This window comes from Luteimonas sp. FCS-9 (assembly GCF_001014645.1).
Taxonomy (GTDB): Bacteria; Pseudomonadota; Gammaproteobacteria; order Xanthomonadales; family Xanthomonadaceae; genus Luteimonas.
In genome coordinates this window covers 168,246-223,862 of the sequence record NZ_LASZ01000006.1, presented here as the reverse complement: position 1 = coordinate 223,862, position 55,617 = coordinate 168,246, and the positions used below count along the sequence as shown (strand labels likewise).

At 71.0% G+C, this 55,617-nt stretch carries 49 protein-coding genes, 2 tRNA genes and 2 pseudogenes (2 of these 53 running past the window's edge); 20 read left to right on the top strand and 33 right to left on the bottom strand.

Going from position 1 to position 55,617, the window contains the following annotated elements:
• The 5 genes from ggt to rsmD all read right to left on the bottom strand — a co-directional run.
• A protein-coding gene (gene ggt / locus WQ56_RS07885; protein WP_047136524.1) for a gamma-glutamyltransferase crosses the window boundary here: on the bottom strand, positions 1–727 show its 5' portion. It extends 1,094 nt beyond the left edge of the window; the window shows 727 of its 1,821 coding nt (coding positions 1–727); it begins with the start codon at positions 725–727; the stop codon falls past the left edge of the window.
• Positions 724–978 carry a YfhL family 4Fe-4S dicluster ferredoxin gene (locus WQ56_RS07880; RefSeq protein ID WP_047136523.1) on the bottom strand — a complete coding sequence of 85 codons (255 nt, stop codon included), beginning with the start codon at positions 976–978 and terminating at the stop codon, positions 724–726. Before WQ56_RS07880 ends, ggt begins: the two co-directional genes overlap by 4 nt.
• Positions 979–1,159: 181 nt before the next feature.
• Positions 1,160–1,717 carry a hypothetical protein gene (locus tag WQ56_RS07875; protein WP_047136522.1) on the bottom strand — a complete coding sequence of 186 codons (558 nt, stop codon included), beginning with the start codon at positions 1,715–1,717 and terminating at the stop codon, positions 1,160–1,162.
• A 40-nt stretch (positions 1,718–1,757) separates the two neighbouring features.
• Positions 1,758–2,252, bottom strand: a complete 495-nt coding sequence (gene coaD / locus WQ56_RS07870) for a pantetheine-phosphate adenylyltransferase (protein WP_047136521.1) — start codon at positions 2,250–2,252, stop codon at positions 1,758–1,760.
• Positions 2,253–2,324: 72 nt separating this feature from the next.
• Positions 2,325–2,885 carry a 16S rRNA (guanine(966)-N(2))-methyltransferase RsmD gene (rsmD, locus tag WQ56_RS07865; protein WP_082132263.1) on the bottom strand — a complete coding sequence of 187 codons (561 nt, stop codon included), beginning with the start codon at positions 2,883–2,885 and terminating at the stop codon, positions 2,325–2,327.
• An 81-nt stretch (positions 2,886–2,966) separates the two neighbouring features.
• On the opposite strand from rsmD, the gene ftsY reads away from it, so the two are divergent.
• From ftsY to WQ56_RS07845, 4 genes are read left to right on the top strand one after another with little or no spacing between them, the layout of a single operon-like run.
• Complete coding sequence (ftsY, locus tag WQ56_RS07860) at positions 2,967–4,340, top strand: signal recognition particle-docking protein FtsY (protein ID WP_047136519.1); 1,374 nt, start codon at positions 2,967–2,969, stop codon at positions 4,338–4,340.
• Positions 4,337–5,629 (top strand): AsmA family protein, encoded by a 1,293-nt coding sequence (locus tag WQ56_RS07855; protein WP_047136518.1) that lies wholly within the window; start codon positions 4,337–4,339, stop codon positions 5,627–5,629. The genes ftsY and WQ56_RS07855 overlap by 4 nt, the downstream gene beginning before the upstream one ends.
• Positions 5,626–6,699, top strand: coding sequence for an A/G-specific adenine glycosylase (gene mutY / locus WQ56_RS07850; protein WP_047136517.1), 1,074 nt, complete (start codon positions 5,626–5,628; stop codon positions 6,697–6,699). The genes WQ56_RS07855 and mutY overlap by 4 nt, the downstream gene beginning before the upstream one ends.
• A gap of 1 nt (position 6,700) precedes the next feature.
• A complete protein-coding gene (locus tag WQ56_RS07845) occupies positions 6,701–6,976 on the top strand; it encodes an oxidative damage protection protein (protein WP_047136516.1) in 276 nt (91 codons plus the stop codon).
• Here the strand turns inward: WQ56_RS07845 and WQ56_RS07840 are convergent.
• Together WQ56_RS07840 and WQ56_RS07835 are read right to left on the bottom strand one after the other, a co-directional pair.
• Positions 6,952–7,440: a DUF6491 family protein gene (locus WQ56_RS07840; protein ID WP_047136515.1), complete on the bottom strand. Its 489-nt coding sequence runs from the start codon at positions 7,438–7,440 to the stop codon at positions 6,952–6,954. The two genes, WQ56_RS07845 and WQ56_RS07840, sit on opposite strands and share 25 nt — an antisense overlap.
• Positions 7,441–7,528: 88 nt before the next feature.
• A complete protein-coding gene (locus tag WQ56_RS07835; protein WP_047136514.1) occupies positions 7,529–8,812 on the bottom strand; it encodes a cation:proton antiporter in 1,284 nt (427 codons plus the stop codon).
• 92 nt (positions 8,813–8,904) lie between these two features.
• On the opposite strand from WQ56_RS07835, the gene WQ56_RS07830 reads away from it, so the two are divergent.
• A complete protein-coding gene (locus WQ56_RS07830; protein ID WP_047136513.1) occupies positions 8,905–9,867 on the top strand; it encodes a D-2-hydroxyacid dehydrogenase family protein in 963 nt (320 codons plus the stop codon).
• Between the two features lie 90 nt (positions 9,868–9,957).
• Here the strand turns inward: WQ56_RS07830 and WQ56_RS07825 are convergent, their stop codons facing one another.
• Positions 9,958–10,269, bottom strand: a complete 312-nt coding sequence (locus WQ56_RS07825) for a type II toxin-antitoxin system RelE/ParE family toxin (protein ID WP_047136512.1) — start codon at positions 10,267–10,269, stop codon at positions 9,958–9,960.
• Positions 10,266–10,535, bottom strand: coding sequence for a type II toxin-antitoxin system ParD family antitoxin (locus WQ56_RS07820; RefSeq protein WP_047136511.1), 270 nt, complete (start codon positions 10,533–10,535; stop codon positions 10,266–10,268). The genes WQ56_RS07825 and WQ56_RS07820 overlap by 4 nt, the downstream gene beginning before the upstream one ends.
• 699 nt (positions 10,536–11,234) lie before the next feature.
• Between WQ56_RS07820 and WQ56_RS18040 the strand changes: the two genes are divergently transcribed.
• Together WQ56_RS18040 and WQ56_RS18600 are read left to right on the top strand one after the other, a co-directional pair.
• Complete coding sequence (locus WQ56_RS18040; RefSeq protein ID WP_197076451.1) at positions 11,235–11,615, top strand: type II toxin-antitoxin system antitoxin SocA domain-containing protein; 381 nt, start codon at positions 11,235–11,237, stop codon at positions 11,613–11,615.
• Between the two features lie 26 nt (positions 11,616–11,641).
• Entirely contained in the window at positions 11,642–12,058 is a 417-nt protein-coding gene (locus WQ56_RS18600; RefSeq protein WP_156170423.1) for a hypothetical protein, read from the top strand.
• Between the two features lie 468 nt (positions 12,059–12,526).
• Here the strand turns inward: WQ56_RS18600 and WQ56_RS07810 are convergent.
• Positions 12,527–12,602, bottom strand: a tRNA-Phe gene (locus tag WQ56_RS07810).
• Positions 12,603–12,755: 153 nt separating this feature from the next.
• Between WQ56_RS07810 and WQ56_RS07805 the strand changes: the two genes are divergently transcribed.
• The 4 genes from WQ56_RS07805 to dxs all read left to right on the top strand — a co-directional run bounded on the left by WQ56_RS07805 (position 12,756) and on the right by dxs (position 18,030).
• Positions 12,756–13,229 (top strand): LEA type 2 family protein, encoded by a 474-nt coding sequence (locus tag WQ56_RS07805; protein WP_047136509.1) that lies wholly within the window; start codon positions 12,756–12,758, stop codon positions 13,227–13,229.
• Between the two features lie 55 nt (positions 13,230–13,284).
• Positions 13,285–15,075 carry an acyl-CoA dehydrogenase C-terminal domain-containing protein gene (locus tag WQ56_RS07800; RefSeq protein WP_047136508.1) on the top strand — a complete coding sequence of 597 codons (1,791 nt, stop codon included), beginning with the start codon at positions 13,285–13,287 and terminating at the stop codon, positions 15,073–15,075.
• A 121-nt stretch (positions 15,076–15,196) separates the two neighbouring features.
• Complete coding sequence (locus WQ56_RS07795; RefSeq protein WP_047136507.1) at positions 15,197–15,865, top strand: HNH endonuclease; 669 nt, start codon at positions 15,197–15,199, stop codon at positions 15,863–15,865.
• A 254-nt stretch (positions 15,866–16,119) separates the two neighbouring features.
• Complete coding sequence (gene dxs / locus WQ56_RS07790) at positions 16,120–18,030, top strand: 1-deoxy-D-xylulose-5-phosphate synthase (RefSeq protein WP_047136506.1); 1,911 nt, start codon at positions 16,120–16,122, stop codon at positions 18,028–18,030.
• 48 nt (positions 18,031–18,078) lie between these two features.
• On the opposite strand, the gene WQ56_RS07785 is transcribed toward dxs, so the two are convergent.
• A complete protein-coding gene (locus tag WQ56_RS07785) occupies positions 18,079–18,777 on the bottom strand; it encodes a helix-turn-helix domain-containing protein (protein WP_047136505.1) in 699 nt (232 codons plus the stop codon).
• Positions 18,778–18,861: 84 nt separating this feature from the next.
• Between WQ56_RS07785 and WQ56_RS19280 the strand changes: the two are divergent.
• A pseudogene (locus tag WQ56_RS19280) lies at positions 18,862–19,212 on the top strand (DUF1428 domain-containing protein); the annotation flags it as partial.
• Between the two features lie 27 nt (positions 19,213–19,239).
• Positions 19,240–19,572, top strand: a pseudogene (locus tag WQ56_RS19045) (DUF1428 domain-containing protein); the annotation flags it as partial.
• Positions 19,573–19,624: 52 nt separating this feature from the next.
• Here the strand turns inward: WQ56_RS19045 and WQ56_RS07775 are convergent.
• The 10 genes from WQ56_RS07775 to thrS form a co-directional block, all read right to left on the bottom strand.
• Complete coding sequence (locus tag WQ56_RS07775; RefSeq protein ID WP_047136503.1) at positions 19,625–20,653, bottom strand: TraB/GumN family protein; 1,029 nt, start codon at positions 20,651–20,653, stop codon at positions 19,625–19,627.
• Between the two features lie 165 nt (positions 20,654–20,818).
• Positions 20,819–20,895: transfer RNA gene (locus WQ56_RS07770), tRNA-Pro, on the bottom strand.
• Positions 20,896–20,942: 47 nt separating this feature from the next.
• A complete protein-coding gene (locus WQ56_RS07765) occupies positions 20,943–21,299 on the bottom strand; it encodes a MerR family transcriptional regulator (RefSeq protein ID WP_047136502.1) in 357 nt (118 codons plus the stop codon).
• Complete coding sequence (locus WQ56_RS07760; RefSeq protein WP_047136501.1) at positions 21,292–21,609, bottom strand: integration host factor subunit alpha; 318 nt, start codon at positions 21,607–21,609, stop codon at positions 21,292–21,294. Before WQ56_RS07760 ends, WQ56_RS07765 begins: the two co-directional genes overlap by 8 nt.
• 21 nt (positions 21,610–21,630) lie before the next feature.
• The gene (gene pheT, locus WQ56_RS07755; protein WP_047136500.1) at positions 21,631–24,018 is read right to left on the bottom strand and encodes a phenylalanine--tRNA ligase subunit beta; all 2,388 of its coding nucleotides are present in this window, start codon (positions 24,016–24,018) and stop codon (positions 21,631–21,633) included.
• 118 nt (positions 24,019–24,136) lie between these two features.
• The gene (pheS, locus tag WQ56_RS07750; RefSeq protein WP_047136499.1) at positions 24,137–25,147 is read right to left on the bottom strand and encodes a phenylalanine--tRNA ligase subunit alpha; all 1,011 of its coding nucleotides are present in this window, start codon (positions 25,145–25,147) and stop codon (positions 24,137–24,139) included.
• 166 nt (positions 25,148–25,313) lie between these two features.
• Complete coding sequence (rplT, locus tag WQ56_RS07745; RefSeq protein WP_047136498.1) at positions 25,314–25,673, bottom strand: 50S ribosomal protein L20; 360 nt, start codon at positions 25,671–25,673, stop codon at positions 25,314–25,316.
• Between the two features lie 13 nt (positions 25,674–25,686).
• The gene (gene rpmI, locus WQ56_RS07740; RefSeq protein WP_047136497.1) at positions 25,687–25,884 is read right to left on the bottom strand and encodes a 50S ribosomal protein L35; all 198 of its coding nucleotides are present in this window, start codon (positions 25,882–25,884) and stop codon (positions 25,687–25,689) included.
• Between the two features lie 394 nt (positions 25,885–26,278).
• Positions 26,279–26,824, bottom strand: a complete 546-nt coding sequence (gene infC, locus WQ56_RS07735; protein WP_082132261.1) for a translation initiation factor IF-3 — start codon at positions 26,822–26,824, stop codon at positions 26,279–26,281.
• Between the two features lie 66 nt (positions 26,825–26,890).
• Positions 26,891–28,804, bottom strand: coding sequence for a threonine--tRNA ligase (gene thrS, locus WQ56_RS07730; RefSeq protein ID WP_047136495.1), 1,914 nt, complete (start codon positions 28,802–28,804; stop codon positions 26,891–26,893).
• Positions 28,805–29,128: 324 nt separating this feature from the next.
• Between thrS and WQ56_RS07725 the strand changes: the two genes are divergently transcribed.
• A complete protein-coding gene (locus WQ56_RS07725; RefSeq protein ID WP_047136494.1) occupies positions 29,129–30,178 on the top strand; it encodes a LacI family DNA-binding transcriptional regulator in 1,050 nt (349 codons plus the stop codon).
• On the opposite strand, the gene WQ56_RS07720 is transcribed toward WQ56_RS07725, so the two are convergent.
• Positions 30,157–30,549, bottom strand: a complete 393-nt coding sequence (locus tag WQ56_RS07720) for a group III truncated hemoglobin (protein ID WP_047136493.1) — start codon at positions 30,547–30,549, stop codon at positions 30,157–30,159. The genes WQ56_RS07725 and WQ56_RS07720 overlap by 22 nt on opposite strands.
• A 165-nt stretch (positions 30,550–30,714) precedes the next feature.
• On the opposite strand from WQ56_RS07720, the gene azu reads away from it, so the two are divergent.
• The gene (azu, locus tag WQ56_RS07715; RefSeq protein WP_047136492.1) at positions 30,715–31,170 is read left to right on the top strand and encodes an azurin; all 456 of its coding nucleotides are present in this window, start codon (positions 30,715–30,717) and stop codon (positions 31,168–31,170) included.
• Between the two features lie 444 nt (positions 31,171–31,614).
• Complete coding sequence (nirK, locus tag WQ56_RS07710; RefSeq protein ID WP_047136491.1) at positions 31,615–32,784, top strand: copper-containing nitrite reductase; 1,170 nt, start codon at positions 31,615–31,617, stop codon at positions 32,782–32,784.
• Positions 32,785–33,363: 579 nt separating this feature from the next.
• On the opposite strand, the gene WQ56_RS07705 is transcribed toward nirK, so the two are convergent.
• The 3 genes from WQ56_RS07705 to WQ56_RS07695 form a co-directional block, all read right to left on the bottom strand.
• On the bottom strand, positions 33,364–33,759 hold the full coding sequence (locus tag WQ56_RS07705) for a SirB2 family protein (protein WP_047136490.1): 396 nt from the start codon (positions 33,757–33,759) through the stop codon (positions 33,364–33,366).
• A gap of 91 nt (positions 33,760–33,850) precedes the next feature.
• Complete coding sequence (locus tag WQ56_RS07700; protein ID WP_082132265.1) at positions 33,851–35,074, bottom strand: NnrS family protein; 1,224 nt, start codon at positions 35,072–35,074, stop codon at positions 33,851–33,853.
• A gap of 793 nt (positions 35,075–35,867) precedes the next feature.
• Positions 35,868–38,153 (bottom strand): nitric-oxide reductase large subunit, encoded by a 2,286-nt coding sequence (locus WQ56_RS07695; RefSeq protein WP_047136488.1) that lies wholly within the window; start codon positions 38,151–38,153, stop codon positions 35,868–35,870.
• 296 nt (positions 38,154–38,449) lie between these two features.
• On the opposite strand from WQ56_RS07695, the gene WQ56_RS19275 reads away from it, so the two are divergent.
• Together WQ56_RS19275 and WQ56_RS19270 are read left to right on the top strand one after the other, a co-directional pair.
• Entirely contained in the window at positions 38,450–38,893 is a 444-nt protein-coding gene (locus WQ56_RS19275) for a membrane protein (protein ID WP_047136562.1), read from the top strand.
• Positions 38,890–39,333 (top strand): group III truncated hemoglobin, encoded by a 444-nt coding sequence (locus WQ56_RS19270; RefSeq protein ID WP_047136487.1) that lies wholly within the window; start codon positions 38,890–38,892, stop codon positions 39,331–39,333. The genes WQ56_RS19275 and WQ56_RS19270 overlap by 4 nt, the downstream gene beginning before the upstream one ends.
• A 96-nt stretch (positions 39,334–39,429) precedes the next feature.
• Here WQ56_RS19270 and WQ56_RS07680 read toward each other — a convergent pair whose 3' ends face one another.
• From WQ56_RS07680 to WQ56_RS07665, 4 genes are all read right to left on the bottom strand, one after another.
• A complete protein-coding gene (locus tag WQ56_RS07680) occupies positions 39,430–40,173 on the bottom strand; it encodes a helix-turn-helix domain-containing protein (RefSeq protein WP_047136486.1) in 744 nt (247 codons plus the stop codon).
• A gap of 23 nt (positions 40,174–40,196) precedes the next feature.
• On the bottom strand, positions 40,197–41,609 hold the full coding sequence (gene hemN / locus WQ56_RS07675; RefSeq protein ID WP_047136485.1) for an oxygen-independent coproporphyrinogen III oxidase: 1,413 nt from the start codon (positions 41,607–41,609) through the stop codon (positions 40,197–40,199).
• A 173-nt stretch (positions 41,610–41,782) separates the two neighbouring features.
• Positions 41,783–43,507, bottom strand: coding sequence for an alpha-amylase family glycosyl hydrolase (locus WQ56_RS07670; RefSeq protein WP_082132260.1), 1,725 nt, complete (start codon positions 43,505–43,507; stop codon positions 41,783–41,785).
• Positions 43,508–43,563: 56 nt separating this feature from the next.
• Positions 43,564–45,042 carry an MFS transporter gene (locus WQ56_RS07665; RefSeq protein ID WP_047136484.1) on the bottom strand — a complete coding sequence of 493 codons (1,479 nt, stop codon included), beginning with the start codon at positions 45,040–45,042 and terminating at the stop codon, positions 43,564–43,566.
• Between the two features lie 195 nt (positions 45,043–45,237).
• On the opposite strand from WQ56_RS07665, the gene WQ56_RS07660 reads away from it, so the two are divergent.
• Positions 45,238–46,857 carry an alpha-glucosidase gene (locus tag WQ56_RS07660; RefSeq protein ID WP_047136483.1) on the top strand — a complete coding sequence of 540 codons (1,620 nt, stop codon included), beginning with the start codon at positions 45,238–45,240 and terminating at the stop codon, positions 46,855–46,857.
• Positions 46,858–46,861: 4 nt separating this feature from the next.
• Entirely contained in the window at positions 46,862–49,609 is a 2,748-nt protein-coding gene (locus WQ56_RS07655; protein ID WP_231583375.1) for an alpha-1,6-glucosidase domain-containing protein, read from the top strand.
• A 36-nt stretch (positions 49,610–49,645) separates the two neighbouring features.
• Here WQ56_RS07655 and WQ56_RS07650 read toward each other — a convergent pair whose 3' ends face one another.
• The 4 genes from WQ56_RS07650 to WQ56_RS07630 all read right to left on the bottom strand — a co-directional run.
• Entirely contained in the window at positions 49,646–50,416 is a 771-nt protein-coding gene (locus WQ56_RS07650; protein WP_047136481.1) for a 2,3-dihydro-2,3-dihydroxybenzoate dehydrogenase, read from the bottom strand.
• A 93-nt stretch (positions 50,417–50,509) separates the two neighbouring features.
• A complete protein-coding gene (locus WQ56_RS19265; RefSeq protein WP_231583374.1) occupies positions 50,510–54,784 on the bottom strand; it encodes a non-ribosomal peptide synthetase in 4,275 nt (1,424 codons plus the stop codon).
• Positions 54,784–55,029 (bottom strand): phosphopantetheine-binding protein, encoded by a 246-nt coding sequence (locus WQ56_RS07635; protein WP_047136480.1) that lies wholly within the window; start codon positions 55,027–55,029, stop codon positions 54,784–54,786. The genes WQ56_RS19265 and WQ56_RS07635 overlap by 1 nt, the downstream gene beginning before the upstream one ends.
• Positions 55,026–55,617, bottom strand: partial view of an isochorismatase family protein gene (locus WQ56_RS07630; protein ID WP_047136479.1) — the 3' portion only. Its footprint extends 44 nt past the window's final position; only the last 592 of its 636 coding nucleotides appear in the window; its start codon lies off the right edge, out of view; the stop codon is at positions 55,026–55,028. The genes WQ56_RS07635 and WQ56_RS07630 overlap by 4 nt, the downstream gene beginning before the upstream one ends.

Here is a 55,617-nt window from a genome sequence, read left to right as displayed (position 1 = left end):
AGAAGCCATCGAAGCCGCGCTCGGCAAGCCGCCGCAGCGTCTGCGCCAGTTCCGGCTGGCGGAAGGTGTCGCCCTCTTTCGGCGCCTGGCCGTTGGCGAGAAACACCGCGCGCGTGCCGGGGTAGCGCTCCATGACCTGGCGCCGCGACTGGTAGCCGCGCGCGAACCGGGCGTAGACCGGGAAGCCGTCCTCGGCGATGCGGATCGCCGGCGCCAGCGACTGCGCCAGCGGCAGCTTGCCGTAGCGCTCGGCGACGTGCACGAACGCGGCCGGCAGGCCGGGGATGCCGGCCGACCACGGGCCGTTCTCGGCGCGGTCGCGGTCGAATTGGCCGTCGGCGCTGCGGTAGCGGTCGGGATGGGCGCTGGCGGGCGCGGTCTCGCGCGCGTCGATGAACACGTCGCGCCCCGAGGCCGCGTCGTGCAGCAGGAAGAAGCCGCCGCCGCCCAGGCCCGAGGAGATCGGCTCGACGACCGACAGCACGGCCGAGGTCGCGATCGCGGCGTCGAACGCGTTGCCGCCCTCGCGCATGACCTGCAGGCCGGCCTCGGTGGCCAGCGCATGGGCCGAGGCGACCGCGTTGCCCGGCGGGGTCGCGGCCGGCTGCGCGGCGACAGGCGCGGGCTGCGGGCGGACCTCGCGCGCGCACGACGGCGCGACGGCCAGCAAAAGGACCGAGAGCAGCAGCGCCGGCAGACCGGCGGCGGGGAAACGACGACGCGTCATGACGACTCCTGCTGCAGGCGCGCCAGCTTGGCGAGCAGCTGCGCCTGGGTTTCGGGAAGGTCGGGATCGGGATCGATGCACTCCACCGGGCACACGACCACGCACTGCGGCTCGTCGAAATGCCCGACGCACTCGGTGCAGCGCGCCGGATCGATCACATAGATCTCCTCGCCCTGCGAGATCGCCTGGTTCGGGCATGCCGGCTCGCAGACGTCGCAGTTGACGCAGAGCGCATTGATCTTCAGGGACATCGGGCCATTGTAGTGAGTGCGGCGTCGCGCGGCGTTCCATCGATGGAACCGCGTCGCCCGGCAGGCGCGGCGCCCTGGCCGAACGGTTCACCTGCCCCGAAACAGCGACGCCGCCGTGCCCGGGGGGGCGGCGGCGGCGCGCTGTGCATCGGGAATGCCGGCCAGAGCCGGCGCCCGGGGCTTACTTGGCGGTGTCGACGAACACGTACTCGACGCCGGCCGGCTCGACGGCGGCCTTGACGCGTGCGTTGTCGGCTTCCTCGCCGATGAACAGCACCCGCACGCCCTTCATCGTGCCGGGCTCGACTTCCGCGAACGAGGCGACGGTCAGGTCGGCGGTGCGGGCCGAGTTCACGCCGGCGTAGATCAGCAGGTTGCCGCGCACGATGCCGCGCGCGACGTCGAGCTTGGCCTTGTCGAGCAGGCGATCGTAGTTGCCGTCGACCGGGGTCGAGAGATCGTCGGCCTCGCCATCGGACGGGGCAGCCGGGTCGGCGGGCGGCGCATCGGCGACGTTCGCGGCCGGCGGCGGCACCAGGTAGACGTACGGCGAGTTGTTGATGCCTTCCATGTGACGGCTGGCGACCTCGTTGAGGTAGGCGTTCCACGCCGCCTTGTCCTCGGTGGTCGGCGCGGCGACCGGTGCGGCCTCGGCCTGCTGCGTTTCTTCCTTGTTGCCACAGGCGACGACCGGCAGGACCAGGCAGGCGATCAGCAGCGCACGGGTGATGGACTTCATGGCATTCCCTCTTCTTTCTCTTGCGTTTGGATGGGCAACGTCAGCGTTGCGAGTGTTTGCGCAGTGCGCGATCGACCGCGGCGGGCACGAAGCCCGACACGTCGCCGCCGAGGCGCGAGATCTCGCGCACCAGCGTGGAGGAGATGAAGCCGTACTGCTCGGCCGGCGTGAGGAACAGCGTCTCGACCTCGGGGATCAGGTGGCGGTTCATGCTGGCGAGCTGGAATTCGTATTCGAAATCCGACACCGCGCGCAGCCCGCGCAGCAGCACCCCGGCCTCGACCTTTGCGACGAAATGCGCCAGCAGCGAGTCGAAACCGATGACCTCGATGTTGTCGTGGTGGGCCAGCGCCTCGCGCGCCAGCGCCACGCGCTCGTCGAGCGACATCGCCGGGCGCTTGGCCGGGCTTTCGGCCACGCCGACGATCAGGCGTTCGAACAGCGGCGCGGCCCGGTCGACCAGATCGACGTGGCCGTTGGTGATCGGGTCGAAGGTGCCCGGATAGACCGCGATGCGTTTGCGACTCGCACTCATGGCTGACGTTCGCTGTCGGGAGGCAGGGGTGCGGCGTGGCGCGGGCGCAAAGTGTAGCAGCGCCGGCGCGGTTCAGCCGTCGCGACGCCAGAGCGCGCAATGGGCCTCGCGGGTCGCCAGTTCGCGGTGCTGGCGCCAGCCGGCGGGCGGCTGCGCCGGGCGCGCGACGGGCGATTCGACGTACAGCCAGGCCTGCGGCGCGAGCGCGATGTCGAGCGCGGCCAGCGCGGGCGTCCACAGGTCGGCGGCGAACGGCGGGTCGACGAAGGCGATGTCGAACCCGCCCGCCGGCAGCGCCGCGAGCACCTGCAGCGCGTCGCCGCGGCGGACTTCGACCGCCTGCCCGCCGGGCAGTCGCGCGGCCACCGCCGACAGCGCCGCGGCCAGCGCCGGCTCGCGCTCGATCAGCAGCGCCGAGCGCGCGCCGCGCGAGACCGCCTCCAGCCCGAGCGCGCCGGTGCCGGCGAACGCGTCGACCACGCGCGCGCCCGGCAGCGCCGGCTGCAGCCAGTTGAACAGCGTCTCGCGGACGCGGTCGCCGGTCGGCCGCAGCCCCGGCGCGTCGGGCACGTCCAGCCGCGTGCCGCGCCAGCGGCCGCCCACGATGCGGACCCTGCCGGAGGCCTGTTTCATCGGCGCCCCGCTGCACGGGGCGTTGAAAATGCGGGTGATACCATGCGCGCCATTCTCCCCCATCCCGACTCCGACGGCCGCATGGTCAGCTGGTTCAAGCGCGACAAACCCCAATCCGAGGGCGGCCGGCGCCGCCTCACCGACGAGGAGATCGCGGCCGCGTTCGCGCCGCCGGCCACGTCGCCGGCCGAAGCGCCGCCTCCCGCCGCGGACGTCGTGCCCGCACCGGTCGCGTCCCCGGTCGCGCCGCTTCCTGCCGCGCCGACGCCGGTTCCCGCGACGCCGCCCACGCCGATCGCGCCTGCGCCGGCCACGCCTGCGCCGGAGCCGCCGATCCGTGCGGCGGAGACGCCGGCACCTGCCCCTGCACCGCCCACCGCGCCCCCGGTCGTCGCCGACATCCACGCCGACGCCGCCGTCGCGCCTGCACCCGCACCGGTCGCATCGCCGCCGCCCCCGCCGCGTCCTGCGACCTACGACCCGGCCGCGGCGCTGGCCGACTACGTGTTCGCCAGCACGATGCCCGCCGCCGCGCCCGGCAGGTCGGGCTGGCGCGAGCGCCTGAGCGGCAGCACCTTCGCGCGCAGCTTCGGCGGCCTGTTCTCGCGCAACCCCAAGCTCGACGACGACCTGCTCGACGAGATCGAGACCGCGCTGCTGACCGCCGACGTCGGCGTGGCGGCGAGCACCGAACTGGTCGAATCGCTGCGCAAGCGCATGAAGGCGCGCGCGTTCACCGACGCCAACGCGCTGCTGCAGGCGCTGCGTGCCGACCTGGTCGCGATGCTCGAGCCCGTCGCCAGGCCGCTGGCGATCGACCCGTCCGCCAAGCCGTTCGTGATCCTCACCGTCGGCGTCAACGGCGTCGGCAAGACCACGACGATCGGCAAGCTCGCCAAGCGCTTCAAGGACGAGGGCCACGGGCTGATGCTCGCCGCCGGCGACACCTTCCGCGCCGCCGCGGTCGCCCAGCTCAAGGCCTGGGGCGAGCGCAACGGCGTCGGCGTGGTCGCGCAGGGCCAGGACGCCGACCCGGCCGCGGTCGCGTTCGACGCGCTGCAGGCCGCGAAGTCGCGCGGCACCGACGTGCTGATCGCCGACACCGCCGGCCGCCTGCACACCCAGCAGGGGCTGATGGCCGAGCTGGGCAAGATCCGCCGCGTGCTGGGCAAGATCGACGCGACCGCGCCGCACGAGGTGCTGATGGTCATCGACGGCACGACCGGCCAGAACGCGCTGTCGCAGTTGCGCCAGTTCAACGCTGCGGTGACGGTCACCGGCCTGGTCGTGACCAAGCTTGACGGCACCGCCAAGGGTGGTGTGCTGTTCGCACTGGCGCGCGAGTTCGGCATCCCGATCCGCTTCGCCGGCATCGGCGAGCGGCCCGAGGACCTGCGCGTGTTCGATGCCCAGGCCTTCGTCGACGCGATGCTGCCGGAGACGCTCGGGGCGTGAGCGCCACCGGGCAGGCGCCGGCCCCGCCGGTGCCGCCGGTGCCGCCGCGCCGGCGACGGCGCTGGCCGACGTGGCTGCTGGCGGCGCTGGTGCTGCTGGCCGCCGGCATCGCCGCGGTCTGGCTGCTGCTGCCGCCCGAGCGCGCCTTGCGCCTGGTGCTCGCGCGTCTGGAACCCGCGCTCGGGTTGTCGATCGCCTTCGAGGGCGACGTCGACTACCGCCTGCGCGGCACGCCGCAACTGGTGGTCCACGACGTGACCGTGCGCGTGCCCGGCACACCGGCGCCGATGCTGCAGGCCCAGCGCGTGCTGCTGGCGCTGCCGTGGAAGACCCTCCGCAGCCGCGGCGCCGACCTGGAGATCGCCCGCGTCGAACTCGATGGCCCACAGCTGCACCTGCCGACGCTGCTGCGCTGGCTCGACGCGCGGCCGCCCGGCGACGGCGCCCTGCCCGCCTTCACCGACGGCCTGCGCATCCGCGACGGCCGGCTCGACGCCGAGGGCTGGCGCATCGAGGCGCTGACGCTCGACGTGCCGTCGCTGCATGCCGATCGCGCGCTCGCCGCGCAGGTCGCTGGCACCGCGATCGCGGACACGCTGCGCGCGCCGTTCCGGCTGCGGCTGCGCGCCGATCGCCCGGTCGCGTTCTCCCGGATCGAGGCGCGCGGCACGCTGTCGGCCGACCTCGGGGACGGCCGGCTCGACACCCGGCTCGCGCTCGACGCCACGCGCACCGACACCGACGCACCCGGCTTGACGCTGGCACCGCTGCGCCTGGCGATAGACACACGCTGGCACGCCGACGCAACCGACCTGCCGTTCGCGCTCGGCCTGCACGGCCGGCTGGCATTCGCCGACGGCCGCCTGGCGCTGGCACCGGTCGGGCTGGCAACGCGCGCCGAAGGGCTCGTCCCGACGCTCGCCGCCGGCGGACGCATCGCGCACGGCGATGCGCTGCAGATCGCGCTCGACGGGCGCATCGCACGGTGGCCGGACGGCTGGCCCGCCCTGCCTGCGCCGTTGTCGCAGGCCGAGGGCCCGCTGCCGTTCGCGCTGCGCTATGCAGGGCCGGCGATGCTGGACGCGCCGCTGTCGCTGCGCATCGCCCATGCCGGCGCGCGCTTCGACGGCAGCGCGCGCCTGCCCGACCTGCTGCGCTGGCTCGACGCGCTCGACACCGGCACACCGCTGCCGCCGTTGCGCGGGCAGTTGCGGGTCGAGCGGGTCGAGGTGTCGGGCGCGACGCTCGAGGGCGTCGAGATCGACTTCGACGACAGCACCGCGCCATGACGCCGGACTACGCCGCCCGCCTGCTGGCCTGGTTCGACGTCCACGGCCGCCACGACCTGCCCTGGCAGCATCCACGCACGCCGTACCGCGTATGGCTGTCGGAGATCATGCTGCAGCAGACCCAGGTGCGGGTGGTGATCCCGTACTTCGAGCGCTTCGTCGCCGCGCTGCCCGACGTGCGCGCGCTGGCCGCCGCGCCGCGCGACGACGTGCTCGCGCTGTGGTCGGGCCTGGGCTACTACGCCCGCGCACGCAACCTGCAGGCCGCCGCCCAGGCCTGCGTCGAGCGGCACGATGGCGCGTTGCCGCGCGACTTCGATGCGCTGCTCGCGCTGCCGGGCATCGGCCGCAGCACCGCGGCCGCGATCCTGTCGCAGGCCTGGGGCGACCGCTTCGCGATCCTCGACGGCAACGTCAAGCGCGTGCTCGCGCGCCACCATGGCGTCGCCGGCTGGCCGGGCCTGCCGAAGGTCGAGAAGGCGCTGTGGGCGATCGCCGACACGCTGCTGCCCGACGCGCGCATGGCCGACTACACGCAGGCGCAGATGGATTTCGGCGCCACGCTGTGCACGCGCCACGCGCCGGCCTGCCTGCTGTGCCCGGTCAACGCGGACTGCGTGGCGTTCGCGCAGGGTCGGGTCGAGGAACTGCCCACCCCCAAGCCGACCAAGGCACTGCCCGAGCGCGAAGCGACCGTGCTGCTGCTCGAGGACCGGGCGGGGCGCGTGCTGCTGCAGCGGCGCCCGGCCACCGGCGTGTGGGCCGCGCTGTGGTCGTTGCCGCAGGGCGAGGACGCCGACGCCGCGCTCGCATGGCTGGACGCCCACGCGCCGGGCCTGGTGGCAGCGGACGACCGCGACGCACCGCGCCGCCTGCCGACCGTGCATCATGGCTTCACCCACTATCGCCTGCAGCTGCATCCGCTGCACTGGCCCGGCCTCGCCCCGCGCCGCGGCGTGCGCGACAATGACGACCTGCGCTGGGTGGCCCGCGACGAACTCGCGGCGCTCGGCATTCCCGCACCGATCCGCACGCTGCTGCTCTCGCCGCGCGTCGCGCTGGAGGACTGACATGAGCCGACGCGTCCACTGCGTCCACGACCAGACCGAGACCGACGGCCTGGATTTCATCCCCTGGCCGGGCGAGCTCGGCAAGCAGGTCTTTTCCAGCATCGGCAAGCCGGCCTGGGCGCGCTGGCTGGCGCACCAGACCATGCTGATCAACGAGAACCGGCTCTCGCCGCTCGACCCCAAGCACCGCGCGTTCCTCGAAGGCGAGATGCGCAAGTACCTGTTCGAGCGGCAGACCGACCGCCCGATGGGCTACGTGCCCGAATCGGAAGGCTGAGCCGCCGCCGGCGGCGCGTCCGAAGGCCGGTCGAGCGACGGCTCGCCCTCACGGTTCTGTTTCTCGGCCGCGCGCACCGCCTTGACGTCGAGCGGACGGATCTGCCGGATGTGGCACGGCAGGCTGATCGTGCCGCGGTCGCGGACCAGCACCTTGTCGAAACGCGCGTCGACCCGGCTCATCGTGCTCGTCAGCCCGATCGCCGGCGTGAACGCGAGGTTCTGGCACGGCCCCGACAGGTCCAGCAGCCAGGCCTCGCTCGGCCGCGTCCAGACCGCGAGCGCGCTGTCGCCCAGCGGCGTCCAGCCGTTGATCTGGCCGAAGTAGCGGAAATGGTCGGCCGGCGCGCCAGCGTGCGCATCGTAGAGCGCATATTTCTCGGTATCGCGCGGCCCGGGGCTGGCGCAGGCGGCGAGCGTCAGCGCAGCCAGTGCGGCGGCGAGCGTGGCGGGATGGCGGCGCATGCGGACCTCCTTCGATCACGTGCGAGGGCGTCGGACGCCCGATCATGCGCCCGCCCGCGCGGCGATCCGCGCAGGCCCCGGCCGGCGTTCAGCGCGTGGCCGGCTGGCCGTCGGCCTTGTCGCCGGCGACCGGCGCATCGTCGCCCGGATGCCGGCGCACGATCCAGTTGAACAGCGGCGTGGCCATCAGCGTGGTCACGATCGCCATCAGCACCAGGATCGAGAACAGGCCCGGCTCGATCACGCCGGCCTGCAGGCCGATGTTGATGAGGATCAGCTCCATCAGCCCGCGCGCGTTCATCAGCGCACCGATCGCCTGCGCGTCGCGCGGCCGCTCGCCCGCGACCCGCGCCGCCGCCCAGCACGCCAGGCCCTTGCCGGCGAACGAGGCCAGCAGGATCGCCCCGGCCGCCAGCGCCAGTTGCGGCGACAGCACCATGCCCAGGTCGGTCTTGAGCCCGGAGAACGTGAAGAACATCGGCAGGAAGAACACCACCACGAACGGCTGCAGCAGTGCGCGCAACTTGTCGACCAGCGCGCCCTTGGGCATGCACGCGCCGAGCAGGAAGCCGCCGAACACCGCGTGGATGCCGATCGCGTCCATCATCCACGCGCTCAGGCAGAACAGCCCCAGCACGGTCGCCAGCGTCGTCGCGCCCAGCGGCGCGTCCGGCCTGGCGTGGTCGGCCAGGCGACGCAGCAGCCGCCGCCCGACCAGCAGCATGAAGACCGCGAACGCGATGCCGCCGCCGATCGCCAGCCATGCGCTGTCCCAGCTGCCGCCGAAGCTCGCGAGCACGACCGCCAGGATGCACCAGGCCGCGGCATCGTCGATCGCACCGGCGGTCAGCGCCAGCGTGCCCAGCGCGCTGCCGGCGAGTCCGCGCTCGTGGATGATCCGCGCCAGCATCGGGAACGCGGTGATCGCGATCGCCGCCCCCAGGAACAACGACGCGTCCGACAGCCGCACGTCCTCCGCGAACAGGTTCGGCACGCCGAGCAGCCACGGCGCCAGTGCGAACGCCAGCGCGAACGGCACCGCGATGCCCGCCACCGACACCAGCGCCGCGCCGCGCAGCCGCGCGCGGAAATGGTCGCTGCGGAACTCGGTGCCGACCAGGAACATGTACAGCCCGACGCCGAACTGCGCGAACACGTACAGCGTGTCGAGCGTGCGCACCGGAAACAGCGCCGCCTGCAGATCGGGCAGCAGCCAGCCCAGCAGCGACGGCCCGAGCGTGACGCCGGCGATCATCTCGCCGACGACCTGCGGCTGCCCCATCCGTTGCGCGAGCCGCCCGACCAGCCGGCACACGAGCAGGATCACCGCGGCCTGCAGGAAGAAGTACACGGACAGCTGGGCGGTGGGCATCGATGTCTCCGCAACGCCGGCGCGGCGCGCGCCGATGATAGCGTCGCGCGGAGACGTGTACGCGCCGCCCGTCCGCGTGCGACCCTGCGCGCATGCGGATCGCGATACTCGACGATTACCAGGATGCCGTGCGCGGGCTCGACTGCTTCGCCCTGCTCGACGGCCACGAGGTCACCGTGCTCACCCGGCCGATGACGGAGGACGCGCTGGTGCAGGCGCTGGCGGGCCACGACGCGATCGTGCCCATCCGCGAGCGCACCGCGATCACCGCCCGCCTGCTGGCGCGCCTGCCGGACCTGATGGTCATCTCGCAGACCGGCAAGGCCGGCCGCAGCCTGGATCGGGCCGCCGCACGTGCGCGGAACATCGCCGTGCTCGAAGGCGAAGGCGACCCCACCGCCCCGGCCGAGCTGACCTGGGCGCTGGTGATGGCGGCCTACCGCCGCATCCCGCAGTACGCCGCCCGGCTACAGGCGGGCGCGTGGCAGTCCGCGGCCGCCACATCGGCGCACGACGGCATCGGCCGCGCACTCAACGGCGACGTGCTCGGGATCTGGGGCTACGGCAGGATCGGGCGTCTCGTCGCCGGCTACGGCAAGGCCTTCGGCATGCGCGTGGTCGTCTGGGGAAGCCCGGCCAGTCGCCTGCGCGCCGTCGAGGACGGCCATGCGGCGGCGCCGTCGAAGGCGGCATTCTTCGCGCAGGCCGACGTGCTCTCGCTGCACCTGCGGCTCGAGGACGCGACGCGCGGCATCGTCACCGCCGCCGATCTTGCCCGCATGAAACCCTCCGCGTTGCTGGTCAACACCAGCAGGGCCGGACTGATCGAGGACGGCGCAGTCGAAGCGGCACTGCGCGACGGCCCGCCCGGCACGTTCGCGCTCGACGTCTTCGACCAGGAACCGTTGCCGGCGAGTTCGCCCCTGCTGCGCGCGCCGAATGTGATCGCGACCCCACACCTGGGCTACGTCGAGCAGAAGAGCTACGAACTGTACTTCACGTCCGCGTTCCGCAACCTCGTGGACTTCTTCGCCGCGGCGCCGCCGGACGCTTGAGCGTCCGATGCGTGGTGCCGGATCCTCCCCGGCCGCCGGCTGGATGGCCGCCCACGAAGAAGGCCCGCATTTCTGCAGGGCCCTGCCGCCTCAGGCATCGCGCCATGCCTCTTCGTAGTCCTGGCCACCGTAGAACACACCGAGGATCGACACCACTTCCCGCTCGGAATCCACGAGGAACGCGATCACGGCGGCGCCGCGATAATTGGTGACCCGAAGACCCGGAAACAGATCGTCTCGCCTCGTGCCCCGCTCCGGGAACGTCACCAGGCTTTCGCAGTAGGCCACGATGGCATCGACATAACGGATCGCCGAAACAGGCGCGCCGGCATCGATGATGTATCCCTCGATCGCGGCAAGTTGGGCGACCGCCTCGGGGGCGAACTCGACCCGATAGCTCACGCGCGGCGCCGACGCTTCTCTGCCAGTTGCTCGCGGGCCTGACCTGCGGACATGGCTCGCCCCGGGTCGGCCTTCAAAGCCTGGGCCGCCGGCACCACCTGCTCGCGCAGCCAAGCCTCCATCGCCCGATCACGGGCCAGCAACGTACGTAGCCCATCCCGGATGACCTCGCTTTCCGTCGCATACTCACCCGCCGCAACCTTGGCCTTGACCAAGTCGGCCATTTCATTGGGGAGAGTGATGCTGAACTGCTGGGTTGAGCGCATGGCGACACCAATGTCTCGAGTAGGATTAAATCCTACTCTTCGCATTTCGGCTTCACAACTGAACGCCGATTCCGCGACGCGGGCCGGTATCACATAAGGCCAAGCCCCCGCAGCGCGCGCCAAGAGTTGATGCCTTCCCGCCGCCTCGACCTGCAAGGTAGGTCAGCGTTGGCTGCTGATCGAGAGCGGCCGTAGCGCAGGCGCGGCCAGTTCGAATGCATCGCGCATGTCAGCCACCCTAGCGAACGGGGAGCCGCTTCCGGCCTCGAGCGTGCCTTCGGCTTTTTTTACTTCCGACAGCATGGTTCGCCTGTCGACGCGAAGGCGCGTTCGACGAGCTTGTTCTGACTTTGTCGTTGGCGGTATTCGGACTGACCCGACCCCAGTCGGCATGGGAATAACTACCGATCTGGCTGTCGCGGTATCGCACAAAATCGCTGGAAGCTGAACAGAAGTCGCAAGCCTTGAGACTACCGTTCGCCAGCATCGTGTCCCCGGCAGTCGCCAATTCTGCACTATGGCGCGTCTTTAGTGATAGATTCGGCCCGATTGCGGCCCGGGCAATCCACTCCCCAACCAGTTACGTTCGAAGTCGGACAAGAGGTCTTTATGCCGCCTGCTACCACAGGCCATTCTTCTAGAAGCGTTGCGCAGTACATAGTTAGTCACTGCGCAGCGAATGGGAAGCTACTGACTCCCATGCAGGTGCTCAAGCTCGTTTACATAGCGCACGGCTGGATGCTGGGACTTGCCGGCAAGCCGCTGATTGCCGATGAGATCGAGGCGTGGAAGTACGGACCTGTCATCCCTGAGCTGTACCACGCTCTAAAGAGCTACCGAAGCGACACAGTCACGCAGGTGCCTGGCGCTGAAAATGCTGTGTTCGATGCTGACGAGCAAAGCATCATGGATCAAGTCTGCCGCATATATGGTGACCAAGATGGCATACAGCTATCGCAGCTAACCCATCAAAATGGGTCGCCATGGGCGCAGACATGGAATAGTCGTATTCGCGGAAATGTCATTTCAAATGATGTTATTCGCGCCCACTACGCGGCACTTGGGCAATCCCAGCGTTAGATACTTTTGCGCTTCAGAGTGCAAGGATGACCGCAGAACAACAAGACGATCAGCAACCACAAGCACCGCCCGCTCGGACGACGCTTGTTGTGCCTGCGCTTGAAGTAGGCGACATACCTGACGGTGATGATCGCAAGGCTCGCCGTGAGGCGAGCGCGATAGCTAATGAAAGCCTTGAAGTCGAGGCAAAGGCTCGTGTTCGCCGAGTTCAGCGTCGCGAAGCGATCCGAGACATTGTGCACTGGCTAAAGATCGCATTCATTCTTATCTTCGCTTTGGGCATCTTGGCATCGCTTGCCATTGTTGGCCTGCACATTATGACGCCGGTAAGTTTTTTGACTCCTGAGCAGCTAGGCACCCTTAAAACCGTTCTAACCAGTTCGCTCGTTACCGGAGCTGCGGGAGCTCTCTTTAAGAGCGTGCAGCGAGACTTGGACGAATAGGATGGCCGGCGATCTCCAGATCACTGCGAAGCACGTCTAGCTGGATTACCCAGAGAGGACGACAGCGCTTAGATATTGCAGACTGGCGCAGACTACTTTGGTGCGCAACGCGCGGCAGTCGGCGGCCAGCGCGCCGATATGTAGGAATAGTCCAATCGGTTTCAGCCTGCGCGGCGCTGTCGCACAGGCCGCGGCAGTGCCGCGCGTTCGCCACCTATGCCACGACACGGGCAGCATCTGCACGCTGTGGTCGCGGCCTACGCAGGCCCGGTGTAGCGACGACGGAGCGACGGGTGTCGATGGTGTGCATGCCTGGAGTGTGCCGCACGCGCACCGTGCAAGGACAAGCAGCATCGGGGCCGGCCGAGTGGTGCTACAGCGCCGAATCGGCAAAGCGCCGGTCCCGAAAGCAAACGCCCCATAGAGCTAAAAAGCTTACAGGCCGCGGAGCTTGCAGCATGTTCGCAATGGTGGCCGGGGAGGGAATCGAACCCCCGACACGGGGATTTTCAATCCCCTGCTCTACCAACTGAGCTACCCGGCCACTGCGGGACGCGCATGATACGGGGCGCGTCGCGGAACGGCAACCGTTTCGTCGTCGGCCCTGTCCAGCGGGCCTCCGGCCTGGCCCGGGCGGGCACCGGCCGGGCCCGGCGACGCGTTAACATCGTGGGCCGACCCTCGACGGAGACCTGCGATGAAGCCGTGGAAGCTGCTGACGATCCTGCTGGCGACCTGCGTGGTCGCGGCCTGCGCCACCAGTCCGCGCCGCGTCTCCGAGCCGGCGGCCAGCATCCAGCAGCTGAGCGTCGCGGCCGACGGCGGCTGGTCGGTGGACGTGCGCGTGCAGAACTACAGCAGCGTGCCGATGCGCTTCGAGACCATCACGCTCGAGCTGGCGGTCGGCGGCGATGCGGCCGGCACGCTGGTGTCCTCGACACCGATCACGATCGGCCCCGAATCGGCCGATGTGCTCACGCTGACGCTCGCCCCGAGTGCGCAGGCGCGGCTGCAGGTCGCCGACGCGCTGGCCGCGGGCCGGGTGCTGCCCTACCGCATCGACGGCACGCTGCGTGCCGCGCCCGAGGACCGCGGCGCGGCGCGCGACTACAGCGTCCGCCGCGACAGCGCGCTCAGCCCGGTGCCGGGCCTGCCGGGCGTGCTGCGCTGATCCTTCCGCGCACGCGCATGCCGCGTGACCGCCCCTTTCGCCGAGAGCCGACGCCATGAGCAGCTACCACGTCCCGTTGACCGACATCCGCTTCGCCCTGCACGACGTGCTGCAGGTCGACTCCCTGTTCGCCACGCTGGGTTTCGAGGACTCCAATCGCGAGACCGTCGACGCGGTGCTCGACGAGTGCGCACGGCTGTGCGAGGGCGTGCTCGCCCCGCTCAACCGCATCGGCGACGAGCAGGGCGTGCGCTACGACAAGACGACCGGCGCGGTGACCACGCCCGACGGCTTCAAGGACGCCTACGACCAGTTCGCGCAGGGCGGCTGGACCGGCATCAGCGCGCCGGCGGAGTTCGGCGGCATGAACCTGCCGCACGCGATCGGCATTTGCCTGGAGGAGATGATCGACGCGGCCAACCTGGCCTGGAGCAACTTCCCGCTGCTCTCGCACGGCGCGGTCAACGCGCTGCACCACCACGGCGAGGACTGGCAGAAGGAGGTCTTCCTCAAACCGCTGATCGCCGGCACCTGGACCGGCACGATGTGCCTGACCGAGCCGCACTGCGGCACCGACCTGGGCCTGCTCAAGACGCGCGCCGAGCCCATGGCCGACGGCGCCTACGCGATCACCGGCACCAAGATCTTCATCACCGCCGGCGAGCACGACCTGACCGAGAACATCGTCCACCTGGTGCTGGCCCGCCTGCCCGACGCGCCGGCCGGCAGCAAGGGCATCTCGCTGTTCGTCGTGCCCAAGGTCAAGGTCGGTCGCGACGGCGCGCTCGGCGAGCGCAACGCGGTGCGCTGCGGCGCGGTCGAACACAAGATGGGCATCCATGGCTCGGCGACTTGCGTGATGAACTTCGACGGTGCGCAGGGGTGGCTCGTGGGCCAGCCGCACAAGGGCCTGCTGGCGATGTTCACCATGATGAACACCGCGCGCCTGGGCGTCGGCGTGCAGGGCCTGGGGCTGGCGACGCGCGCCTACGAGAACGCGCTGCGCTACGCGCGCGAGCGCCTGCAGTCGCGTGCACTCTCGGGCCCGAAGCTCCCCGGCAAGCCGGCCGACCCGATCCTGGTGCAGCCCGACGTACGCCGCATGCTGCTGACCTGCAAGGCGCTGACCGAGGGCGGGCGGCTGCTGGCCTACCACGCCGGTTCGCTGGTCGACGCCGCGCACCACGCCGGCGACGAGACCGCGCGGCGCCAGGCCGACGACCTGCTCGGCTTCCTGACCCCGATCGTCAAGGCCTGCCTCACCGAATGGGGCAACGAGTGCACCTACCACGCGCTGCAGTGCTTCGGCGGCCACGGCTACATCGCCGAGCACGGCATGGAGCAACTGGCACGCGACGCACGTATCACCACGCTCTACGAGGGCACGACCGGCATCCAGGCGCTGGACCTGGTGGGCCGCAAGGTGCTGCAGCTGCAGGGCGCGGGGCTGCGCGTGTTCCTGGGGATGATCGAGGCATTCTGCAGCGAACACGGGGGCAACGCGCAACTGGCCGAGTTCGTCGGCCCGCTGCGCGAGCAGGCCACGCGGTGGCAGGCGCTCACGCGCACGATCGCCGAGCGCGCGGCGGCCGATCCCGAGGAGATCGGCGCGGCCGCGCACGACTACCTGTTCTTCTCGGGCTACGTCGCGCTGGCGTACTGGTGGGCGCGCAGCGTGGCCGTCGCCGATGCCTCGTCTCGGCCGGAGACGTTCAAGGCCGGCAAGCGCGAGACCGCGCGGTTCTACTTCACCCGCCTGCTGCCGCGCACGCTGGCGCACGCCGCCGCGATCGAGAGCGGCCCGGCGCCGCTGCTGTCGCTGGCCGACGAAGCGTTCGACAGCTGACGCCACACGGGCACCGGCGGGACCTGCCCGCCGGAGCCATCGAGCCGCGCCGTTCCACGCCCGCGACGGGCGCGGCCATCTTGCACAAACCGTCATCGTTCGGGTATATGCTCGATTCCCGATGGAGACCGACTGCGCGCGTCCTCGCCTCGTCCCCACCGGTTCCGATCCGGCGCCGGTCGCCGAAGCATCCGCCGGCGCTTGCGCTCCCCGCCCCCACGCCACCGGCGTCCGCCTGCTCGCGCTCGACGCGCACGGCCGGGCCCTGAACTGGATCAGCTGGCAGGACGCCGCCTGCCTGTACGCGCGCGACGCGGTAGCCTGGACCCTCGGCGATCCGTGCATCACCGTGCTGGGTGGGCTGTGCCGGGCGACCGGACGCCAGAGCCGGCTGGACCTGCACCCGATCATCGCCGGCCGCAGCCACGCGCGCGCCAGCGCGGTCGACCCGACACCGGCGCTGACCAATCCCGCGCTGTTCGCCCGCGACCACCAGCTGTGCCTGTACTGCGGGCGCCAGGTCGGTCGCCAGTCGTTGACCCGCGACCACGTCGAGCCGCTGTCGCAGGGCGGGCTGGACATCTGGGAGAACGTGGTCGCCGCGTGCGTGGCCTGCAACTCGCGCAAGGGCGGGCGCACGCCGCAGCAGGCCGGCATGCCGCTGCTGGCGGTGCCGTTCCGGCCGAGCTGGATCGAGCACCTGATCCTGAGCAACCGCAACATCCTCGCCGACCAGATGAGCTTTCTCAGCTCCCATCTGCCCCGCCGCGGCCCACGCGCCATCGCCTGAATCGAAGCGAGGATGCCCGGCCGCCCGCGGGCGGCGTTCGACGCGACGCATGCGCCGGAAGGCGCATGCAAACGTCGCGGCTCACCCTCGCCGACCAGATGCGCTTTCTCAGCTCCCATCTGCCCCGCCGCGGCCCACGCGCCATCGCTTGAACCGGGGGCGGCGTTCGACGCACCCCGGCGCTCCGCCCACTGCCCGCTGTCCACGCACCCGCAGCATGACGCCCGGCCGGGGCCAGGCCTTACAATGGCGGGATGACCGATTCCACGCGCTATCCGCGCCTTTCGCGCATCGACGCGCCGTCCGACCTGCGCCAGTTCGACGAGAGCGAGCTGCCGGCGATCGCCGACGAGCTGCGCGCCTACCTCATCGAGTCCGTCGGTCGCAGCGGCGGCCACTTCGGCGCCGGGCTCGGCGTGATCGAGCTCACGACCGCGCTGCACTACCTGTACGAGACGCCCGAGGACCGCATCGTCTGGGACGTCGGCCACCAGACGTACCCGCACAAGATCCTCACCGGCCGCCGCGACCGCATCCACACGGTCAAGCAGAAGGACGGCGTGGCGCCGTTCCCCAAGCGCGAGGAATCGGAGTTCGACACGTTCGGCGTCGGCCATTCGAGCACCTCGATCTCGGCCGCGCTCGGCATGGCGGTCGCCAACGCGCGCGCCGGCAACGAGCGCCGCGTGGTCGCGGTGATCGGCGACGGCGCGATGACGGCCGGCATGGTCTACGAGGCGCTCAACCACGCCGGCGGCATGGAACCCGAGCCCGACCTGCTGGTGGTGCTCAACGACAACCGCATGTCGATCAGCGAGGCGGTCGGCGGCCTGACCCAGATGCTCGGCCGCATGACCGGCAGCCGCACGCTCAACGCCCTGCGCGAGAGCGGCAAGAAGCTGCTGGGCGACAAGAACAACCCGACCGCGAAGTTCGTGCGCCGCTGGGAGGAACACTGGAAAGGCATGTTCGTGCCGTCCACGCTGTTCGAGGAGATGGGCTTCCACTACACCGGCCCGATCGATGGCCACGACATGAAGGCGCTGGTCGGCGCGCTCAAGACGCTGCGCGGGCTCAAGGGACCGCAGCTGCTGCACGTGATCACGACCAAGGGCAAGGGCTACGAGCTCGCCGAGGGCGACCAGATCGGCTACCACGCAGTGTCGCCATTCGACCCGACCAAGGGCGTGGTCGCCAAGGGCGGCGCCAAGAAGCCCACCTACACCGACGTCTTCGGCGACTGGCTGTGCGACATGGCCGCCGCCGACGACCGCCTGCTGGGCATCACCCCGGCGATGCGCGAGGGCTCGGGCCTGGTGCGGTTCTCCAAGGAATACCCCGACCGCTACTTCGATACCGCGATCGCCGAACAGCACGCGGTGACGCTGGCTGCTGGCATGGCCTGCGAGGGCGCCAAGCCGGTCGTGGCGATCTACTCGACGTTCCTGCAACGTGCCTACGACCAGTTGGTCCACGACGTCGCGGTGCAGAATCTCGACGTGCTGTTCGCGATCGACCGCGGCGGCGTCGTCGGGCCCGACGGCGCCACGCATGCCGGCAACCTCGACCTGAGCTTCCTGCGCTGCGTGCCGAACATGGTCGTGATGGCGCCGGCCGACGAGGACGAGGCCCGGCGCATGCTCACGACCGGCTTCCGGCACCTGGGCCCGGCCGCGGTGCGCTATCCGCGCGGCACCGGCCCCGGCACGGCGGTCGACCCGGGCCTGGAGACGCTGCCGATCGGGCAGGCGCAAATCCGCCGGCAGGGCCGCCGCATCGCCCTGCTCGCCTTCGGCGCCATCGTGCCGCCGGCCGAGGTCGTCGCCGCCGAGCTGGATCTGACCGTCGTCAACATGCGCTTCGTGCGCCCGCTCGACCGCGCGCTCGTGCTCGAGCTCGCGCGCTCGCACGACGGCTTCGTGACGCTGGAGGACAACGTCGTCGCCGGCGGTGCCGGCTCGGGCGTGGCCGAACTGCTCAACGCCGAGGGCGTGACGATGCCGATGCTTCACCTCGGCCTGCCAGACGCGTTCCAGCATCACGCCAGTCGCGAAGACCTGCTGGCCGAGGCCGGGCTGGACGTCGCCGGCATCCGCGCCGCGGTGCTGGCACGCTGGCCGGACCTGGCGACTGCCGCCCCGGCCGTGGACAGCGCCGCGGGCTGAGGCGAGGCCTGAGGGCCCAAGGGGGCCTCAGCGACCTGCGGCGGTGGGTTATCGGGCCCCGGCCGCGATCTTGTCGGGCAGCGCGAAGCAGTCGACGAACCGCGCGGCGAGCCCACGGTCGCCGGTCAGGCGCAGCGCGCCCGCAGCTTCGGCCTCGGCGAACGGTCGCCCGGCGTAGACCAGAGTGACGAAGGTCGTCGTCGTATCGGTATCGAACCCCACGTCCACCGCGTCCGACTCGCCACGCTCGATCTCCAGGCCCGCGGGTGACAGGCGGCCGACGAAGGCGCTGTCGGGGAAACGGAACGCCAGCGTCATCGCCAGCGGCTCGCGATCGGGCCGCAGCATCGTGCGCAACGACAGCATCGTCGAGACTGCCGACAGCGGACGCATCGGGTCGTGCAGCGGCGAGCGCACCGCCCAGCGGCCGAGCGCCTGGAAGATCGGCTCGGCCTCGTAGCCCCACGACGTCAGCTCGTACGCCTGCACCCGCGCTGGCGGCGGCAGCTGGCACCGCCGCAGGATGCCCGTGCGCTCAAGGCCCGCCAGCCGCTGCGTCAGCACGTTGGCACTGATGCCGGTCAGGTCGGCCTTGAGATCGGAGAAGCGGCGCGGCCCGAACATCAGTTCCCGGATCACCAGCAGCGACCAGCGCTCGCCGACGAACTCGAGCGCGAGCGCAGCGCCGCAGGCGTCGTCGTACCAGCGCCGGGCGCCGCCGCTATCGGTATCTTTTTCTGACTTCATGGTTGTTTTTTATAACTTTCAAGTCCAGGATCAGCAATGCGTCCACCGAGACGCCTCGTTCCACTCACCGACAGGAGAAGGCGGATGACCTATGTCCAGGGATTCGTGGTCGCGATCCCCACGTCCAACCGGCACGCGTACGAACAGCATGCCCGCAACGCGTTCCGGCTGTTCAAGGACTACGGCGAGGTGCGCTGCGTCGAGACCTGGGGCGACGACGTGCCCCGCGGCGAGCACAACGACTTCCAGGGCGCGGTGCATGCGACCGACGAGGAAACGGTGGTGTTCAGCTGGATGGAGTATCCGGACCGCGCCGCCCGCGACGCCGCCTACGGCAGGATGATGGCCGATCCGCGTATGCAGCAGATGCCGGAGATGCCCTTCGACGGCAAGCGCATGGTCATGGGCGGCTTCGCGCCTTTCGTCGATGTCGGCAGCGGGCGCGGCCGCTACTTCGACGGCTTCCTGCTGCCCGTCCATGCCGACCAGCGCGAGGCGTACGCCGCACTGGCGCGCAAGGCCGCCGACGTGTTCCTCGACCACGGCGCCGTACGCGTGGTCGAGGCCTGGGGCGACGACGTGCCCGAGGGCAAGCACACCGACTTCCGGCGCGCGGTCCTGCTCGCGGACGGCGAGCACGTGGTGTTCGCGTGGGTCGAATGGCCGTCCAGGCAGGTGCGCGATGCGGCCCGGCCCAAGCTGATGGACGACGCGCGGATGCAGCCCGAAGGCGACCTGCCGTTCGACGGCAAGCGCGTGGTCCAGGGGGGCTTCGCGGTGCTCGTCGACGAATGAGGCGACGCCCGTCCCGGACGTCCGCCGCGCTGCGCGGCGCGCGACCGGCGCGCTACGGCGCCTCGACGACGTAGCCCTTCGCGGCGAGCTTGGCCAGGTAGCCATGCTCGCCGAGCACCAGCGCCATCGGCAGCGTGGCGAACGTCGTGGGGTGCTGCGCGAGCGCGGCCTCGCCCGCCTCGAGCCAGCGCGCCTCCACGCGCCGGTCGATGTCCTCCACGCCCAGCCGCTTCGCCAGTTCGCCCTGGGTGAAGGTCCGCATGCACACGGCGTAGGCGTTCTCGCCCGGCAGCGCGCGCAACGTCGCGATGTCGCCGACCGCCCAGGCGTTGGCGCGCTGTCCCATGTGCTGGAGGTCGCGCTCGATCCGCACGAGCATCCGCTCGAAGCAAGGGATGTCGTCGAGCGGCGCCCCGCCGAACTCGCGCAGCAACGCCTTCGGGTCGTCGATCCGGATCTCCACCTCGGCCTCGATCACCGGAATGTCGTGCGCCTTCGCCACGCGCGCGACGACCGGCTGCACCACGCTGCCCTGGCGCAGGCGCGAGCGCTTGATCGCCGATTCGTAGAGTTCGGCGGCCGCTAGGATCGGCCGCCAGCGCTCGACGCGGTCGCCGCGGCCGAGCCAGCGCGCCTTCAGCGGCTGCCAGCGCGCGTAGAGCGCGGGCGGCACCACGTCCTGCAATCGCGCGCCGTCCGGATTGCGGCGCGCCCTCAGCAACGACGGCAGCAACAGCATCCCGCGGAGCCGGCCGACACCGGATTCGACCCGGATGCCGGGCGCTGCGATCACCGCCTGCGAGCGTGCGACGACGGCCTCGACCTCACCCGACATCCAGTCCATGTCGCGCGGCAGCGGCGACAGCTCGCCGAGCACGTAGAGCGTGTGGTCGCCGTGGTGCACTTGCCACAACCCCGGACCCGGCTGGGCGCCCGAAACCACGACCGCGCGCAGGTCGACGATGTCGGGACCGGCGGGGGCCGGCGCCGTCGTGCCGCTCTCGGACACCTGCGCCCGTACCGGCATGGCCGTGCAGCCCAGCAGGAGCGCGAGGCAGGCCCCAACGATCGTTCCGCGCATCCGCCCGTCCTCCTGGTCCGAACATCGCATTGAATGCGCGCCGTCCGGTCCCGGCAAGTCGCGCATGCGTCGGCGTGCGCGACCGGCGGCGCGCGTGTCCGCGAGGCGCCCGGCTCCCGCAACGTCGGACAAAAAAAGGCCCGCGCGAGGCGGGCCCTGAAAAATTGGTCGGGGTAGCCGGATTCGAACCGACGACCACTTGTCCCCCAGACAAGTGCGCTACCAGGCTGCGCTATACCCCGGAAAGCTGGGCAGTATACCCGTTGGCGGGCGTTTCGCCCATGCCGATTCAACGCTTGAGCAGCTGCAGCACGTCCTCGAGCTCCATGCGCACCTGGCGCACGATCTGGCTGCTCAGCGCCGATTCCTGCTTGGCGCCCTCGCCTTCCAGGCGCAGGCGCGCGCCGCCGATCGTGTAGCCCTGCTCGTACAGCAGGCCGCGGATCTGGCGCACCATCAGCACGTCGTGGCGCTGGTAGTAGCGGCGGTTGCCGCGGCGCTTGACCGGGCTCAGGCTCGGGAACTCGGTCTCCCAGTAGCGCAGCACGTGCGGCTTGACGTCGCACAGCTCGCTGACTTCGCCGATCGTGAAGTAGCGCTTGGCCGGGATCGGCGGAAGTTCGCGGTTGCTGCCCGGGTCAAGCATGGGCGGCTCCCGCGCCGACGGTGCCGGTGTAGGCCTCGACGCGCTCCTTGAGCTTCTGGCCCGGGCGGAACGTGACCACCGTGCGCGCGGAGATCGGGATCTCCTCGCCGGTCTTGGGATTGCGGCCGGGGCGCTCGTTCTTGCGGCGCAGGTCGAAGTTGCCGAAGCCCGACAGCTTGACCTGCCGGCCATGCTGCAGCGCCTCGCGCAGGACGTCGAAGAACGCGTCGACGAACTCCTTGGCCTCGCGCTTGTTCAGCCCGACTTCCTCGTAGAGCTTCTCGGCCATGTCCGCCTTCGTCAACGCCACGCCGTCATCCCCCTGTGCACCTCAGCCTCGGATCTTCGCACCGTGGTCGCGCGCGAGCGCCTCGACCACGTCCGCGACCACCGAATCGACGTCGCGATCGGTCAGAGTGCGCGATGTTTCCTGCAGAATCAAGCCCATGGCGAGACTCCTGAAACCCGATTCGACCCCCTGCCCGGCGTAGCGGTCGAACAGCCGGATCGCGGTCAGCAGCGGCCCGGCCGCGGCGCGCGCGGTGGCCTCGAGCGCGGCCCAGTCGACGGACTCGGGCGCGACGATCGCCAGGTCGCGGCGCACCGACGGGAAGCGCGACAGCGGCGCCACGCGCGGCAGCGCGCGGGCCTGCAGCGCCGCGGCGTCGAGTTCGAAGGCAACGACCGGCGCGTCGACGTCGAGCGCGCGCAGCAGCCGCGGGTGCAGCTCGCCGATCCAGCCGACCCGCACGCCGTCACGCAGCACGTCGGCCGAACGGCCCGGATGGCCGTGGGCGACGGTCGAGCGCCGGAAGTCCAGCTGCGCGCCGGCGACGCGCGCCAGCGCCTCGAGGTCGCCCTTGAGGTCGAAGTAGTCGACCGGGCGCGCAGCGGCGCCCCATTGCTCGGCATTCGCGTCGCCGGCCACGGCCGCGGCGACCCGCAACGTCTCCACCGGCGCGCCTGCGTCCGCCGCGCCCGAGGCCCGGCTTTCGAACACCTTGCCGAGTTCGAACAGCCGCACGCGCGCCTGCTGGCGGGCGAGATTGCGCGCCAGCGTCGCCACCAGCCCCGGCAGCAGCGCGGTGCGCATGACCCCGAGCTCGGCGCTCAGCGGGTTGGCCAGTGGCACGGCACCGTCGTCGGCCTGCCAGGCGGCGAGCAGCGCGGCGTCGACGAAGGCGAAGTTGACGGTCTCCAGGCAGTCGCGGGCGACCAATTGGCGACGCAGCTCGGCCTCGGCGACCCGGGTCTCGCTGGGCGCGGCGATGCGGGTCGCGCCGCCGGGCAGCGTCGTGGGCACCCGGTCGTAGCCGTGGATGCGCACGACCTCCTCGATCAGGTCTTCCTCGATCGCCAGGTCGAAGCGCCGCGTCGGCGCGGTGACCTGCCAGCCGTCGGCATCGGCCGCGACCTCAAGCCCGAGCGCGCGCAGGATGCGCTCGACCTCGGCATCGTCGACGGTCAGGCCGAGCACGCGCGCCAGCCGCGCGCGGCGCAGCGCGATCGTGCGCGGCTGCGCCAGGTGCGCGTCGAGCTCGGCCGCGGTCACCGGCCCGGCCCGGCCGCCGGCGACGTCAAGGATCAGCCGCGTCGCGTACTCGAGGGCGGTGCGCGGCAGCTCGGGATCGACACCGCGCTCGAAGCGGTGCGCCGCGTCGGTGTGCAGGCCCAGGCGCCGGCTGCGGCCAATGATCGCATCGGGTGCGAAGTGCGCCGATTCCAGGAACACGTTGCGCGTAGTGTCGGTCACCCGGGTGTCGAAGCCGCCCATCAGGCCGGCGAGCGCGACGACGCGGTCGGCGTCGGTGATGGCCAGGAACTGTTCGTCGAGCGTCGCCTCGCGGCCGTCAAGCAACTTGAGCGTCTCGCCGCCGCGCGCGCGGCGCACGCCGACCGGGCCGGTCAGCAGGTCGCGGTCGAAGGCATGCATCGGCTGGCCGAGCTCGAGCATCACGTACTGGGTGACGTCGACGAGGAAGCTGACCGGGCGGATGCCGCTCCGGCGCAGGCGCTCGGCCATCCACACCGGCGTTGGGCGCGTCGCGTCGACGCCCTCGATCACGCGGCCCAGGTAGCGCGGCGCGTCGCCCTCGGCGTCGAGCGTCACCGGCAGCGCGGCCGTGGACGCGACCTCGACGGCCGGCGCCTGCAGCGGCGCGACCTCGCTGCCGAACGCGGCGGCGACGTCGAACGCGATGCCGCGCACGCTGAAGCAGTCGGCGCGGTTGGGGGTGAGCTTGAGTTCGATCGTGGCGTCGGGCAGGCCCAGGTAGTCGGCCAGCGGACGGCCGACCGGCGCGTCTTCGGGCAGTTCGAGCAGGCCCGACGCGTCGGCGTCGATGCCCAGCTCCTTCGCCGAGCACAGCATGCCGTTCGACGCGACGCCGCGCAGCCTGGCCGCCTGGATTGTCAGCTCGCCCACGCGCGTGCCGATCGTCGCCAGCGGCGCGACCAGGCCCGGGCGCGCGTTCGGCGCGCCGCAGACGATCTGCAGCGGCTCAGCGCCGCCGGCATCGACCTGGCACACCTGCAGCCGGTCGGCCTCGGGATGCCTGTCGGCCGAGACGATGCGCGCCACGACGACGCCGTCGAGCGCGCCGCCCAGCGGCACGATGTCCTCCACCTCCAGGCCGATCGCGGTCAGCGTCGCGGCGAGGTCCTCGCGCGAGGCGTCGGTGCGGACGTGCTGGCGGAGCCAGTTTTCGGAAAATTTCATGCTGGAATTCCGGGATACGGGATTCGGATTCGGGATTGGGGATTCGAAACAACGGGGATCCGGTATCGGTCGGGATCCGCTGTCCGAATCCCCAATCCCGAATCCCGTATCCCCTTCCTCAGGCAAACTGCCTGAGGAACCGCACGTCGTTGTCGAAGAACGCGCGCAGGTCGTCGACGCCGTAGCGCAGCATGGCGAAGCGCTCCACGCCCATGCCGAACGCGAAGCCGGTGTAGCGCTCCGGATCGATGCCGACCGCGCGCAGCACGTTGGGATGCACCATGCCGCAGCCGAGCACCTCCAGCCAGCGGGTGCTGCCGTCGGCCTGCTGCCAGGCGATGTCGACCTCGGCGCCGGGCTCGACGAACGGGAAGTAGCTGGGGCGGAAGCGCATCTCGAAGTCGCGCTCGAAGAACGCGCGCACGAACTCGCTGAGCGTGCCCTTGAGGTCGGCGAACGTCGCGTGCTCGTCGACCAGCAGGCCCTCGACCTGGTGGAACATCGGCGAATGGGTCTGGTCGCTGTCGGACCGGTAGACCTTGCCCGCGGCGATCATGCGCAACGGCGGGCGGTGCTCGCCCATGTAGCGCACCTGCACGCCGGAGGTGTGCGTGCGCAGCAGGCGCGCGACGCCAGCCGCGTCGGGCGCGAAGTAGAACGTGTCGTGCATCGCGCGCGCCGGGTGGTGCGGCGGGAAGTTCAGCGCCTCGAAGTTGTGCCAGTCGTCCTCGATCTCCGGGCCGTCGGCCAGTTCGTAGCCCAGCCGGCCGAAGATGTCGGCGATGCGCTCGAGGGTGCGGCTGATCGGATGCACGCCACCGCGGCCGGCGTCGCGCCCGGGCAGCGTCACGTCCACCGTCTGCGCGGCCAGGCGCGCGTCGAGCGCGGCGTCGTCGAGCGCGGTCTTGCGCCGGGCCAGCGCCGCGCCGATCGCATCGCGCGCGCGGTTGATCGCCTCGCCGGCCGCCTTGCGCTGGTCGCCGGGCAGCGCGCCGAGCGTCTTGAGCTGGGCGGTGATGCTGCCGCTCTTGCCCAGCAGCGACACGCGCAGCGCCTCGAGCGCCTCGGGCGTGTCCGCCGCGTCGATGTCGGCCAGCGCCCGGCTCGACAGGGATTCGATTTCGCTCATCTACAGGCCCGTCACTGGTGGAGGTCCGCGCCGCCGGCACGCCCGGGACCGGGGCGCCGCACGTTCGGGTGCCGCAAAAAACGATGGGGAAGGACTCGCGCCCTTCCCCACGTGGCCGCCGGACGGATCCGGCGGCAGTACCGCTTTACGGTGGAGACGACGGCCTTTAGGCCGCCAGCGCGCCCTTCGCCTTCTCGGCGAGCGCGGTAAAGCCGGTGGCGTCGTGCACCGCGATGTCGGCCAGGACCTTGCGGTCCAGCGTGATGCCGGCCTTGAGCAGGCCGTTCATGAAGCGGCTGTAGCTGATGCCGTTCAGGCGGGCCGCGGCGTTGATGCGCGTGATCCACAGCGAACGGTAGTCGCGCTTCTTCTGCTTGCGACCGATGTATGCGTACTGGCCGGCCTTGATGACCGCCTGCTTGGCGACGCGGAAGACCTTGCGACGGGCGTTGTAGTAGCCCTTCGCGCGGCCGAGGACCTTCTTGTGACGGCGGCGCGCTTGGACGCCACGCTTGACTCGTGCCATGGTTCAGTCCTCCTCAGAGATACGGCAGCATGCGGTCGAGACGACCGCTGTCGCACGCCGGAATATGGTTCGTCTGGCGAAGATTGCGCTTCCGCTTCGTCGCCTTCTTGGTGAGGATGTGGCTGCGATTGGCGTGGCCGGCCTTGTACTTGCCGGAAGCCGTCTTCCGGAAACGCTTGGAAGCGCCCCGGTGCGTCTTGATCTTGGGCATTGCGAGAGTCCTTGTGGGATACGAGTACTGACCGGGCGGCGGCCTTCGCCACGCTTTCCATCCATGCCCATGCCGGTGTTCAGGCCTCGATCCCCGCGGGATTCCGGCCGGTCCTGATACCGCTCAAACCACCCGGACAGGCCGGGAGCCGCGCATTATGCCGCGCGGCGCTTTGGCTTGCAAATCATCGGCTTGGCCGGCGGCAGGTGTGCGGTGGGGCGCTCCCCGGCCGATCGGTTCGCGCGCGAGCGCGCTCCTACGGGGGCTAGAGCCGAAGCGGGCCGGTCGGCGCGCCAGAACGGAAAGAGGCGCCTTGCGGCGCCTCCTCTCGCCCTCGCCCCGCTCCCGTCAGCGGGAGAGGGGGACCGGGATGTTCACGCGCGAAGCGCGCGGGTCACTTCTTCTTCGGCGCGATCATCATCACCATCTGCCGGCCTTCCAGACGCGGGCGCGACTCGATCACGATGTCCTCGCCCAGGTCGGCCTCGATCCGGGCCGCCATCTCGCGGCCCAGCTCCTGGTGGCTCATCTCGCGGCCGCGGAAGCGGATGTTGACCTTGATCTTGTCGCCTTCCTCGAGGAAGCCGCGCATCTTGCGCAGCTTGATCTGGTAGTCGCCCTCGTCGGTGACCGGCCGGAACTTGAGTTCCTTGATCTCGACCTGCTTGGTCTTCTTCTTGGCCTCGTTGGCCTTCTTCTGCTGTTCGAACTTGAACTTGCCGAAGTCCATGATCTTGCAGACCGGCGGGTCCGCATTGGGCTGGATCTCGACGAGATCGAGCCCTTCTTCCTCGGCGGTGCGCAACGCCTCGTCGCGCGACAGCACGCCGATCATTTCTCCGTCCGAACCGATCACGCGCACACGGGGTACGCGGATGTCCTGGTTGCGCCGATTCTGCTTGTCAGGGGTGCTAATACTGCAATCTCCAAGATGGAACATGCCGCCGGCTCGCCAGCCAACGGGGCGACCGGCGCGGTCCATGGTGGATCCGCGCCGGTGAAGGACTCATGCTGACACCGGCTCCGCGCGGAGGCGCGAAACGAAGTCGTCGATCGGCATCGTGCCCAGATCTTCCCCGGACCGCGTCCGAACCGCGACTGCGCCGTTTTCCTTCTCGCGATCCCCGACCACGAGCAGATACGGCACCCGCTGCAGCGTGTGCTCGCGGATCTTATAGCCGATTTTCTCGTTCCGCAAATCGGCCTCGATCCGGACGCCTTGATTCGCAAGGGATTTCCGGACCTCCTCGACGAAATCGGCCTGGGCGTCGGTGATGTTCATCACCACCGCCTGCACCGGCGCCAGCCAGGCGGGGAACTGGCCGGCGTGGTGCTCGATCAGGATGCCGATGAAGCGCTCCATCGAGCCGACGATCGCCCGGTGCAGCATCACCGGGGTGCGGCGCTGGCTCTGCTCGTCGACGTACTCCGCGCCCAGGCGGCCGGGCATCATGAAATCGACCTGCATCGTGCCCAGCTGCCAGGTCCGGCCGATCGCGTCCTTGAGGTGGTACTCGATCTTCGGGCCGTAGAACGCGCCCTCGCCCGGCAGCTCCTCCCAGGCCACGCCGCAGGCCGACAGCGCGTTGCGCAGCGCGGCCTCGGCCTTGTCCCAGGTCGCGTCGTCGCCGAGCCGCGATTCGGGCCGCAGCGCGATCTTGATCTGGATGCCGTCGGGCGCGAAGCCGAAGGTCTCGTACACCGCCAGCGCCTGGCGGTGGAACGCGGTGACCTCGGACTCGATCTGCGCCTCGGTGCAGAACACGTGGCCGTCGTCCTGGGTGAAGCCACGCACGCGCAGGATGCCGTGCAGCGCGCCGGACGGCTCGTTGCGGTGGCACGAGCCGAACTCGCCGTAGCGGATCGGCAGGTCGCGGTAGCTGTGCAGACCCTGGTTGAAGACCTGCACGTGGCCGGGGCAGTTCATCGGCTTCACCGCGTAGGTCCGCTTCTCGGACTCGGTGAAGAACATGTTGTCCTTGTAGTTGTCCCAGTGACCGGACTTCTGCCACAGCGAGACGTCGAGGATCTGCGGGCAGCGCACCTCGCCGTAGCCGCTGTCGCGGTAGACGCGGCGCATGTGCTGCTCGACCACCTGCCACAGCGCCCAGCCCTTGGGATGCCAGAACACTAGGCCCGGCGCCTCCTCCTGCAGGTGGAACAGGTCCTGGGCCTTGCCGATGCGCCGGTGGTCGCGCTTCTCGGCCTCCTCGATGCGCTGGACGTAGGCCTTGAGCTGCTTGGCATCGGCCCAGGCGGTGCCGTAGATGCGCTGGAGCTGCTCGTTCTTCGAATCGCCGCGCCAGTAGGCGCCGGAGATGCGCGTGAGCTTGAACGCCTTGAGGAAGCGCGTGTTGGGCACGTGCGGACCGCGGCACATGTCGACGTACTCCTGGTGGAAGTACAGGCCCATCTCGGTGATCTCCGGGCCCATGTCGTCGATCAGCCGCAGCTTGTAGTCCTCGCCGCGCGCGCGGAAGGTCTCGACCACCTGCTCGCGCGGGGTCATCTTCTTGACCACCTCGTACTCGGTGTCGATCAGCTCGCCCATGCGCTTCTCGATCGCCGCCAGATCGTCGGGCGTGAACGGCCGCTCGCTGTAGACGTCGTAGTAGAAGCCTTCTTCGATCACCGGGCCGATGACCATCTTGACGTCGGGATAGAGCTGCTTGACCGCATGGCCGACCAGGTGCGCGCAGGAGTGGCGGATGATCTCCACGCCCTCGGGGTCCTTCGGGGTGAGGATCTGCAGCGTGGCGTCGTGGTCGATCAGGTCGGAGGCGTCGACCTGGCGGCCGTCGACCTTGCCGGCGACGGTGGCCTTGGCCAGCCCGGGGCCGATCGACTGGGCGACCTGCATGACGGTGACGGGATGTTCGAACTCGCGGCGGCTGCCGTCGGGAAGCGTGATGGTGATCATGGGGGTGTGGGCCGTGAAGGGGTGATGGGCGATTCGTGGCGGCAGGCGATCGTGCGTTCCGATCGCCGCGCCCGAACCACCGCGCGTCGCATAAAAAAAGCGCCGCGAGGGCGCCATGGGGAACCCGCGGGGCGATCAGCGCTGGAAGACGGTAGTGCTCATGTCGCACGCTCGGCCGGCGGAACGCGGGCCACCTGTCGGCTGGGAAGGAAGGGACGCAGGGCACCGATTCTAGCCCAGATCGCCCGGTCCGGCGCCCGAAAAGCCGGGGCCGGGCCGCCGCGTGGCATCATGGCCCCGGCCCCAGCGCCGCGACCGCGTGCGATGACGATCAAAGGCAAGCCCACCTCCCTCGATATCGCCCACCTGGCGGGCGTGTCCCAGCCCACGGTCTCGCGCGCGCTGCGCGGCAGCCCGTCGGTGAACCGGGACACGCGCGAGCGCATCCTCGCGATCGCGCGCGAGCTCAACTACAAGGTCGACAAGAACGCCTCGAACCTGCGCTGCCAGCAGTCGGGCACGCTGGCGCTGCTGTTCTTCGAGGAGCCGGCGGACGATGCGATCAACCCGTTCTTCCTGTCGATGCTCGGCGCGATCACCCGCGCCTGCGCGCTGCGCGGCTACGACCTGCTGATCTCGTTCCAGCAGCTGTCGAGCGACTGGCACGCCGACTACGAGGACTCGCACAAGGCCGACGGGCTGCTGCTGCTCGGCTACGGCGACTACCTCGAGGCGCGCGGGCGGCTGCAGCAGCTGGTCGAACAGGGCACGCGCTTCGTGCGCTGGGGCGCGGCCCTGCCGGGCCAGCCGGGCGTGTCGATCGGCAGCGACAACTTCCAGGGCGGCCACGCGATGGCCGGCCACCTGCTCGCCCAGGGCCGCCGGCGCATCGCCTTCCTCGGCGATGCGTCCGCGCGCTACCCCGAGTTCCAGGAACGCCACCGCGGCCTGGCCGCAGCGCTGGCCGGGGCGGGCCTGGCGACCGACCCGGCGCTGCAGGTCGACGCGGTCACCAGCGAGCAGTCGGGCTTCGAGGCCGCGCGCGCCCTGCTCGCCCGCGGCGTGCCGTTCGACGCGATCTTCGCCGGCAGCGACCTGATCGCGATCGGCGCGATGAAGGCCCTGCACGAGCATGGCCTGCGGGTGCCGGACGACGTCGCGGTCGCCGGCTTCGACGACATCCCGCTGGCCGCGTTCGTGACCCCGGGGCTGTCGACCGTGCAGCAGGACACCCGGCAGGCCGGCACGCTGCTGGTCGATACGCTGATCGCGCAGATCGAGGGGACGGCCGCCGAGAGCCGGACGATTCCCGGCCGCCTGGTGCTGCGCGGCTCGACCGGTGGTCCGCCGCCTCAACCGCCTGCGGCGCGGTAGCGCGCCAATAGCGTCGCGGCGACGCGCTCGGCCATCTCGTCGGCCAGCTGCTGCATCGGGGCATTGTCCAGCTCGGCGGTGGTCTGGCGGAACAGCGCCAGCCAGCGCGCGAACATCGCCTCGTCGAGGGCCGGCAGCGCCAGGTGCCGCTGGACCGGGGCGCCGCGGAAGCGGCGGGTGCCGCGCAGCATCGCCGACCAGAAATCGACCAGCAGCGCCAGATGCGCCGGCCAGTCGGCCACGTGCGCCTCGAACACCGGCCCCAGCAACGCGTCGGCGCGGGCCCGCGCATAGAAGGCGTGGACCAGTCGGACCACGTCCTCCTCGCGGCACAGCGCGGGACCTGGGGCGGGCGTCGGACGATCGGGCATGGACGGTGTGCCCGGCGCCTCGGCCCGGGACATGAACGGCAGGACAGCGCCATCATCCCGCCCGACGGCACGAAAGGCCAGGATGATCCAGATCAAGGCGCGGGCCCCGGCAAACCCGGAACATCCCCCTCAAGCAAGAAGACCAGACCCCAACGGAGACGCTCCATGAACACCCGTACGATGCTGCTCGGCCTCGCCCTCCTCGGTGCCGCCGGCATGGCCCACGCCGCGCCCAACTGCACTGTCAGCCTGAAGGGCAACGACCAGATGCAGTTCGACCAGAAGACCGCCACCGTTTCGGCCAGCTGCCGCACGGTCACCATCGAGCTGGCCCACACCGGCAAGCTGCCGGCCGCCGCGATGGGCCACAACGTCGTCGTCACCGCCACCCCCGACGCCGATGCGGTCGCCCGCGACGGCATCAAGGCCGGCGCCGCCGCCGACTACATCCAGGCCGGCGACAAGCGCGTGCTGGCGCACACCAAGCTGATCGGCGGCGGCCAGACGGCCACGATCACCCTGCCGGGCTCGGCGCTGAAGGCCGGTGGCGACTACACCTACTTCTGCTCCTTCCCGGGCCACTCGGCAATCATGCGCGGCAAGCTGGTCGTCCAGCCCTGACCGATCCGCCCCGGGCCGCCGGCCCGATCCGCGAGACCAGGCGCCACCTTCGGGTGGCGCTTTTTTTGGATGGCATCGGACCGATACGTGCGCCAGTCGTCCCAATGCCGTGTAGGAGCGCGCTTGCGCGCGATGGACATCTCCGGGAACGCCCATCGCGCGCAAGCGCGCTCCTACAAGACAGCTGCGCGTGATCGGCACATGCATCCGGCTCTGGCCGGGCTTTGATAGAAGCCCGGAAAACGCCCATCCAAAATGGTTTCCGAATCAATTGATTTGAATCAATACCGGCTTTGATCGAAATCAAATTGTTCAATTGAAACAATCACTCACGGATTATCCATTCACATATTCTTGATCCCGATCAAGGCGACGCATAAACCCTGGACGCATATTGTTCCCACGCCAAACAACAAGCGAACGGAAACAAAGGAGAACGCCCAGATGCACGCCCTGAAGACCAGCCTGCTCGCCGCCGCAATCGCGCTCGCAGCCTCCCCCCTGCTGTCCAGCCCCGCCCAGGCGGTCGATGCGAAGGACCTCGTCAACGCGACACTGAGCGGCGCCTCGGAACTGGCCAACCTGCCGCGTCAGCGCGTCGAGCTCAAGCGCCCGCCCTTCGTCCACGATCACGAGCAGGTCGCCAAGGGCGGGCCCAAGGTCGTGCAGTTCACGTTGCCGATCGTCGAGAAGGAAATCGTCATCGACGGCGAAGGCACCAAGCTGCATGCGATGACCTTCGGCGGCTCGGTCCCCGGCCCGCTGATGGTCGTGCACGAGGGCGACTACGTCGAACTCACGCTGGTCAATCCGTCCACCAACTCGATGGTGCACAACATCGACTTCCACGCCGCCACCGGCGCGCTGGGCGGCGGCGACCTGACGGTCATCCAGCCCGGCGAGGAAGTGGTGCTGCGCTGGAAGGCCACGCGTCCGGGCACGTTCGTCTACCACTGCGCCCCGGGCGGCCCGATGACCCCCTGGCACGTGGTCTCCGGCATGCAGGGCACGGTGATGGTGCTGCCGCGCGACGGCCTGAAGGACGGCGACGGCAAGTCGCTGCGCTACGACCGTGCGTACTACGTCGGCGAGACCGACTTCTACGTGCCGCGCGATGCCGACGGCAACTTCAAGACCTACGGCTCGCACGCCGAGGCGCTGCCTGACACGCTGGCGACGATGAAGAGCCTGACGCCCTCGCACGTGGTGTTCAACGGCGCGGTCGGCGCGCTGACCGGCGAGCAGGCGATGACCAGCAAGGTCGGCGAGACGATCCTGCTCGTGCATTCGCAGGCCAACCGCGACAGCCGCCCGCACCTGATCGGTGGCCACGGCGACTACGTCTGGGAGGAAGGCAAGTTCAACAACGCGCCGCTCAGGGACCTGGAGACCTGGTTCATCCGCGGCGGCTCGGCAGGGGCCGCGCTGTACACCTTCCGCCAGCCCGGCCTGTACGTGTACCTCAACCACAACCTGATCGAGGCGGTCCTGCTCGGTGCCGCGGCGCACATCAAGGTCGACGGCGACAAGTGGAACCACGACCTGATGACCACGCCCTCCCCGGTCGGCCCGATCAAGCCCGGCACCAGCCTCGCGCTGCCTGCCGACAAGTAAGTCACGCGCTCTCTCCAGCGCCGGGCCACCCCTGCCTCGCAGGGGTGGCTTTTTCGTTCGTGGGCCCGCGCGGTCCAGCCGCGTGTACCCTGCCGGCGCTCGTCGCATCGTCCAGCCGGATGCGCGCGGCGGGCGCTTGTTGCCCGGCCCGCAGACGCCGCCCCGGCCGACGGTGCGAGGCGACGGAAGGCCGGCACTGCCTGGGCATGCCCCAGATCGCGCGGCGACCAGGCATCGCCGCCGGCGCCCACGCAGCACGTTGTCCGCCTGCCGGTCTGACCCACCCGCGCAATGCGTCCGACGCCAGGAATGCCGCCAAGCAGCCGGTCGGGCGCCGCATACCGGGACGTCACGGACATGCCTGCGCACACGCGCCATGCGCCCGACCGGATCACGCGCCAGGATTCTGGCCCGTGACCGGCGACGCGGTGCGAGCCGCGGCGAGACGCCGTCGTGGGGACATCATGTCGGACGCGCACCGCCCTCGCGCGCGACCCGCAGGCAGTCCGCGCGCCACGTACCGGAGCGCCGATGGCCCCCAGTGGTGGCCGCACGCGTCCTGCACGTCCGAAGGCCGCCTCAGAGCAGGTAGAAGATCCCCAGCGGATGATGCGCGCGGGCGATGCAGTAGATCTGCGCGAACGTCAGCAGCGCCGCGACGTAGAGGATCGCGCGCGTGCGGCGTGGCCGCTTCTGGCCGAAGGCCAGGATGCCCAGCACGACGTAGACCACGATCAGCACCACCTTGGTCGCCAGCCAGCCGTTGGCGTAGAGCGCGCCGGGCAGGATGGTCAGCAGCATCATCGCCGCGGTCAGCAGTGCGGTGTCGATCGTGTAGCTGGTGTAGCGCACGACCGCCGCCTTCGGCCAGCGCATGCCGGCGAGCAGGCCGGCGCCGCGCAGCGCGAACAGCGCGCCGCTGGTCAATGCCAGCCCCATGTGCGCGTGCTTGATCTGGGGGTAGAACTCGATCATCGAAACGGAACCTCGGAATGTCGGCCAGCGCGCCGCTGTCGCGTCGCGGCCGGCGATGAAGGGGACAGCATGCCGGGCGGTCGCCCGGCCGTCATCCCGGCTTGCCGTCGGCGCGCGGCGACAGGTAGATGGCGCCGATCCGGGCCACCCACGGGCCCAGCACGACCAGCCAGCCAAGCGCGGACACCGCCAGCCACAGCATCGTGTCGGGCAGCACCTCGGCCGAGATCCGCAGCGCGGCGACGATCTGGATGCCGATGAAGGCCCACCACGCCGTGCCGGTCATGCGCAGCGGGCGCCCGGAATGGCCCTGGGTCACGCGCGTCACCATCGCGACCAGCACGCTGCCGAACAGGCCGATGAACAACGCGTGCGCCGGCGCGCGTCCGAGCAGGAACGTGCCGGTGTCGAGATACAGCAGGCTCTGCGCGGCGTGCAGCACGAACGTCACCGGCCACCACAGCAACCCGAAGAACAGCGTGCTCAACAGCCCCGGCGCCGCGCCGCGCGGCCACCAGCGCCACAGGGTGTAGAGCGCCAGCCCGAGCATCGGCAGGTCGACCAGCCACAGCCACGCGTAGGCGTGCACGAGCTCGAGCGCCAGGTGCGCGGCCAGCAGCGCCCACATCGCACCGAGCCACCCCATCGGCCGCCAGGCCACGTAGCCGGGCACGACGTTGCCCGCGAAGAACGGGAACATCCGGTGCGCGACGGTCAGGTACACCGGCAGCAGCAGGCCGAACGTGCCCAGCTTGATGCTGACGAACACCAGCCACGGCGAGCCGGTCGCGACGAACCCGGCGAAGCACAGCAGTCCCGCCATCCCGAGCCACAGCGCGGCCAGGCAAGAGCGCGCATGCCAGGTGCGCCCGCGTTCGGACAGCACCAGCCGCGTCAGCAGCCACAGTCCGGTGCCCCACCCGGCCAGCGTCATGAACAGGCCGATCGTCAGCGCGACCTCCAGTCCCATCGCCGCGCACAGCAGCAAGGCCTGGCCACCCATCAACCCGATGCCGACCGGCAGGTACTGCCAGCGCGGCACGTCGCGCAGGCCCAGCCAGCGCGGGAACGTGGTCAGCAGGAAACCGAAGAAGAAGCTCGGCAGCACCTGGTACTGCATCACGAACGCATGCAGCCAGCCCGGATGCGTCGCGGACTGCGGCATCCCGAAGCCCAACTGCCAACGCTGCGCCGCCAGCCACGCCGCCCACCACAGCATCGCCAGCAGCAGGTTGCCCGCACCGATGAAGAACATCAGCCGGTGCGGAGCGACAGCCAGCAACTGCGGCGAAGGACGGGGCGCGGAAGTGTTCATGCGGGCATCTTCGGCCATGCGCCCTCGCGCCGTCGTTGACGTGGGTCAATCGCCCCCACGACGGACGCCAGCCTACTGCCTCCCGCTTTACGTTCCGACGCCGCACCCGCACACGCAGACATCGCCGCTCTCCGATCCGACATCGCCCCCGTGTCCAGCGCCTGTCGGGGGCCGCGACCACCAAGCGGATGTCGGGCCGCGACTGGGCACGGTACCCGGCAGGCGCACACGCAGACGCCGCCGCTCTCCCATCCGATATCGCACCCGCGTCCAGCGCCTGTCGGGTGCCGCGACCACCAAGCGGATATCGGGCCGCGACTGGGCACGGTACCCGGCAGGCGCACACGCAGACGCCGCCGCTCTCCCATCCGACATCGCACCCGCGTCCAGCGCCTGTCGGGTGCCGTGACCACCAAGCGGATATCGGGCCGCGACTGGGCGCGGTACCCGGCAGGCGCACACGCAGACGCCGCCGCTCTCCGATCCGGTCTCGCACCCGCGTCCAGCGCCTGTCGGGTGCCGTGACCACCAAGCGGATATCGGGCCGCGACTGGGCACGGTACCCGGCAGGCGCACACGCAGACGCTGCCGCCGCGCTCCGATCCGACCTCGCCCCCGTGTCCAGCGCCTGTCGGGCGCGCTCGCGCGATGGGAGCATGCCCGGGAACGCCCATCGCGCGCGAGCGCGCTCCTACAGGGGCATTGGAGAGCTGGCGCGCGCGTCGTCCCAACGCCGCGCCACAAAAAAACCGGGGCCGCATGGCGGCCCCGGTCGATCGAACATGACACTGGATCAGCGCTTGGCGGCCGAGATGCCGACCGCATCCACCGGCAGCGACGCCTGCTTGGGCGCGATCCACAGGCGCAGGACGAACCAGGCCAGCGCCACCGCACCCACGCTGAAGAGCGTGTCGGCCGGAACGCGCATCCACACCAGCATCTCGATCAGCGGCTGCTGCATGAACTCCGCCGAACGCGCGTACCAGTAGCCGTGGTCGAGCACCGCGTTGAGCTGCAGGATACCCAGCGGCAGCAGCGTGAACGCCGACATGCCCGCCAGCCCGATGTTGAGCGACCAGAAGGACACCTTCAGCGCCCGCTCGTTCCATTCCACGCCAGGCTTCAGCCCGCGCAGGCAGAACAGCATCAGCCCGATGCCCAGCATGCCGTAGACGCCGAACAACGCCGTGTGGCCGTGGTTGGCCGTCAGGTTCAGGCCCTGCATGTAGTACAGCGGCAGCGGCGGATTGATCAGGAAACCGAACAGACCCGCACCGACCAGGTTCCAGAACGCGACCGCGATGAAGAACATGATCGGCCACTTGTAGCGCTGCATCCACGGCGTCGACCTGCCCAGCCGGTAGCTCTGGTAGGCCTCGAAGCCGACGTAGGCCAGCGGCACCACTTCCAGCGCCGAGAAGCTCGCACCCAGCGCGATCACCGACGTGGGCGTGCCCGTGAAGTACAGGTGGTGCAGCGTGCCCAGCACGCCGCCGGCCATGAACACGACCGTCGCGAACAGCACCGCGATCGTCGCCGTGCGTACCTGCAGCAAGCCCAGGCGCGTGAACAGGAAGGCGATCACCGCCACCGCGAACACCTCGAAGAAGCCTTCCACCCACAGGTGCACGACCCACCAGCGCCAGTACTCGACCATCGACAGGTGCGTGTGCTCGCCCCACATCAGGCCCGCGGCGTAGAAGATGCCGATCGCCACGACCGACAGGAACAGCAGGCTCACGATCGAGCGCGATTCGCCGCCGTGGCGGATCGCCGGCCACAGCGCGCGCCCGACCAGCGTCAGCCACAGGATCAGGCCGATGAACAGGAACCACTGCCAGAAACGGCCGAGATCGACGTATTCCCAGCCCTGGTGGCCGAACCAGAAGTTGTGCGCCAGGCCCATCTTCTGCATCACCGCAAACCACTGCCCGGTGAACGAACCGACCACGATCGCGATCAGGCAGACCCACAGCACGTTGACGCCCAGGCGCTGGAACTTCGGTTCGTGGCCGGAGATCGCCGGTGCGATGTACAGGCCCATGCCGAGCCACGCGGTCGCGATCCACAGCACCGCGAGTTGCGTGTGCCACGTGCGCGTCAGCGCGTAGGGCAGGATGTCCGCCAGCGCGAAACCGTAGGCCTCCTGGCCCTCGACCTGGTAGTGCGCGGTCGTCGCGCCCAGCAGGATCTGCACCAGGAACAGCGCGATCACCACCCAGAAGTACTTGGCGCTCGCGCGCATCGACGGCGTGATGCGGATCGAGGCCAGCGGATCGGTCCGCGGCAGCTCGGGCACCATCTCGTCACCGTGGTTGACCGCGTAGTGCCAGCCCAGCAGCGCGACGCCCGCGATCAGGAACAGCACGCTGAAGACCGTCCACATGAAGGCGCTGGGCGGCGGCGTGTTGCCCACCAACTCGTCGGCCGGCCAGTTGGCGGTGTAGCTGATCGCCTCGCCCGGACGCTCGGTCACCGAGGACCAGGCGGCCCACCAGAAGAAGCCCGTCATCGCCTGGCGATGCGCGGCGTCGGGCACCGTGTCGTTGCGCATCGCATAGGCTTCGCGCAGTTCGGCGGTGGCCGGATCGTTGCCGAACAGGTCGGCGTAGTGCGCGCCGACCAGCGCCATCGCCTCGGCGCGGTCGCGCTCGATCGTGATGGTGCCGCTGGCCGCGTCCCAGGTGTTACGGCGCAGCAACTGCTGCACGCGCTTGGCGTAGGCCGCCTGCGTGGGCTCGTCGAGCTGCTTGTAGCTGTCGACGCCGTGCTCGCGGCGCGCCCACAGATCCAGGACCGCCTCGGCCTCGCGATGCAGCCAGTCGGCGCCCCAGTCGGGCGCGACGTAGGCGCCGTGGCCCCAGATCGAGCCGAGTTGCTGGCCGCCGATCGACTGCCAGACCTGCCGGCCGGTCTCGATGTCGGCACGGGTGAACAGCACCTCGCCATCGACGGTGACGACCTTCTCCGGCATGGGCGGGGCCTGCCGGTGGACCTCGCTGCCCACCCACAGCAATACCGCGAAGGATGCGAGCAACAGGGCGGTCAGCCCCAGCCATAACTTGCGTGTCGAACTCATAGCACGGGTCTCTTTCGGGTTCCGCGGCATCGTCGTCCACCCCCGTCCGTGCAACCTTGACCTGCGTCAAGCCGGTATGAATTGCCTCCGACGCGTCGCCTGCGCCCGAGGGAAGCGCGACACATCGACGCCATTTCCCGATGCCTGACCGGTTGACCCAGGTCATTGGCGGCACGTGCCATCGGGCCGATCATCGCGCCAGCGGGAAGGCGCCGCCTCGCGTGCTGCGTCCATCCATCCACGTCCGCATCGAAGACCGATCGGCCAGCCGCGCCCTGCGCGCATGCGAGTCCGCCATGAGCCACTACGCCCTGCTCCACGTCCTGCACCTGTTCGCCGCGATCGTCTTCGTCGGCACCGTGTTCTTCGAGGTGTTGATCCTCGAGGGCGTGCGTCGCCACGTGCCGCGCAACGCCATGCACCAGATCGAGGTCGCGATCGGCGCGCGCGCGCGACGGCTGATGCCGTGGGTGCTGCTGGCGCTCTACGGCAGTGGGCTGGGCATGGCCTGGCGCTATCGCGCACTGCTCGCCCATCCGCTGGCGAGCAGCTTCGGCACGCTGCTGACGATCAAAATCGTGCTCGCACTGAGCGTGTTCGCGCACTTCCTGTTCGCGATGCGCCTGCGCAGCCGCGGCCGCCTGGTGTCGTCGACCTCCAAGCGCCTGCACCTGAGCGTGTTCGCGCACATGGTCGGCATCGTCCTGCTCGCCAAGCTGATGTTCCACCTGGGCTGGTGAGCCGCTCTCCAGCATCCGCATCACCGGCCACCGCCACGGCGTGCTGCAGCGAGGACGAGGTGATCGCGCTCGTGCACCGCTTCTACGCGCGCGTCCGCAAGGACCCGCTGCTCGGGCCGGTGTTCGCGCGCCACGTCCACGACTGGGACGCGCACCTGGCGCGGCTGGTCGACTTCTGGTCGGCGGTGCTGCGTGGCACGCGCCGCTTCAGCGGCGCACCGATGCCGCGGCACATGGCGCTGCCCGGCCTGCGGCCGGCGCTGTTCGAACGCTGGCTGACGCTGTTCCGGCAGACCACCGCCGCGCTCGGCAATCCCGCGCTGCAGGCCGAGGCCGACCTGCGCGCGGCGGCGATCGCCGAACGTTTCTGGCAGCAGTACCGCATCGAAGGCCGCGACCGGCCCACCCCCGCCCCGTCCGATCCCGGAGAGCGCGCATGATCCCGTCCTTCCGCCCGCGCGGCCTGCCGCTGCGCATCGACGAAGCGGCGGGCACTCCTCGACGGGCGCCCGGCAGCGCGCCTGTGCGACCAGCGGTCAGTCGCGCAGCACGTGGTGAGCCAGCGTCTCCAGCTCCACCGGCTGCAGGATCTCCAGGTCGCGGCGATCCACGCGCAGCACGCCGTCGTCCTGCATCCGCCGCAGCACGCGGCTGACCGTCTCCGGTGCCAGGCGCAGGTAGTTGGCGATGTCGGTGCGCGGCATCATCAGCCGCAGCCGCGTGGCCGAGAAGCCGCGCGCGGCGAATCGGCGCGAGAGCGTGACCAGGAACGCAGCCAGCCGCTCCTCGGCGCTGAAGTTGCCGGTCAGCAGCGAGGCCTTGCCGATGTCCTGGCTCAGCAGGCTGAAGAGGTGTTTCTGCAGCCCCGGCATGCGCCCGGCGAGCGTGGCCATCATCGGGAACGAGAACCGGCACAGCATCACCGTGTCCAGCGCGACCGCGTTGCAGGGGTAGCGGGCGCTGTGGATCGCGTTGAGGCCGATCACCTCGCCCGGCAGGAAGAAGCCCAGCACCTGCTCGCGGCCGTTGCCGTCGATGACGTAGGTCTTGATGGTGCCGGCGCGCACCGCGGCGATCGCGTTGAACGGCGCGCCCTCGCGGAACACGTAGTCGCCCTCGCGGAACGGACCGACGTGCTCGACCAGCACGTGCAGGTCGCGCAGGTCGGTCTTGTCGTAGCCCTCGGCCAGGCACGCCGACGAGAATGCGCAGGTGCTGCAGAAGCGGACCTCGTCGCCGTCGTCGGCGATCGGGCCGGGCCGCGGCTCAAGGCCGACCATGGACGGACTCCGGACGCGAGGCGTCAGATCGTGCGGGAAAAGCGGGGCTGCTCACTCGGCTTCTGCAGATACCGGTCGAAACACATGGCGATGATACGCAGCAACGGGCGTCCACGCGACGTGGCGCGGATGCGCGTGGGCGTGCACTCGACCAGCGCGTCGGCCTGCAGCGGCGCCAGCGCCGCCAGCTCGCCGGCGAAGTAGGCCGGGAAGTCCAGCTCGTAGGCGCGCTCGATCGCGGTGATGTCGATCTCGCCCTGGCACATCAGCCGCTGGATCAGGTCGGCGCGCAGCACGTCGTCGTGGCCGAGCACCAGCCCGCGCCAGATCGGCAGCGTGCCGGCGTCGATCGCGGCCTCCCACTCGGTCAGGCCACGGTGGTTCTGCGAGAAGCTGTCGCCGACGTGGCTGATCGCGCTCACGCCAAGCCCGACCAGGTCCGTCTGCGCGTGCGTCGTGTAGCCCATGAAGTTGCGGTGCAGCCCGCCCTCGCGCTGGGCGCGCGCCAGCTCGTCGTCGGGCAGCGCGAAATGATCCATGCCGATGTAGCGGTAGCCGGCGGCGGCGAGCTTCTCGACCGCCAGGCCGAGCAGCGCGAGTTTTTCCTCGGGCGCCGGCAGCTCGGCCGAGTTGATCTGGCGCTGCGGGCGGAACACGTCGGGCAGATGCGCGTAGCCGTAGATCGCCAGCCGGTCGGGACGCGCCTGCACCACGGTGTCGAGCGTCCGGCCGAAGCCTTCGAGCGTCTGCTTGGGCAGGCCGTAGATCAAATCGACGTTGAGCGAGCGCATGCCGTAGCGGCGGCTCGCCTCGATGATCTCCAGCGTCTGCTCGACGCTCTGGATGCGGTTGACCGCGGCCTGCACGACCGGGTCGAAGTCCTGCACGCCGAGGCTGGCACGGTTGAAGCCGATCTCGGCCAGGCGCCCGATGTCGTCGGGCGTGACGAAGCGCGGGTCGAGCTCGATCGAGAAATCGCGCGCCGCGTCCTGGCTGAAGCGGAAGTGCCTGCCGAGGCTTTCGACCAGCTCGGCGATCTGCTCGGGCCTGAGGAAGTTCGGCGTGCCGCCGCCCAGATGCAGCTGCACGACCTCGCGGTCGGCGTCGAACAGCGGCGCGACCATCGCGATCTCGCGGTGCAGGCGGTCCAGATAGACCTGCCCGCGCGCCTCGTCGCGGGTGATGATGCGGTTGCAGCCGCAGTAGAAGCAGGGACTGCGGCAGTACGGCACGTGCACGTACAGCGACAGCTGGCGCGGGATCGGGTCGTCGTTGCCGCGGCGCGCGAGCTCCTGGAAATCGACCTCGCCGAAGCCGGGCAGGAACTGCGGCGCGGTCGGGTACGAGGTGTAGCGGGGTCCGGGCCGGTCGTAGCGACGCAGCAGGTCCGGATCGAAGGGCCAGTCCTGCGGAAGGGCGGAAGCGATGGTGTTCATGCGGCCAGTATCCGCGACAGTGTGTCGCTCCCGCCTTGACTGAAGTCAATCCGATCAACCGGATACGCCCATTCAGTCTGAACGGACGTCGCTGTCCGCAGGGCCGCGCCCGCGTGGCGGCCGCGGCGCCGTGGTCGGCGCGGGACGCACACCACGTGCGTCCCGCGCGCGACTCAGCGCGGTCCGCCGAGCCGGCCGTCCATCGCCTGGCGCAGGCGCGCGCGCAGGTCGGCGCGGCGCGGCGGCGCGTCGAGCACGAACACCCGCAGCCCGTGCGCCGGCACCGAGGCCCGCAGCCGGTCGGTCACGGCGATCTCGCCGCCGTCGAGCGCGTCGCGCCAGGTGCCGGGCTCCAGCCAGCGGTCCACTTCGGCCTGCCACGGCGCGTCGCCCTTGTTGAGCAGCACCAGCGCGATCTGCGCCGTGCCCTCGACGTCGAGCACGCGGTAGAACGCGGCGTGGTCGCCGTCGAGCCCGAGCTCGAGCTGCAGCCCGCGCTGCAGCGCCGGCGTCGTGCGGCGCAGGTTCGCCACCCGGGTCAGCGCGGCGTGGATCGGATGCGCGGACGCGGCATCGACGCGGGCCTGGCCGAAATAGGCGCGGTTGCCGGCGTGCTCGGCGCGGCCGCGCATGAAGCCGGTCTCCGAGCCGTAGTAGATCACCGGGATCCCGCGTGCGGTGAACAGCCAGTTGTGCGCGTCGATGAAGCCCGCATCGCTGGCGTCCATGCGCGGCATGTCGTGGTTGTCGTAGAACGTCGTGAGCTCGTAGGGGTTCGCGTACGGCCCGCCTTCCAGGTGCAGCGACGGCGCCAGACGCTCGAAGCCCGCGCCCTTGGCGAAGACCTCGTCCATCGCCTGCTTCATCGGGAAATCGAGCACGCTGATGCCGCCGTTCCGGGCCCAGGTGTGCTCGGCGATCCGGCCGGCGTCGAACTCGAACGCCTCGCCGAACATGAAGAAGCCCGGATGCCGGGCGCGGATGCGCTCGGCGAAGCCGCGCCAGAATGCGTGCGGCATCCAGGCGATGGTGTCGACCCGGAACGCGTCGGCGCCCTGGTCGATCCACTGCAGGTAGGCACCGGCCAGATAGTCCATCACCGCCGGGTTCGCGGCGTCGAAGTCGCTGAGCTGGGCCAGGTTGCCGTCGAAGATCGAGCCGGTGTCGGCATCGACGGGGCCCACATTGCTGTAGAACGCGTGCAGCGGATTGCCCTTCGGGTCGAGCCGCTGCGGCGGCAGGTTCTGATGGTCGGCGACCAGCGTGCCCTGCGCGTCGAAGATCTGGCCGAAGCCGGGCTGCGCCTCGGGCATCGTCCATGACGGTGCGCCGTGGTTGCCGACGATGTCGAGCACGGTCTTCAGACCCGCGGCGCGCATGCCGTCGGTGAAGCCGCGGAAGTCGAGTCCGGCGCTGGGCAGGTGTTCGTCGAGCCTGTAGAAGTTCGTGCCCCAGTAGCCGTGGTAGCCCGTCTTGCCACGGTCGCTGAGCGTGCTGTTGCACGAGATCGGATTGCCGCCGGTGAATGCCTCGTCCGGGTTGTCGACGATCGGCGTGATCCACACCGCGCCGAAGCCCATGTCGCGGATGTAGCCGGCGTTGTCGAGCACGCCGCGGAAGTCGCCGCCCAGGTAGCCGATGTTGCCGTCGATGCCGTCCGGGCAGCGGACCGGAATGTCGAACGTGCGGTGCGCCCCACCCTGGTCGCGGTGGTCGTTGGCCGGGTCGCCGTTGACGAACCGGTCGGTGACGACGAAGTACACCGCGTGTTCGGCGAACGGCTCGAGCGTGCCGTAGAGGCCGGCGGCGTCGGGCACGCCGGACTGGTCGCGGGTCGCGACGTGGCTGCAGCCCGCGCACAGCAGCGCGGCCAGCAGGACGGGGGTCGTTCGCGGCATCGCGGAACTCCTGGCGTTGGAACGGGACGGAAGATCGGTCGGTGCGGCCGCGCGCCTCATGCGCCGCGCGGGCGCGAGACCCGCAGCACGCACAGACCCGCGACCGCCAGGCTGGCGCCGCCGAGCATCAGCACGCGCATCGGCTCGCCGTCGAACACACGGCCGAGCAGGAAGCCCAGCGTGCTGACCGCGACCAGCTGCGGGATCACGATGAAGAAATTGAAGATGCCCATGTACACGCCCATCTTCTCGGCCGGCAGGCTGTCGGACAGCAGCGCGTAGGGCAGCGACAGGATCGAGGCCCAGGCGAAGCCGACGCCGACCATCGAGGCGAGCAGCCAGCGCGGGTCGTCGACGAACGCGATCGACACCAGGCCCAGCGCGCCGAGCACCAGGTTGACCAGGTGCGCGCCGCGCAGGCCCAGGCGGCGCGCCAGCCACGGGATCACGATCGCGGCCAGCGCGGCGAAACCGTTGTAGGCGGCGAACAGCACGCCGACCCAGTTGGCGCCGTCGTTGTAGGCGGCCGACTGCGGATCGCTGCTGCCGTAGTGGGTCTGCGCGACGGCCGCGGTGGTGTAGATCCACATCGCGAACAGGCCGAACCACGAGAAGAACTGCACGACCGCCAACTGGCGCATCGTCGTGGGCATCGCATGCAGGTCCGCGGCGATCGTGGCCAGCATCCGCTGCGGGGCGAGGCGCGCGGCGACCAGCCGCAGCAGACCGTAGCCCAGCGGCAGACCCGCCAGCACGTAGAGCATGCGATCCAGACCGAGCGCGGCCACCGCGACGAGACCGGCCACGCCGACCAGCAGCCAGGCGAGCCCGCCGCCGGCCGGCGGCGCCGGCGCGCCGGACGCCGGCAGCGCGCCCTCGGGCTGCGCGTCGTCGAACGTGCGCAGCACCTCGGGCGGGTACTCGCGCGTGCGCACCACCGTCCACAGCACGGCCAGCAGCAGCACCGCGCCGCCGAACCAGAACGCGTAGCGCACCGTGTCGGGCACCTCGCCGGGCGCGGCGGTGTTGGCGACGCCGGCCTTGGCCAGCACGAACGGCAGCGCACTGGCGACCACCGAGCCGACGCCGATGAAGAAGCTCTGCATCGCGTAGCCGGTCGGGCGTTGCCGCGGCGCCAGCTGGTCGCCGACGAACGCGCGGAACGGCTCCATCGACACGTTCAGCGATGCGTCGAGCACCCACAGCGTGCCGGCCGCGATCCACAGCTCGGGCGAGGTCGGCATCACCACCAGCGCGGCGGTCGAGAACAGCGCGCCCCACAGGACGTACGGGCGCCGGCGGCCCAGGCGCGTCCAGGTGCGGTCGGAGAAGTAGCCGATCACCGGCTGCACCAGCAGGCCGGTCAGTGGGGCGGCGATCCACAGGCCGGGGACCTGCTCCATGTCCGCGCCCAGCGTCTGGAAGATGCGGCTGACGTTGGCGTTCTGCAGGGCGAATCCGAACTGGATGCCCAGGAAGCCGAAGCACATGTTCCAGATCTGCCAGAACGACAGTGGCGGTTTGCTGTTGCGCATCGCTGCGAGGCCCCTCCCAAGGTCCGCTGCACCGACGCAGGCTGCGCGGGCGAGGCCATGGTAGCGACCGCCGCCGTGGCGGCGGCGATCTGCATACGTATTCATGGCGTGGTCCAGGAACGTGCGCTTTCGCATCCGGCGCGGCATCGTCTACCGTCCCACGGCGCCGCAGAAGGCGTCGGATGGCAGAGAGCGATGAGCGAGAGCAGGTGGTGGCGGGGCGCGGTGATCTACCAGATCTATCCGCGCAGCTTCATGGACAGCAACGGTGACGGCATCGGCGACCTGCCCGGCATCATCGACCGGCTGGACCACGTCGCCGGGCTGGGCGTGGACGCGATCTGGATCTCGCCGTTCTTCCGTTCGCCGATGGCCGACTACGGCTACGACATCGCCGACTATCGCGATGTCGACCCGATGTTCGGCACCCTCGCCGATTTCGACGCGCTGCTGGCAAAGGCCCACGCGCTGGGCCTGAAGGTCATGATCGACCAGGTCTTCAGCCACACCTCCGACGCGCACGCGTGGTTCGAGGAAAGCCGCCAGTCGCGCGACAACCCCAAGGCCGACTGGTACGTCTGGGCCGACGCCCGGCCCGACGGCACCCCGCCCAACAACTGGCTGTCGATCTTCGGCGGCCCGGCCTGGCACTGGGATCCGCGGCGCTGCCAGTACTACCTGCACAACTTCCTGTCGAGCCAGCCCGACCTGAACTTCCACAACCCGGACGTGCAGCAGGCCACGCTGGACTACGTGAAGTTCTGGCTCGACCGCGGCGTCGACGGCTTCCGGCTGGACTCGATCAACTTCTGCTTCCACGACGCGCAGCTGCGCGACAATCCGGCCAAGCCCGAGGCGCTGCGCGTGGGCCGCGGCTTCGCGCCCGACAACCCGTACGCGTTCCAGTACCACTACTACAACAACACCCAGCCGGAGAACATCGGCTTCATCGAGCGGCTGCGCGCGCTGATGGACGGCTACCGCGACGTCGCCGCACTGGGCGAGATCTCGGCCGAGGACTCGCTGGCCACCACCGCCGAGTACACCAGCGCCGGCCGCCTGCACATGGGCTACAGCTTCGAGCTGCTGGTCGACGACTTCAGCGCCGGCTACATCCGCGGCACCGTCGAGCGGCTGGAAGCGGCGATGACCGACGGCTGGCCGTGCTGGGCGATCTCCAACCACGACGTGCAGCGCGCGGTCACGCGCTGGGGCGGCGCCGACGCCAGCGACGACTTCGCGCGGCAGATGGTCGGCCTGGTCTGCACGCTGCGCGGCTCGGTGTGCCTCTACCAGGGCGAGGAGCTGGGCCTGCCCGAGGCCGAGGTGCCGTTCGAGAAGCTGCGCGATCCCTACGGCATCACGTTCTGGCCGAACTTCAAGGGGCGCGACGGCTGCCGCACGCCGATGCCGTGGACCGCCGACGCAGGCGCCGGCTTCACGACCGGCGAGCCGTGGCTGCCGATCCCCGACGCACACCGCGCGCGCAGCGTCGCCGCCCAGTCGCGCGACGAGGGCTCGGTGCTCGCCGCCGCGCGCCGCTTCCTGCACTGGCGCCGCGGCCAGCCGGCGCTGGTGACCGGCGCGCAGCGCTTCGTCGATGCGCCCGAGCCGGTGCTCGCGTTCGTGCGCGGCGACGGCGACGACCGGGTGCTGGCGGCGTTCAACCTGTCGGGACAGGCGCTCGACTGGCCCCTGCCCGCGGAGCTTGCGCAGCTGCGCGTGCTCGACGGCCACGGCCTGCCGTCCGGCGCACTCGATGGCGGCAGCATCCACCTGCCGCCGCACGCGGCACTGTTCGCCGCGGTGGACTGAGCCGGTGCGTCCCTTGCGCGCCGTGCTGGGCGGGGCGCTCGCCGTCGGCCTGCTGGCCTGCGGCGGCGCCCTCGCCGCCCCGGCCGGAGCGGCCGACTGCGACGCCCCCGGGTTCGCCCGCACGCTGCACCCCGTCCAGCCCGACGCGACGCCGGCGCACGCACGCGCCCACTGGCTCGACCGCCGCCTGCTGCGCTGGCCCGGCACCGCCGCCGCGCCCGACACGCGCTTCCGCCTGTATCACGCGGCCGACGCCACGCTGGCCGTACGCCCAGGCGCGACGGTGCAGGGCCACGACGGCGCACTCGATCTCGACGTGCGCACGGCCCCCGTGCCCGCGGCACTGGCCGAGCGCTTCGGCTTCGTTGGCGATGGCGTCACGCTGGAAACCGCCACCGACGACGCCACGCTGTCGGCGCTGCATCGCGGCCAGTCGCTGCTGGTGCACGAGGACGCGCGCGGCCAGGTGCTCGATGCGACCGGACTGCAGCACGCCGGCGCGCTCGACGACCGGTACCGCGACGCGGCCGCGCTGCCGGACTTCGGTGCGCATCCCGGCCCCGGCGGCACCGCGTTCCGGCTGTGGGCGCCGACCGCGCAGTCGGTCGCGCTGTGCCTCTACGAGAATGCCGACGACGCCGACGCGCCGGCCGCCTCGGTGCACCCGCTCGCGCGCGACGCCGCGACCGGCAGCTGGTCGACGGTCGCCCCCGGCGACCTGTCGGGCCGCGCCTACCTGTGGCTGGTCGACGTCTTCGTGCCCGGCACCGGCATCGTCCGCAACCGCGTCACCGATCCGTATTCGGTTGCGCTGACGGCCGACTCGCGGCGCAGCGTCGCGTTCGACCTCGACGCGCCCGCGCTCAAGCCCGACGGCTGGGACGCGCACGCCGCGCCCACGATCCGCGCCGCGACCGACCAGGTGGTCTACGAGCTGCACGTGCGCGACTTCTCGCGCGACGACGCTAGCGTGCCGGCGGCGCAGCGCGGCCGCTACGCCGCGTTCGCGCAGGCCGATTCGCACGGCGTGCGCCACCTGCGCAGGCTGCGCGCGGCCGGCGTCACCGACGTGCACCTGCTGCCAGTGTTCGACCTGGCCACGGTGCCGGAGGTCGGCTGCATCGCGCCCGGAATACCCGACGCCGCGCCCGACAGCGACGCGCAACAGGCCGCGGTCATGGCGGTGGCCGCACGCGACTGCTTCAACTGGGGCTACGACCCGCTGCACTTCAACGCGCCCGAAGGTAGCTTCGCCAGCGACGCAGCGGACCCAGCCGCGCGCATCGTCGAGTTCCGGCGGATGGTGCAGGCGCTGCACGCGCTGGGCCTGCGCGTGGGCATGGACGTGGTCTACAACCACACCAGCGCCTGGGGCCAGGATCCACACTCGGTGCTCGACCGCATCGTGCCCGGGTACTACCACCGCTACGACGCCGACGGCCGTGTCGGGCACTCGACCTGCTGCGCCAACACCGCGACCGAACACGCGATGATGGCCCGGCTGATGATCGATTCGGCCGAACTGTGGGTGCGCCACTACCGCATCGATTCGTTCCGCTTCGACCTGATGGGGCACCAGCCGCGCGCGGCGATGCTCGCGCTGCAGGCGCGCGTGGACGCCGCGGCCGGACGCCCGGTGCAACTGCTGGGCGAAGGCTGGAACTTCGGCGAGGTCGCCGACGGCGCGCGCTTCGTGCAGGCGTCCCAGCTGTCGCTGGGCGGCACCGGGATCGGCAGCTTCAGCGACCGCACCCGCGACGCCGTCCGTGGCGGCGGGCCGTCGGACAGCGGCGACGCCTTGCATGCCAATCGCGGCTGGATCCACGGCCATGCCGACGCCGCACTGCTGCAGCGCCAGGCCGAACTGGTGCGCGTCGGCCTGGCCGGCACGCTGCGCGACTACCGGCTGCCCGACGGCCGCGCGTTGTCCCGGATCGATTATTCCGGCCAGCCGGCCGGCTTCGCGACCCAGCCGACCGAGGTCGTGAATTACGTCGAGAACCACGACAACCAGACGCTGTTCGACATCAACGCGTTCCGCCTGCCGGCCGATGCCGACGTGGACGCACGCGTGCGTGCGCAGGTGCTCGCGATCGCGACCACGGCCTTCAGCCAGGGCATCGCCTACCTGCACGCCGGCGTCGAACTGCTGCGCTCCAAATCCCTGGACCGCAACAGCTTCGACTCGGGCGACTGGTTCAACCGCATCGACTGGACCGGCACGGTCCACGGCTTCGGCACCGGCCTGCCGCCGGCGCCCGACAACGGCGCCAACTGGCCGCTGATGCGCCCGCTGCTGGCCGATGCGATGCGCATCCGCCCGGGCCGGGACGACGTACTGCGCACGCGCGACATGAGCCTGGACCTGCTGCGCATCCGCGCCAGCACGCCGCTGTTCCGGCTGCCCGACGCCGCGCAGGTGCAGGCGCGCCTGCGCTTTCCCGGCGCCGACGCCGACCCCGAACTCGTCGCCGGGCACCTGGACGGCCGCGGACTGGCCGATGCCGGCTTTTCGGAAGTGCTCTACGCGATCAACGTCGCCAACGAGGCGCGCACGCTCGACGCGCCCGAGCTCGCCGGCCGCGCGTGGACGCTGCATCCGGTGCACCGCGCGCCGCAGGCCGCCGACCCGCGCCCGCGCGACGCGGCCCGGATCGATGCCGCACGTGGCCGCTTCACCGTGCCGCCGCGCACGGCGATGGCCTTCGTCGTGGCCGGGGACGCAGCGGAGTCGCCCACGACGGAGCCGTGACGCCTGCGCCGCACGTGCGGTGCTTTGCCCGAGTGCTCAGCCGCGCAGCGTCGCCCCGCCGTCGACGTACAGGTCCTGCATCGCGACGTGGCCGGCCTGCTCGGACAGCAGGAACATCGCGGCGTGCGCCACGTCGACCGGCTCGGCGAGCTTGCCGAGCGGGATCCCGCTCTTGAACGTCTCCAGGCTGCCGGCGATCACCCTCGCCTCGCCGTCGGCATCGGCCCACATGCCGGTCTGCATCGGCGTGCGCGTGGAGCCCGGCGCGACGAGGTTGCAGCGGATGCCCAGCGGCGCAAGCTCGAGGCCCAGGCAGCGCACGAACATCGTCGCCGCGGCCTTCGACGCGGCGTAGGCCGACATCGCATGCCGCGGGATGCCTGCGGCGTTGGAACCCACGACGACCAGCGCACCGCGCCGGCGCGGCGCCATGGCCCGGGCGAGCGCCCGGCCGACATGGAACACGCCGTCGGCGTTGACCGCGAACGTACGCCGCCACTCGGCGTCGCTGGTCTCGAGCACCGGCGTCGTCGACAGCACGCCGGCGACGTGCGCGGCGAGGTCGATCGGCCCGAGGTCCGCCTCGACGCGCGCGACGAGCGCATCGACCGCCGCCGCATCGGTCACGTCGAGCGCGAACGCATGCATCGGCGCGACGCCGGACGCATCGGCGATGTTCGGCACCTGCAGGTCGGTCGCGACCACCGTCGCGCCGCTGGCGCGCAGCAGTCGCACGACCGCCGCGCCGATGCCGCCGGCGGCGCCGGTGACCAGCGCGGTCCTGCCTTCGAAACCCGTGAGTTGCATGTCGATCTCTCCGCGATGTGGATTCGTCCGCGCGCGAGCGCGCGATGTTCTTTGCGTGCAGCGCCGAAAAACGCATCGCGCGCAAGCGCGCGCCTACAGGGGCCGGTCGAACGCCGCCAGCCGCGCGTCGAGCAGCGGCGCGATCGCCGCGGTCGCGTCGCGGCCGGTCAGTTCGCCGTGCCGGAACGGCAGCTCGACCGCCTCGACCCGCGCCGCGTGCGCCTGCCACAGCGCCGACTGCAACTGCGGCCGGTCGACGTGGTCGAGGCCGGCGCGCACGTGCAGCAGCGTGCCGTCGTAGCGCGCGTGGTGGTGCAGGCGCACGAGGCGGTTGGTGTCGACGACCGCGCGCACGACGCCGTCGAGCACACGCCCGGGCAGGTTGCCGAGCGCGCTGTCGCCGCGACGCAGGAAGTCGACGATCGCCTCGCGGCTGCGCAGGTCGGGATAGCGGTCCGGATCGTAGCCGGCGATCGCCAGCAGCGCGCGCAGCGCATCGACGGCATCGGGTTCGGGCTCGGCGCGCCAGCACTCGCTGGGATAGGCGTCGAGCAGCGCGAGGACGCCGACCTCGCGGCCGAGCGCGCGCAGCCGCACCGCCATCGCCTGGGCGAGGATGCCGCCGACCGACCAGCCGAGCAGGTGCAGCGGGCCGCCCGGCTGCAGCGCCGCCACGCGGCGGGCGTAGTCGTCGGCGAGTGCGTCGATGCTGCCGGGCAGCGGCTGCGCCAGGTCCAGTGCCGGCGACTGCAGGCCATGCACGTCGCGCCGCGGCTGCAGCGCACGCGCCAGATCCCGGTAGCACCACGCGATGCCGCCGGCCGGATGCACGACGAACAAGGGGGCGCGCTGGCGTGCCGCGTCGCCGCGCGCCAGCGCGACCGTCGGGCCGAGGCCGTGGTCGGGCGCGGCGTCATCGGCATCCAGCAAGGCCGCGATGCCGGCCACGGTCGGGGTGGCGAACAGCGCGCCCAGGCCCGGATCGCGGCCGAAGCGGCGCTGGATCGCCAGCAGCAGGTGCACCGCGGACAGCGAATCGCCGCCCAGCGCGAAGAAGTCGCCGTCGCCGCCGACGCGCTCGACCCCCAGCGCCTGCGCGAACAGCGCGGCGACCGCAGCCTCGGTCGGCGTGCGCGGCGCCACGAACACACCGGCGTCGAACGCGGGCGCCGGCAGTGCGTCGCGGTCGAGCTTGCCGTTCGCGGTGACCGGCCAGGCGTCCAGCGCGACGAACGCGGCCGGGACCATGTAGTCGGGCACCTGCGCGGCGACGGCCGCGCGCAGCGCCTCGGCATCGAACGCATCCGCATCGGTCGGCTGCAGGTAGCCGACCAGGCGCCGGTCGCCGGCGCGATCCTCGCGCACGATCACCGCCGCCTGCGCGGCCTGCCCGCTCGCGACGATCGCCGCCTCGATCTCGCCCAGTTCGATGCGCAGCCCGCGCAGCTTGACCTGGTGGTCGCTGCGGCCGAGGAACTCGACCGCGCCGTCCTCGCGCCAGCGCGCGAGGTCGCCGGTGCGGTAGAGGCGTTCGCCGGGCCGGTGCGGGTCGTCGATGAAGCGCTCGGCGGTCAGGTCGTCGCGGCCGAGATAGCCGCGCGCGAGCTGCACGCCACCCAGGTACAGGTCGCCGACCACGCCCGGCGGCAACGGCCGCATGCGCGCGTCGAGCACGTACAGCCGCGTGTTCCAGACCGGGAAGCCGATCGGCACCGGGCGCGACGCGTCTTCGGCCGAGGCAGGCCAGAAGCTCACGTCGACCGCGGCCTCGGTCGGCCCGTAGAGATTGTGCAGCTCGGCACGCACGCTGCGGTGGAAGCGGTCGCGCAGGTCGGCGTCGAGCGCCTCGCCGCTGCAGAACACCCGGCGCACGGCCAGACCTTCGGCGTCGGGCGCGGCCAGGAACGCCGCGAGCATCGACGGCACGAAATGCAGCGTGGTGATGCCGCGCGCGCGGATGATGCGCGCCAGCGCGACCGGGTCGCGATGCGCATCCGGCGGCGCGACATCGAGCACGGCGCCGGCGATCAGCGGCAGGAAGAACTCCCAGACCGAGACGTCGAATGTCGCCGGGGTCTTCTGCAGGATGCGGTCGGACGCATCGATGCCGTAATGCGTACGCATCCATTCCAGGCGGTTGACGATCGCCCGATGCTCGACGACGACGCCCTTCGGCTCGCCGGTCGAGCCCGAGGTGTAGATCACGTACGCCGCGTCGCCGGGGCGCGCGGGCGACGCGAACGGCGCGTCGGCGCGTTCGCCCCCACCCAGCCCTCCCCCGCTCGCGGGGGAGGGCTCGATTCCCGCGGTCGTCGCCAGCAGCCGGGAAACCCCACCTCCCCCACCTGCGGGGGAGGTCGGCGCCGTAGGCGAAGGGTGAGGGCCGGGCGCGTCGCGGCGTTCGCCCCCACCCAACCCTCCCCCGCGCGCGGGGGAGGGCTCGATTCCCACGCTCGTCGCCAGCATCCGGGAAACCCCACCTCCCCCGCTTGCGGGGGAGGTCGGCGCCGAAGGCGACGGGTGGGGGCCGGGCTTGCCGCGGTGCTCGCCCCCACCCCACCCTCGCCCGCTCGCGGGGAAGGGCTCGATTCCTGTCTCGGTCACGCTGACGGCAGGCCAGTCGTCCGGCGAGAACAGCGGCACGTCACCGGGCCACCGGTGCGCGGTGTCGCGTGCGGCCAGCACGCAGAGCGGCCGCGCCGAGCGCAGGATGCGGGCCAGCCGCTCGTCCGGGTGCGCGAGGTCGAGCGGCAGGTAGGCGCCGCCGGCGCGCAGCACGGCGACCAGCGCGATCACCAGGTCCAGCGAGCGCGGCAGCGCGACCGCGACGACGCCGTCGCGTCCGAGCCCGCGCGCCTGCAGCGCACGCGCCAGCGCGCGGGTGCGGCGGTCGAGCTGGGCGTAGGTCAACGTCGTGTCGCCGAAGGCCAGCGCCGGCGCGTCCGGCGTCGCCGCCATCGCCGCCTCGATCAGCGCGGCCAGCGTGGTGTCGGGCAGCGGGTGTTCGGTCGCGTTGAAGTCGAGCAGCGCGCGCCGCGCCTCGTCCGGCGTGGCGAGCGGGATGTCGTCGATGCCGTCGGCCGTACAGGCCGCGACGAGGAACGCCTGCAGGCGCTGCGCATGCGCGGCGATGTCGGCGGTCGTGTACAGGTCGGGATTGGCCTCGAACTCCAGGTCCAGCGCGGTCGCGCCGTCGCCGCGGAAGCCGATCGTCACGTCGTCGATCGGCCCGGTGCCGAGGATCTCCAGCCGCAGCTGCGCGCCATGCAGCCGCGGCGGCCGGTAGAACGGCTGCACGTTGACCAGCGGGCCGTGCAGGCGGCGCTGGCCGCCGATCAGCCCGAGGTCGCGGCGCAGCTGCTCGCCGCGGTAGCGACCGTGGCGCCGCCCGCGCACCAGCGCGCGCGCGATCGCCTGCACGAACCCGGCCAGCGATGCGCCCGGCATCGCCGGCACGCGCAGCGGCAGCACGTTCATGACCATCGCCGGCACGCGCGCCGTCGCGCTGCCCAGCCGGCCCATGTACGGCACCCCGACCACCGCTTCGGCCTGCCCGGCCATGCGCCGACAGTACTCGGCGGCCAGCGCGGTCAGCACGTCCGGCCAGGGCTGTTCGAGCCGCTGCGCCAGCGCGAGCAGGTCGGCCCGCAGCGCCGCATCGAGCGCGATGTGCAGGCGATGGCAACCGTGCGCGGCCGGCGCGAACCCCGCGCCCAGGCCGGACACCGCCGGCAGGCCGGCCAGGGTCTCGCGCCAGTAGGCCGCGTCCTTGCTGCATTTCTCCGACGCGGCGTAGGCCGCGTCCTCGGCGATCGCGCCCTCGAACGGCGCGAACGGCGTGCCCGCGTCGGACCCGCCGCGCGCAGCGCCGTACAGCGCCAGTGCGCGCTCGGTCAGCAGCGCCATGCCGTAGCCGTCGGTGGCCAGGTGGTGCACGCGCAGGTACCAGACGAAGCGGTCGCCGCCGAGCACGTACAGCCGCTGCAGCGCGAGCCGGTCGCGTGCCGGATCGACCGGCGTGTCGCGGTCGCGCGCCATCGCCACCCGCGCGGCGACTTCGGGCTCGGTCGCCTGCGACAGGTCGACGACCGCCAGCCGCGGCAGGTGGTCGGGATCGACGCGCATCCGCGGTCCATCGGCAGCATCGCGCATGCGCAGCGACAGCGCCGGCGCCTCGGCCGCGGCCTGCCCGGCCGCGCGCACGAACGCATCCACGTCCAGCGCGCCTTCGATCCACAGCGCATGTGCGGTGTTGAACGCCGGGTTGTCCGGCGCCAGCCGCTGCGCGTACCACAGGCCGGACTGCGCCTGGGTCAGCGGCCAGTCGCCGGCCGCTGCGTCCGCGGGTGCGCCCACCGCCTCGGCCATCAGGCGATCTTCTGCTGCAGGTCCTGCACCACGCGCCACCAGCCGGCCAGCGTGGTGTGCTCGGCCAGGTGCGAGAACTCCAGCGGCAGGCCGGACTCGCCCCACTTCATCACCAATCCGAGCACGCGCATCGAGTCAAGGCCCAGATCCATCAGGTCGTCGTCGTCGCCGATGTCCTCGGGTGCCTCGCCCAGTTGCCGGGCGATGTCGGCGCGCATGCGCGCCAGGGTCAGGGGGTCGCTCATCGCAACAGCTCCAGGATCCGGTCGGTGGTCAGCGGAACGCCGCAGGTGCGGGCGATCCAGTGCAGCGCAATGTCGTGGTCGGCGCGGGTGAAGTCGGCGACGGCATCGGCGGCGACGAACGTCTGGATGTCGCGCTGGAACGCCTCGGTCGCCGTCGAGAGCACGCCGATGTGCGCGTAGACGCCCGTGATCAGCAGCTGGTCGCGACCGCGCGCCCGCATCAACGTCTCGAGATTGCTGCGCTGGAACGCGCTGTAGCGGTGCTTGACCAGCACGTGATCGCCATCGACCGGCGCCAGCGCATCGACGATCGCCTCATGCTCGGGCGTCGCACGCATGCCCGGTCCCCACAGATCGGCCTGCAGCCCACGATCGCGCCGATCCTGATTGCCGCGCTGCGCGGTGTAGAATACCGGAATGCCCCGGCTGCGCGCATGCGCCAGCAGCCGCGCGAGGTGGGCGATCGCCGGCGCGATCGGCGCGGCCTGCGCCTCGTAGGCCGCCAGGAAATAACGCTGCATGTCGTGCACCAGCAGCGCGATGCGGCCGGTCTCGGGCACCCACTGACCACGCGCGGCCGGCAGTTCG

What these genes read in the sequence shown, in the direction of transcription:
- WQ56_RS07800 (WP_047136508.1), top strand. Translation starts at nt 13,285, where the DNA reads ATGAGCAGCTACCACGTCCCGTTGACCGACATCCGCTTCGCCCTGCAC.
- WQ56_RS07680 (WP_047136486.1), bottom strand. Translation starts at nt 40,173, where the DNA reads ATGGTCGGCCTTGAGCCGCGGCCCGGCCCGATCGCCGACGACGGCGAC.
- thrS (WP_047136495.1), bottom strand. Translation starts at nt 28,804, where the DNA reads ATGATCACCATCACGCTTCCCGACGGCAGCCGCCGCGAGTTCGAACAT.
- WQ56_RS07795 (WP_047136507.1), top strand. Translation starts at nt 15,197, where the DNA reads ATGGAGACCGACTGCGCGCGTCCTCGCCTCGTCCCCACCGGTTCCGAT.
- WQ56_RS07880 (WP_047136523.1), bottom strand. Translation starts at nt 978, where the DNA reads ATGTCCCTGAAGATCAATGCGCTCTGCGTCAACTGCGACGTCTGCGAG.
- WQ56_RS07725 (WP_047136494.1), top strand. Translation starts at nt 29,129, where the DNA reads ATGACGATCAAAGGCAAGCCCACCTCCCTCGATATCGCCCACCTGGCG.
- pheT (WP_047136500.1), bottom strand. Translation starts at nt 24,018, where the DNA reads ATGAAATTTTCCGAAAACTGGCTCCGCCAGCACGTCCGCACCGACGCC.
- WQ56_RS07670 (WP_082132260.1), bottom strand. Translation starts at nt 43,507, where the DNA reads ATGCCGCGAACGACCCCCGTCCTGCTGGCCGCGCTGCTGTGCGCGGGC.
- WQ56_RS07840 (WP_047136515.1), bottom strand. Translation starts at nt 7,440, where the DNA reads ATGCGCCGCCATCCCGCCACGCTCGCCGCCGCACTGGCTGCGCTGACG.
- WQ56_RS07805 (WP_047136509.1), top strand. Translation starts at nt 12,756, where the DNA reads ATGAAGCCGTGGAAGCTGCTGACGATCCTGCTGGCGACCTGCGTGGTC.
- WQ56_RS07700 (WP_082132265.1), bottom strand. Translation starts at nt 35,074, where the DNA reads ATGAACACTTCCGCGCCCCGTCCTTCGCCGCAGTTGCTGGCTGTCGCT.
- WQ56_RS19265 (WP_231583374.1), bottom strand. Translation starts at nt 54,784, where the DNA reads ATGGCCGAGGCGGTGGGCGCACCCGCGGACGCAGCGGCCGGCGACTGG.
- mutY (WP_047136517.1), top strand. Translation starts at nt 5,626, where the DNA reads ATGACGCCGGACTACGCCGCCCGCCTGCTGGCCTGGTTCGACGTCCAC.
- coaD (WP_047136521.1), bottom strand. Translation starts at nt 2,252, where the DNA reads ATGAGTGCGAGTCGCAAACGCATCGCGGTCTATCCGGGCACCTTCGAC.
- infC (WP_082132261.1), bottom strand. Translation starts at nt 26,824, where the DNA reads ATGTTCCATCTTGGAGATTGCAGTATTAGCACCCCTGACAAGCAGAAT.
- WQ56_RS07820 (WP_047136511.1), bottom strand. Translation starts at nt 10,535, where the DNA reads ATGCGCTCAACCCAGCAGTTCAGCATCACTCTCCCCAATGAAATGGCC.
- WQ56_RS07875 (WP_047136522.1), bottom strand. Translation starts at nt 1,717, where the DNA reads ATGAAGTCCATCACCCGTGCGCTGCTGATCGCCTGCCTGGTCCTGCCG.
- WQ56_RS07720 (WP_047136493.1), bottom strand. Translation starts at nt 30,549, where the DNA reads ATGCCCGATCGTCCGACGCCCGCCCCAGGTCCCGCGCTGTGCCGCGAG.
- rsmD (WP_082132263.1), bottom strand. Translation starts at nt 2,885, where the DNA reads ATGAAACAGGCCTCCGGCAGGGTCCGCATCGTGGGCGGCCGCTGGCGC.
- nirK (WP_047136491.1), top strand. Translation starts at nt 31,615, where the DNA reads ATGCACGCCCTGAAGACCAGCCTGCTCGCCGCCGCAATCGCGCTCGCA.
- WQ56_RS07765 (WP_047136502.1), bottom strand. Translation starts at nt 21,299, where the DNA reads ATGCTTGACCCGGGCAGCAACCGCGAACTTCCGCCGATCCCGGCCAAG.
- WQ56_RS07775 (WP_047136503.1), bottom strand. Translation starts at nt 20,653, where the DNA reads ATGCGCGGAACGATCGTTGGGGCCTGCCTCGCGCTCCTGCTGGGCTGC.
- WQ56_RS07695 (WP_047136488.1), bottom strand. Translation starts at nt 38,153, where the DNA reads ATGAGTTCGACACGCAAGTTATGGCTGGGGCTGACCGCCCTGTTGCTC.
- WQ56_RS07650 (WP_047136481.1), bottom strand. Translation starts at nt 50,416, where the DNA reads ATGCAACTCACGGGTTTCGAAGGCAGGACCGCGCTGGTCACCGGCGCC.
- WQ56_RS07835 (WP_047136514.1), bottom strand. Translation starts at nt 8,812, where the DNA reads ATGCCCACCGCCCAGCTGTCCGTGTACTTCTTCCTGCAGGCCGCGGTG.
- hemN (WP_047136485.1), bottom strand. Translation starts at nt 41,609, where the DNA reads ATGAACACCATCGCTTCCGCCCTTCCGCAGGACTGGCCCTTCGATCCG.
- WQ56_RS07705 (WP_047136490.1), bottom strand. Translation starts at nt 33,759, where the DNA reads ATGATCGAGTTCTACCCCCAGATCAAGCACGCGCACATGGGGCTGGCA.
- rplT (WP_047136498.1), bottom strand. Translation starts at nt 25,673, where the DNA reads ATGGCACGAGTCAAGCGTGGCGTCCAAGCGCGCCGCCGTCACAAGAAG.
- WQ56_RS18600 (WP_156170423.1), top strand. Translation starts at nt 11,642, where the DNA reads ATGACCGCAGAACAACAAGACGATCAGCAACCACAAGCACCGCCCGCT.
- WQ56_RS07785 (WP_047136505.1), bottom strand. Translation starts at nt 18,777, where the DNA reads ATGAAGTCAGAAAAAGATACCGATAGCGGCGGCGCCCGGCGCTGGTAC.
- WQ56_RS07830 (WP_047136513.1), top strand. Translation starts at nt 8,905, where the DNA reads ATGCGGATCGCGATACTCGACGATTACCAGGATGCCGTGCGCGGGCTC.
- WQ56_RS18040 (WP_197076451.1), top strand. Translation starts at nt 11,235, where the DNA reads ATGCAGGTGCTCAAGCTCGTTTACATAGCGCACGGCTGGATGCTGGGA.
- WQ56_RS07845 (WP_047136516.1), top strand. Translation starts at nt 6,701, where the DNA reads ATGAGCCGACGCGTCCACTGCGTCCACGACCAGACCGAGACCGACGGC.
- WQ56_RS07665 (WP_047136484.1), bottom strand. Translation starts at nt 45,042, where the DNA reads ATGCGCAACAGCAAACCGCCACTGTCGTTCTGGCAGATCTGGAACATG.
- WQ56_RS07635 (WP_047136480.1), bottom strand. Translation starts at nt 55,029, where the DNA reads ATGAGCGACCCCCTGACCCTGGCGCGCATGCGCGCCGACATCGCCCGG.
- WQ56_RS07660 (WP_047136483.1), top strand. Translation starts at nt 45,238, where the DNA reads ATGAGCGAGAGCAGGTGGTGGCGGGGCGCGGTGATCTACCAGATCTAT.
- WQ56_RS19275 (WP_047136562.1), top strand. Translation starts at nt 38,450, where the DNA reads ATGAGCCACTACGCCCTGCTCCACGTCCTGCACCTGTTCGCCGCGATC.
- pheS (WP_047136499.1), bottom strand. Translation starts at nt 25,147, where the DNA reads ATGAGCGAAATCGAATCCCTGTCGAGCCGGGCGCTGGCCGACATCGAC.
- azu (WP_047136492.1), top strand. Translation starts at nt 30,715, where the DNA reads ATGAACACCCGTACGATGCTGCTCGGCCTCGCCCTCCTCGGTGCCGCC.
- ftsY (WP_047136519.1), top strand. Translation starts at nt 2,967, where the DNA reads ATGGTCAGCTGGTTCAAGCGCGACAAACCCCAATCCGAGGGCGGCCGG.
- rpmI (WP_047136497.1), bottom strand. Translation starts at nt 25,884, where the DNA reads ATGCCCAAGATCAAGACGCACCGGGGCGCTTCCAAGCGTTTCCGGAAG.
- dxs (WP_047136506.1), top strand. Translation starts at nt 16,120, where the DNA reads ATGACCGATTCCACGCGCTATCCGCGCCTTTCGCGCATCGACGCGCCG.